The organism is Pseudomonas sp. ME-P-057 (assembly GCF_030208975.1).
Taxonomy (GTDB): domain Bacteria; phylum Pseudomonadota; class Gammaproteobacteria; order Pseudomonadales; family Pseudomonadaceae; genus Aquipseudomonas; species Aquipseudomonas lutea.
This window is the reverse complement of record NZ_JARVSX010000026.1, coordinates 1-56,479: the sequence shown is the minus strand read 5'-3', so window position 1 is coordinate 56,479 and position 56,479 is coordinate 1. Positions and strand designations below refer to the sequence as shown.

The 56,479-nt window shown below is 57.2% G+C and carries 60 protein-coding genes and 4 tRNA genes (1 of these 64 cut by a window edge); 11 read left to right on the top strand and 53 right to left on the bottom strand.

All coding sequences use genetic code 11. The features are described from left to right. Positions 1-454, top strand: partial view of a thioredoxin gene (gene trxA, locus QRN48_RS14700; RefSeq protein ID WP_037017791.1) — the 3' portion only. The gene continues 419 nt to the left of window position 1, outside the view; only the last 454 of its 873 coding nucleotides appear in the window; its start codon lies off the left edge, out of view; the stop codon is at positions 452-454. 146 nt (positions 455-600) lie between these two features. Here trxA and QRN48_RS14695 read toward each other — a convergent pair whose 3' ends face one another. Continuing rightward, positions 601-954 (bottom strand): hypothetical protein, encoded by a 354-nt coding sequence (locus QRN48_RS14695; RefSeq protein WP_191945618.1) that lies wholly within the window; start codon positions 952-954, stop codon positions 601-603. A 288-nt stretch (positions 955-1,242) separates the two neighbouring features. On the opposite strand from QRN48_RS14695, the gene QRN48_RS14690 reads away from it, so the two are divergent. From QRN48_RS14690 to QRN48_RS14670, 5 genes are all read left to right on the top strand, one after another. Further along, complete coding sequence (locus tag QRN48_RS14690) at positions 1,243-1,827, top strand: DUF2796 domain-containing protein (protein WP_285351347.1); 585 nt, start codon at positions 1,243-1,245, stop codon at positions 1,825-1,827. A 63-nt stretch (positions 1,828-1,890) separates the two neighbouring features. Continuing rightward, positions 1,891-2,601 (top strand): ABC transporter ATP-binding protein, encoded by a 711-nt coding sequence (locus QRN48_RS14685; RefSeq protein WP_285351346.1) that lies wholly within the window; start codon positions 1,891-1,893, stop codon positions 2,599-2,601. A gap of 1 nt (position 2,602) precedes the next feature. Further along, a complete protein-coding gene (locus QRN48_RS14680; protein ID WP_037017780.1) occupies positions 2,603-3,868 on the top strand; it encodes an ABC transporter permease in 1,266 nt (421 codons plus the stop codon). A gap of 10 nt (positions 3,869-3,878) precedes the next feature. Continuing rightward, positions 3,879-4,403 carry a DUF3299 domain-containing protein gene (locus QRN48_RS14675; RefSeq protein ID WP_285351343.1) on the top strand — a complete coding sequence of 175 codons (525 nt, stop codon included), beginning with the start codon at positions 3,879-3,881 and terminating at the stop codon, positions 4,401-4,403. Between the two features lie 316 nt (positions 4,404-4,719). Continuing rightward, positions 4,720-5,406 carry an OmpW/AlkL family protein gene (locus tag QRN48_RS14670; protein ID WP_191945615.1) on the top strand — a complete coding sequence of 229 codons (687 nt, stop codon included), beginning with the start codon at positions 4,720-4,722 and terminating at the stop codon, positions 5,404-5,406. Positions 5,407-5,473: 67 nt separating this feature from the next. Here the strand turns inward: QRN48_RS14670 and QRN48_RS14665 are convergent, their stop codons facing one another. Together QRN48_RS14665 and QRN48_RS14660 are read right to left on the bottom strand one after the other, a co-directional pair. Then, positions 5,474-6,403 carry an NAD-dependent epimerase/dehydratase family protein gene (locus QRN48_RS14665; protein ID WP_037017773.1) on the bottom strand — a complete coding sequence of 310 codons (930 nt, stop codon included), beginning with the start codon at positions 6,401-6,403 and terminating at the stop codon, positions 5,474-5,476. Then, on the bottom strand, positions 6,396-7,280 hold the full coding sequence (locus QRN48_RS14660) for a sugar nucleotide-binding protein (RefSeq protein WP_191945614.1): 885 nt from the start codon (positions 7,278-7,280) through the stop codon (positions 6,396-6,398). The genes QRN48_RS14665 and QRN48_RS14660 overlap by 8 nt, the downstream gene beginning before the upstream one ends. Positions 7,281-7,457: 177 nt before the next feature. On the opposite strand from QRN48_RS14660, the gene QRN48_RS14655 reads away from it, so the two are divergent. Continuing rightward, complete coding sequence (locus tag QRN48_RS14655) at positions 7,458-11,771, top strand: DNA glycosylase AlkZ-like family protein (RefSeq protein ID WP_285351341.1); 4,314 nt, start codon at positions 7,458-7,460, stop codon at positions 11,769-11,771. A 364-nt stretch (positions 11,772-12,135) separates the two neighbouring features. Here the strand turns inward: QRN48_RS14655 and QRN48_RS14650 are convergent, their stop codons facing one another. After that, positions 12,136-14,271 carry a mechanosensitive ion channel family protein gene (locus QRN48_RS14650; protein ID WP_285351411.1) on the bottom strand — a complete coding sequence of 712 codons (2,136 nt, stop codon included), beginning with the start codon at positions 14,269-14,271 and terminating at the stop codon, positions 12,136-12,138. A gap of 235 nt (positions 14,272-14,506) precedes the next feature. Between QRN48_RS14650 and QRN48_RS14645 the strand changes: the two genes are divergently transcribed. The 3 genes from QRN48_RS14645 to QRN48_RS14635 are packed head-to-tail and all read left to right on the top strand — an operon-like array spanning position 14,507 to position 18,023. Beyond that, positions 14,507-16,861 (top strand): FdhF/YdeP family oxidoreductase, encoded by a 2,355-nt coding sequence (locus tag QRN48_RS14645; RefSeq protein ID WP_285351339.1) that lies wholly within the window; start codon positions 14,507-14,509, stop codon positions 16,859-16,861. A 55-nt stretch (positions 16,862-16,916) separates the two neighbouring features. Next, positions 16,917-17,495, top strand: a complete 579-nt coding sequence (locus QRN48_RS14640; RefSeq protein ID WP_191945611.1) for a TetR/AcrR family transcriptional regulator — start codon at positions 16,917-16,919, stop codon at positions 17,493-17,495. 48 nt (positions 17,496-17,543) lie between these two features. Then, positions 17,544-18,023: a nuclear transport factor 2 family protein gene (locus QRN48_RS14635; protein WP_285351337.1), complete on the top strand. Its 480-nt coding sequence runs from the start codon at positions 17,544-17,546 to the stop codon at positions 18,021-18,023. A 90-nt stretch (positions 18,024-18,113) separates the two neighbouring features. Here QRN48_RS14635 and QRN48_RS14630 read toward each other — a convergent pair whose 3' ends face one another. Continuing rightward, positions 18,114-18,653, bottom strand: a complete 540-nt coding sequence (locus tag QRN48_RS14630; protein ID WP_037017756.1) for a single-stranded DNA-binding protein — start codon at positions 18,651-18,653, stop codon at positions 18,114-18,116. A 9-nt stretch (positions 18,654-18,662) separates the two neighbouring features. Beyond that, positions 18,663-20,057, bottom strand: coding sequence for an MFS transporter (locus QRN48_RS14625; protein ID WP_191945609.1), 1,395 nt, complete (start codon positions 20,055-20,057; stop codon positions 18,663-18,665). 189 nt (positions 20,058-20,246) lie between these two features. Between QRN48_RS14625 and uvrA the strand changes: the two genes are divergently transcribed. Continuing rightward, on the top strand, positions 20,247-23,081 hold the full coding sequence (gene uvrA, locus QRN48_RS14620) for an excinuclease ABC subunit UvrA (RefSeq protein ID WP_191945608.1): 2,835 nt from the start codon (positions 20,247-20,249) through the stop codon (positions 23,079-23,081). Between the two features lie 73 nt (positions 23,082-23,154). On the opposite strand, the gene bfr is transcribed toward uvrA, so the two are convergent. The 47 genes from bfr to birA all read right to left on the bottom strand — a co-directional run bounded on the left by bfr (position 23,155) and on the right by birA (position 56,280). Continuing rightward, a complete protein-coding gene (bfr, locus tag QRN48_RS14615) occupies positions 23,155-23,619 on the bottom strand; it encodes a bacterioferritin (protein ID WP_285351334.1) in 465 nt (154 codons plus the stop codon). Between the two features lie 252 nt (positions 23,620-23,871). Continuing rightward, entirely contained in the window at positions 23,872-24,258 is a 387-nt protein-coding gene (gene rplQ / locus QRN48_RS14610; RefSeq protein ID WP_037017745.1) for a 50S ribosomal protein L17, read from the bottom strand. Positions 24,259-24,300: 42 nt separating this feature from the next. Further along, complete coding sequence (locus QRN48_RS14605) at positions 24,301-25,302, bottom strand: DNA-directed RNA polymerase subunit alpha (RefSeq protein ID WP_007970428.1); 1,002 nt, start codon at positions 25,300-25,302, stop codon at positions 24,301-24,303. Between the two features lie 22 nt (positions 25,303-25,324). Continuing rightward, a complete protein-coding gene (gene rpsD, locus QRN48_RS14600; RefSeq protein WP_037017742.1) occupies positions 25,325-25,945 on the bottom strand; it encodes a 30S ribosomal protein S4 in 621 nt (206 codons plus the stop codon). Positions 25,946-25,963: 18 nt separating this feature from the next. After that, the gene (gene rpsK / locus QRN48_RS14595) at positions 25,964-26,353 is read right to left on the bottom strand and encodes a 30S ribosomal protein S11 (protein ID WP_002555466.1); all 390 of its coding nucleotides are present in this window, start codon (positions 26,351-26,353) and stop codon (positions 25,964-25,966) included. A gap of 30 nt (positions 26,354-26,383) precedes the next feature. Next, complete coding sequence (rpsM, locus tag QRN48_RS14590; protein ID WP_037017739.1) at positions 26,384-26,740, bottom strand: 30S ribosomal protein S13; 357 nt, start codon at positions 26,738-26,740, stop codon at positions 26,384-26,386. A 131-nt stretch (positions 26,741-26,871) separates the two neighbouring features. Beyond that, positions 26,872-26,988, bottom strand: coding sequence for a 50S ribosomal protein L36 (gene rpmJ / locus QRN48_RS14585; protein WP_002555468.1), 117 nt, complete (start codon positions 26,986-26,988; stop codon positions 26,872-26,874). 28 nt (positions 26,989-27,016) lie between these two features. Continuing rightward, positions 27,017-28,348, bottom strand: a complete 1,332-nt coding sequence (secY, locus tag QRN48_RS14580) for a preprotein translocase subunit SecY (protein ID WP_037017736.1) — start codon at positions 28,346-28,348, stop codon at positions 27,017-27,019. Next, positions 28,349-28,780, bottom strand: coding sequence for a 50S ribosomal protein L15 (rplO, locus tag QRN48_RS14575; protein WP_037017733.1), 432 nt, complete (start codon positions 28,778-28,780; stop codon positions 28,349-28,351). A 3-nt stretch (positions 28,781-28,783) separates the two neighbouring features. Next, positions 28,784-28,960 (bottom strand): 50S ribosomal protein L30, encoded by a 177-nt coding sequence (gene rpmD, locus QRN48_RS14570; RefSeq protein WP_028621547.1) that lies wholly within the window; start codon positions 28,958-28,960, stop codon positions 28,784-28,786. 2 nt (positions 28,961-28,962) lie between these two features. Then, positions 28,963-29,463, bottom strand: coding sequence for a 30S ribosomal protein S5 (gene rpsE / locus QRN48_RS14565; protein ID WP_037017729.1), 501 nt, complete (start codon positions 29,461-29,463; stop codon positions 28,963-28,965). Positions 29,464-29,466: 3 nt separating this feature from the next. Then, complete coding sequence (gene rplR / locus QRN48_RS14560) at positions 29,467-29,817, bottom strand: 50S ribosomal protein L18 (RefSeq protein WP_037017727.1); 351 nt, start codon at positions 29,815-29,817, stop codon at positions 29,467-29,469. Positions 29,818-29,827: 10 nt separating this feature from the next. Next, positions 29,828-30,361: a 50S ribosomal protein L6 gene (rplF, locus tag QRN48_RS14555; protein WP_037017725.1), complete on the bottom strand. Its 534-nt coding sequence runs from the start codon at positions 30,359-30,361 to the stop codon at positions 29,828-29,830. Positions 30,362-30,373: 12 nt separating this feature from the next. Further along, the gene (gene rpsH / locus QRN48_RS14550; protein ID WP_037017722.1) at positions 30,374-30,766 is read right to left on the bottom strand and encodes a 30S ribosomal protein S8; all 393 of its coding nucleotides are present in this window, start codon (positions 30,764-30,766) and stop codon (positions 30,374-30,376) included. 214 nt (positions 30,767-30,980) lie between these two features. Then, on the bottom strand, positions 30,981-31,286 hold the full coding sequence (gene rpsN / locus QRN48_RS14545) for a 30S ribosomal protein S14 (protein ID WP_003186042.1): 306 nt from the start codon (positions 31,284-31,286) through the stop codon (positions 30,981-30,983). A gap of 13 nt (positions 31,287-31,299) precedes the next feature. Continuing rightward, positions 31,300-31,839, bottom strand: coding sequence for a 50S ribosomal protein L5 (gene rplE, locus QRN48_RS14540; RefSeq protein ID WP_037017720.1), 540 nt, complete (start codon positions 31,837-31,839; stop codon positions 31,300-31,302). Between the two features lie 20 nt (positions 31,840-31,859). Then, a complete protein-coding gene (gene rplX / locus QRN48_RS14535; RefSeq protein ID WP_002555478.1) occupies positions 31,860-32,174 on the bottom strand; it encodes a 50S ribosomal protein L24 in 315 nt (104 codons plus the stop codon). Positions 32,175-32,185: 11 nt separating this feature from the next. Next, positions 32,186-32,554 (bottom strand): 50S ribosomal protein L14, encoded by a 369-nt coding sequence (rplN, locus tag QRN48_RS14530; protein WP_002555479.1) that lies wholly within the window; start codon positions 32,552-32,554, stop codon positions 32,186-32,188. Positions 32,555-32,577: 23 nt separating this feature from the next. Next, positions 32,578-32,844 (bottom strand): 30S ribosomal protein S17, encoded by a 267-nt coding sequence (gene rpsQ, locus QRN48_RS14525; RefSeq protein WP_003194644.1) that lies wholly within the window; start codon positions 32,842-32,844, stop codon positions 32,578-32,580. Positions 32,845-32,846: 2 nt separating this feature from the next. Further along, positions 32,847-33,038: a 50S ribosomal protein L29 gene (gene rpmC / locus QRN48_RS14520; RefSeq protein WP_002555481.1), complete on the bottom strand. Its 192-nt coding sequence runs from the start codon at positions 33,036-33,038 to the stop codon at positions 32,847-32,849. Then, entirely contained in the window at positions 33,038-33,451 is a 414-nt protein-coding gene (rplP, locus tag QRN48_RS14515; RefSeq protein WP_003186052.1) for a 50S ribosomal protein L16, read from the bottom strand. Before rplP ends, rpmC begins: the two co-directional genes overlap by 1 nt. 12 nt (positions 33,452-33,463) lie before the next feature. Beyond that, the gene (rpsC, locus tag QRN48_RS14510) at positions 33,464-34,150 is read right to left on the bottom strand and encodes a 30S ribosomal protein S3 (protein ID WP_003176422.1); all 687 of its coding nucleotides are present in this window, start codon (positions 34,148-34,150) and stop codon (positions 33,464-33,466) included. 13 nt (positions 34,151-34,163) lie between these two features. After that, a complete protein-coding gene (rplV, locus tag QRN48_RS14505) occupies positions 34,164-34,496 on the bottom strand; it encodes a 50S ribosomal protein L22 (RefSeq protein WP_003103908.1) in 333 nt (110 codons plus the stop codon). Positions 34,497-34,509: 13 nt separating this feature from the next. Next, complete coding sequence (gene rpsS / locus QRN48_RS14500) at positions 34,510-34,785, bottom strand: 30S ribosomal protein S19 (RefSeq protein ID WP_002555486.1); 276 nt, start codon at positions 34,783-34,785, stop codon at positions 34,510-34,512. Positions 34,786-34,801: 16 nt separating this feature from the next. Next, positions 34,802-35,626, bottom strand: coding sequence for a 50S ribosomal protein L2 (gene rplB / locus QRN48_RS14495; RefSeq protein WP_003210080.1), 825 nt, complete (start codon positions 35,624-35,626; stop codon positions 34,802-34,804). 14 nt (positions 35,627-35,640) lie between these two features. Then, positions 35,641-35,940: a 50S ribosomal protein L23 gene (rplW, locus tag QRN48_RS14490; RefSeq protein WP_008374165.1), complete on the bottom strand. Its 300-nt coding sequence runs from the start codon at positions 35,938-35,940 to the stop codon at positions 35,641-35,643. Then, the gene (rplD, locus tag QRN48_RS14485; RefSeq protein ID WP_037017717.1) at positions 35,937-36,539 is read right to left on the bottom strand and encodes a 50S ribosomal protein L4; all 603 of its coding nucleotides are present in this window, start codon (positions 36,537-36,539) and stop codon (positions 35,937-35,939) included. The genes rplW and rplD overlap by 4 nt, the downstream gene beginning before the upstream one ends. Before the next feature lie 12 nt (positions 36,540-36,551). Further along, positions 36,552-37,187: a 50S ribosomal protein L3 gene (rplC, locus tag QRN48_RS14480; RefSeq protein WP_037017715.1), complete on the bottom strand. Its 636-nt coding sequence runs from the start codon at positions 37,185-37,187 to the stop codon at positions 36,552-36,554. A gap of 81 nt (positions 37,188-37,268) precedes the next feature. Beyond that, positions 37,269-37,580, bottom strand: a complete 312-nt coding sequence (rpsJ, locus tag QRN48_RS14475) for a 30S ribosomal protein S10 (protein ID WP_003186070.1) — start codon at positions 37,578-37,580, stop codon at positions 37,269-37,271. Positions 37,581-37,719: 139 nt separating this feature from the next. After that, positions 37,720-38,913 carry an elongation factor Tu gene (gene tuf / locus QRN48_RS14470; RefSeq protein ID WP_037017712.1) on the bottom strand — a complete coding sequence of 398 codons (1,194 nt, stop codon included), beginning with the start codon at positions 38,911-38,913 and terminating at the stop codon, positions 37,720-37,722. Between the two features lie 31 nt (positions 38,914-38,944). Next, positions 38,945-41,050, bottom strand: a complete 2,106-nt coding sequence (gene fusA / locus QRN48_RS14465) for an elongation factor G (RefSeq protein ID WP_037017711.1) — start codon at positions 41,048-41,050, stop codon at positions 38,945-38,947. Between the two features lie 30 nt (positions 41,051-41,080). Beyond that, complete coding sequence (rpsG, locus tag QRN48_RS14460) at positions 41,081-41,551, bottom strand: 30S ribosomal protein S7 (RefSeq protein WP_002555493.1); 471 nt, start codon at positions 41,549-41,551, stop codon at positions 41,081-41,083. Positions 41,552-41,667: 116 nt separating this feature from the next. After that, positions 41,668-42,039, bottom strand: coding sequence for a 30S ribosomal protein S12 (rpsL, locus tag QRN48_RS14455; RefSeq protein WP_002555494.1), 372 nt, complete (start codon positions 42,037-42,039; stop codon positions 41,668-41,670). Between the two features lie 202 nt (positions 42,040-42,241). Then, positions 42,242-46,441 carry a DNA-directed RNA polymerase subunit beta' gene (gene rpoC, locus QRN48_RS14450; protein WP_037017708.1) on the bottom strand — a complete coding sequence of 1,400 codons (4,200 nt, stop codon included), beginning with the start codon at positions 46,439-46,441 and terminating at the stop codon, positions 42,242-42,244. A gap of 63 nt (positions 46,442-46,504) precedes the next feature. Continuing rightward, complete coding sequence (rpoB, locus tag QRN48_RS14445) at positions 46,505-50,578, bottom strand: DNA-directed RNA polymerase subunit beta (RefSeq protein ID WP_037017706.1); 4,074 nt, start codon at positions 50,576-50,578, stop codon at positions 46,505-46,507. A gap of 220 nt (positions 50,579-50,798) precedes the next feature. Then, positions 50,799-51,164: a 50S ribosomal protein L7/L12 gene (rplL, locus tag QRN48_RS14440; protein WP_019409897.1), complete on the bottom strand. Its 366-nt coding sequence runs from the start codon at positions 51,162-51,164 to the stop codon at positions 50,799-50,801. A 77-nt stretch (positions 51,165-51,241) separates the two neighbouring features. Further along, positions 51,242-51,742 carry a 50S ribosomal protein L10 gene (gene rplJ, locus QRN48_RS14435; protein WP_037017701.1) on the bottom strand — a complete coding sequence of 167 codons (501 nt, stop codon included), beginning with the start codon at positions 51,740-51,742 and terminating at the stop codon, positions 51,242-51,244. 199 nt (positions 51,743-51,941) lie between these two features. After that, positions 51,942-52,637, bottom strand: coding sequence for a 50S ribosomal protein L1 (rplA, locus tag QRN48_RS14430; RefSeq protein ID WP_037017698.1), 696 nt, complete (start codon positions 52,635-52,637; stop codon positions 51,942-51,944). Beyond that, positions 52,637-53,068: a 50S ribosomal protein L11 gene (rplK, locus tag QRN48_RS14425; protein ID WP_037017696.1), complete on the bottom strand. Its 432-nt coding sequence runs from the start codon at positions 53,066-53,068 to the stop codon at positions 52,637-52,639. The genes rplA and rplK overlap by 1 nt, the downstream gene beginning before the upstream one ends. Positions 53,069-53,188: 120 nt before the next feature. After that, the gene (gene nusG / locus QRN48_RS14420) at positions 53,189-53,722 is read right to left on the bottom strand and encodes a transcription termination/antitermination protein NusG (protein WP_003317113.1); all 534 of its coding nucleotides are present in this window, start codon (positions 53,720-53,722) and stop codon (positions 53,189-53,191) included. Positions 53,723-53,731: 9 nt separating this feature from the next. Beyond that, positions 53,732-54,100, bottom strand: a complete 369-nt coding sequence (gene secE / locus QRN48_RS14415) for a preprotein translocase subunit SecE (RefSeq protein WP_037017694.1) — start codon at positions 54,098-54,100, stop codon at positions 53,732-53,734. Positions 54,101-54,145: 45 nt separating this feature from the next. Further along, positions 54,146-54,221, bottom strand: a tRNA-Trp gene (locus QRN48_RS14410). 177 nt (positions 54,222-54,398) lie between these two features. Beyond that, positions 54,399-54,474, bottom strand: a tRNA-Thr gene (locus tag QRN48_RS14405). A 27-nt stretch (positions 54,475-54,501) separates the two neighbouring features. Continuing rightward, a tRNA-Gly gene (locus QRN48_RS14400) sits at positions 54,502-54,575 on the bottom strand. A 27-nt stretch (positions 54,576-54,602) separates the two neighbouring features. Beyond that, positions 54,603-54,687 (bottom strand) — tRNA-Tyr (locus tag QRN48_RS14395). A gap of 230 nt (positions 54,688-54,917) precedes the next feature. Continuing rightward, complete coding sequence (locus tag QRN48_RS14390) at positions 54,918-55,247, bottom strand: hypothetical protein (RefSeq protein WP_285351307.1); 330 nt, start codon at positions 55,245-55,247, stop codon at positions 54,918-54,920. 76 nt (positions 55,248-55,323) lie between these two features. Continuing rightward, positions 55,324-56,280, bottom strand: a complete 957-nt coding sequence (gene birA, locus QRN48_RS14385) for a bifunctional biotin--[acetyl-CoA-carboxylase] ligase/biotin operon repressor BirA (RefSeq protein WP_285351305.1) — start codon at positions 56,278-56,280, stop codon at positions 55,324-55,326. Between the last annotated feature and the right edge of the window lie 199 nt (positions 56,281-56,479).

Sequence of the window (56,479 nt, the reverse complement as noted above, 5' to 3'; positions counted from 1 at the left end):
AGCCGTACTGCAGACGATTCTTGCCGAGGACAACACCAACGCGGCCGCGCTGATTCTGTACGCGCGCTGCCTGGCCGAGCGTGGCGAGCTCACGGAAGCGCGCACCGTGCTCGACGCGGTCAAGGGTGATGATCACAAGGCTGCGCTGGCCGGCGCGAAGGCTCAGTTGACCTTCCTGGCTGAAGCCGCAGCGCTGCCTGACGTCGCGGACCTTAAATCGCGTCTGGCGCAGAACCCGCAGGACGACGAAGCCGCCCACCAGTTAGCGATACAGCAACTGTCCCGTCAGCAATACGAAGCGGCGCTGGAAGGGTTGCTCAAGCTGTTCATCCGCAACCGCAGCTACAACGAAGGCCAGCCGCACAAGACGCTGCTGCAGGTGTTTGACCTGCTGGGCAACGACCATCCGCTGGTGACCACCTATCGCCGCCGGTTGTTTGCGGCGCTCTACTGACAGCGTCAAACCCTGTGGGTGACAGCTTGCTCGCGAAGGCCGTGTGTCAGGCTCGAACATGTTTTGGGACTACCGCCTTCGCGAGCAAGCTCGCCCCCACATGGCCAGGTTGTCGATCGGTAGAGGCGTGACGAGGCAGAGCCATGTCACTCGATCCAGTGGTAGACCGGCGTGTCGCCCTGGCTCTCAACCTTCACGCTGGCGCTGTGGCGCATGCGTACCATCAGGCGCTTGCCCGCAGCGGTGCTGCCAGACAAACCTTCGAGCTGACCGAGCAAGTCAGGCCCGGTCATCTGGCCCGCTTTGCGCAGCAGTTCCTGAGCGATGTCCCAAATGGCGTCGTTTCGGCTGGCGGCAGGCTTGGCAGAGATGTCACCTTGCGGCACAGGGTCCTGCACTTGAATACCCAAGTGGCTTCCCAACCGGGCCCAGTCGGACTCATCCATTTCCACAGTCAGGTCCACCGGCAGGTCGCCAACGGTTCCACGGATTCGCAGCATGAGGTGTGTCCTCTGATAGAGCGGACCGGCATGGTCCCACAGGATGTGAGGAGCCGCACGCGATCCCGCCACCACGAATCTCCGTTGTAGGGGCGCGCTTGCCCCCGATTGCTCCTGTTCGTACGACGTAATTGCTTCAGGCGTACCGAGATCGCAAGCAAGCACGCGCCTGCAAAAGGCTGGGGAAAACTCGGCGCAAGAAGCTGCACGGAAAAAGTTAAGAAACCTCGCAATACATTGTTATAAGATCACATAACAAATTTCAGACCTATCTCCGGAGCCCTTCCCATGCGTCGTTTGCTACTCGCCCTGCCCTTTGCCTTGCTGCCCCTCGCCATCGCCCACGCCGCGGACGAACATGACCACGATCATGAGCACGGCAGCCTTGGCGCACATGTGCATGGCGTCGCGCGGCTGGACATGGCGCTGGACGGCCGGACACTGGAGCTGGAACTGGACACGCCAGCGATGAACATCGTCGGTTTTGAACATGCGGCAACGACTGACGCGGACAAAATGACCCTGGCGCTGGCCAAGGAAACCCTGCTCAAGCCCCATGCCCTGTTCAGCATCCCCGAAGCGGCTGGATGCACCGTCACCAAACAGCGTGTTGAAAGCACGTTGTTCGGCGACAAGGACGACGATGACCATGACCATGACCACGCCGATGGCGACGCTGCCGAACACGAGCACAGCGAAATTCACGGCCACTATCAGTTCACCTGCAGCGTGCCGACGGTTATCAACAAGCTTGACCTGACGCAGCTGTTCAAGAGTTTCCCCGCCACCCAGACCATTCAAGTACAACTGGTGACACCAAAACGGCAGATGGGCGCCGAAGTGCGTCCGAGCAATCCGGTGGTCAAATTCTAACCAGCCCGGCTTATTCGGCGGCCGGGCCTCCCGGCCGATCACTTTTCAGACGCACGTGTGGTCATGACTCAAGCTCTTATTGAATTGTCCGAACTCGGTTTCAGTTGGCCGGGGCATCCGCAACTGCTGGACATCCCAACTTTTCGTCTGGAGGCCGGCGAAACGTTATTCCTCAAAGGCCCAAGTGGCAGCGGCAAAACCACGCTGCTGGGATTGTTGGGCGGTGTGCAACGCCCCAGCCGTGGCAGCGTTCGTTTACTAGGCGAGGAACTGACCCAGCTGGCGGCCGGCGCTCGCGATCGCTTTCGCGTCGATCACACCGGTTACATCTTCCAGCAGTTCAATTTGCTGCCGTTCCTGTCGGTGCGCGAGAACGTTGAGCTGCCCTGCCGTTTTTCCAGGTTGCGCACGCAACGGGCGACGCAGCGCCATGGCAGCGTGGATAAGGCCGCTGAGACGTTGCTCGCTCATTTGGGTTTGAAGGACGCGGGCCTGCTCAACCGACGCGCCGACTCGCTGTCCATCGGCCAGCAGCAACGCGTCGCCGCTGCCCGCGCCCTGATCGGCCAGCCGGAACTGGTCATCGCCGACGAACCGACATCGGCGCTGGATGCTGACACTCGCGAAGCGTTCATCCAGCTGCTGTTCGCCGAATGCCGCGACGCCGGCGCCAGCCTGTTATTTGTCAGCCATGATCAAAGCCTGGCACCGCTGTTCGACCGTCACCTGTCACTGGCCGACCTTAATCGCGCCGCCGTCGCTGCAGAGGTTTGAGATGTATCTTCTTCGCCTGGCGCTCGCCAGTCTCGCCAACCGCCGCTTCACCGCGTTCCTGACCGCCTTCGCCATCGCCCTGTCTGTCTGCCTGCTGCTGGCGGTCGAACGCGTGCGCACCGAAGCCCGTGCCAGCTTTGCCAGCACCATCAGCGGGACCGACCTGATCGTGGGTGCGCGCTCCGGCTCGGTCAATTTGCTGCTGTACTCGGTGTTCCGCATCGGCAACGCCACCAACAACATTCGCTGGGACAGCTTCGAGCACTTCGCCAACAGCAAGCAGGTGAAATGGGCCATCCCGATCTCGCTCGGTGACAGCCATCGTGGTTATCGGGTCATGGGCACCAACGAATCGTATTTCGAGCACTACCAGTACGGCCGGCAGCAGCATCTGGAGCTGGCGGACGGCCGAGCGTTCGCCACCGACCCGTTCGAAGTCGTGCTGGGCGCCGAGGTGGCTGACGCGCTGCATTACAAACTGGGGGACAAGCTGGTGCTGGCCCACGGCGTTGCGACGGTGAGCCTGGTCAAGCACGACGACAAACCCTTCACCGTTGTGGGCATTTTGAAACGCACCGGCACCCCGGTTGATCGCACGCTGCACATCAGCCTGGGCGGCATGGAGGCCATTCACATCGACTGGCATAACGGCGTGCCCGCGCAAGGGGCCGGGCGTATCAGCGCCGATCAGGCGCGCAATATGGACCTCACGCCCACCGCCATCACCGCGTTCATGCTCGGGCTGAACAGCAAGATTGCGACGTTCGCGGTGCAGCGCGATATCAATGAATTTCGCGGCGAGCCCATGCTGGCGATTTTGCCAGGCGTCGCATTGCAGGAGCTGTGGAGCCTGATGGGCACGGCCGAAAAAGCCCTGTTCGTGATCTCCTTGTTCGTCGTGCTCACCGGATTGATCGGCATGCTAACGGCGATTCTGACCAGCTTGAACGAGCGGCGCCGGGAGATGGCCATTCTGCGCTCGGTAGGCGCGCGGCCTTGGCATATTGCCAGCCTGTTGGTGCTGGAAGCGTTTGCGCTGGCGCTGGCGGGCTCGGTCTGCGGGCTGGCGCTGCTTTACATCGGCATCGCGTCCGCGCAGGGTTATGTCCAGGCGAACTACGGACTGTATTTGCCGTTGTCACTGCCCAGCGCGTACGAGTGGACGTTGCTGGCGGGTATTCTGTGCGCCGCGTTGTTGATGGGGACCGTCCCGGCATGGCGTGCCTACCGTCAGTCGCTGGCGGACGGGTTGTCGATTCGTTTATGAGGGCGTGGTAATGCGAGTGGGTTGGATGCTGCTGTTGATGCTCGTCGCAGCGCCGCTGTGGGCACAGGATCTGCGCGTGCTGACCTGGCAGGAAATGATCCCGCCCGACGCCCCGCCGGTGAAGCTGATCACGGCACCCATTCATAATTTGTCGAGCATGGCGGACACGTTGTCAGTCGAATCGGCGCCCGCCGCGCATCAACTCGCACCCCATGCGCCGGTGGTCAAATCGCTGGACGGCCTACAGGTGCGGCTGCCGGGGTACATCGTGCCGCTGGAAGTCAGCGAAGAAGGCCGGGTGACGGAGTTTTTGCTTGTGCCGTATTTCGGCGCATGCATTCACGTCCCACCGCCGCCGCCGAACCAGATCGTTCACGTGACCAGCGAACTGGGAGTCAAGGTGGATGAGCTCTATCAGCCGTACTGGATCGAAGGCCCGATGCAAGTCAAGGCGTCCACCAGCGAACTGGCTGATGCGGGGTATCAGATGGAGGCGGACAAGATTCTGGTGTACGAAATGCCGGATGAGCAGTGAGCACTGATCCCATACACCGATGAGCTCGATTGGACGCGGAACTGCAGGATCCGGCTTGCTGGCGCACCCGGCAGGTCGGCCGATGCTGCAGCGTCTGAGCTGATGCGTTCGCCAGCAAGCCGGCTCCTACAGTGAATCGCTGTTCATCGCTAATTCCAAGGGCCTGCCGTATAGGACCAGTGCATCACTCAAGCCCCCACAGCCCGACGCCAATACCGCTAAATTAATCGCCTTTTCATTGAGCCAGGTCAAAAACCGCGATTTAGACGCTTCGTAACATATGGCATCCCTTTTTTATGCCCTTACGGAGCCCCCCATGCACAAGTACCTGCTCAGCGCGCCCCTGCTTGCGCTTGCACTCGGTATCCCCCTCGCCGCTCACGCCCACCAGGCCGGTGATTTCATTATCCGCGCAGGTGCAGCGACGACGGCGCCCAACGAACAAAGTGGAAACCTCAAGCTTGATGGGGCCAAAGTGCCTGGCACCAAAGCGACCCTCGACAGCGACACCCAGCTCGGTCTGGCTTTCGCGTACATGCTGAGCGACCACGTCGGCGTCGAGCTGCTGGCGGCAACCCCGTTCCAGCACACCGTCGCGGTCAAAGGCCTGGGCCCGGGTCTGGATGGCAAGCTGGCTGACGTGAAGCAGCTGCCGCCGACGCTGTCGTTGCAGTACTACCCCATGGACGCGACGTCGAAATTCCAGCCATACGCCGGTGTCGGCGTGAACTACACCTGGTTCTATGATGAAAACCTGAGCAGCGAACGCAAAGGCCAGGGCATGAATAACCTGCACATCAAGAACTCGTGGGGCTGGGCTGGCCAAGTCGGCGCGGACTACATGCTGACCGACAAGATCATGCTTAACGCGGCGGTCTGGTACGTGGACATCGACACGCAAGCCACGCTCGACGGCCCTTCGGCGCTGAGCGTTGGCCGGACTAAGGTGAACGTGGACGTCGATCCATGGGTGTACATGGTGGGCGTAGGTTACAAGTTCTGAGCGATTGCGCTCGTGCGGTCAGGCATGAAAAAGGCACCTCATCGGTGCCTTTCTTTGTTGCGCAGTATCAGCGGCCCAGAAGACGCGCCAGCCCGACTTTCAGCGGTGTCGGCTCAGGCACGTCAAAGCGCGCAAGCAGCCGCTGGTTGCTGGCGCGCGAATGCTTGATGTCACCCGAGCGCGCCGGCAGATAGCTGACTGTGGGCAGATTACCCACCACGTCAGCGAGGGCTGCCAGCAGTTGGTTCAGCGAGGTCGTCGCGTTCAAGCCAACGTTCACCGCTCCCTCCTCCACCACTGGTTTCTCGATGCCTTGCACCACCAGATCAACCAGGTCCTGGACATAGAAGAAGTCGCGCGTCTGCTCGCCGTCGCCAAACACCGCAATCGGCAGGCCCTTCACGGCGCGCTCCGCGAAGATACTGATCACCCCTGAATAGGGCGAAGAAGGATCCTGGCGCGGGCCGAAGATGTTGAAGAAGCGGAACACGACGGGCTCGAAACCGTGCTGGCGGCGATAGAAATCCAGGTACTGCTCACCGGCCAGTTTGTCTGAGGCGTAAGGGGTCAGCGGCGCCTTCGGAGTGTCCTCGGTAATCGCCTCGCCTTCACCGTTATTGCCGTAAACGGCCGCGCTGGACGCGAAGACCACCCGTTTGATGCCCGCCTGCCGCATCGCCTCGCAGACATTCAGCGTGCCGATGAAGTTGCTTTGGTGGGTCTTCACCGGGTCATCGACCGAAGCCTGCACCGACGCCACCGCAGCCAGGTGCGCAACGGCCTGGCAGCCCACCGCCGCACGGGCCACCAGCTCAGCGTCAGCCACATCGCCTTCGATCAGCTCCACACGCGGGTTGTCCAGCGGCAGGTTGCTGCGTTTGCCCGTGGACAGGTCGTCGAGAATGCGTACGGCATAGCCCTTGGCGAGCAGCGCGTCGGTCAGGTGCGAACCGATGAAACCGGCGCCGCCGGTGATCAGGACAGGGGCGTCAGACATGGCGGTAATAGCGGTCCAGTAAGTTGGGCAGGCCTGCGCGCCAGGCGCGTGGCTTGATACCGAAAGTGTGGAGGATTTTCTTGCAGGCCAGTACGGCGTTTTGCGGTTCTTCGCTGGCGTCCGGGCGCGCAGCATGGGCCTGCGCAGTGGGTGTTTCAATCGCCAACGTGCGCGTCAACCGGGCTTCGGTCAACACCGCCTGACCGAATGCCAACGGCGTGGTCGCTTCATGTCCCGCGTAATGATAAGTGCCCCACAACGGCGCCGCGCAATCCAGTTGCTTGAGCACCGAAATGATCACCCTGGCGGCATCATCGACCGGCGTCGGATTACCACGACGGTCATCTGCCAGCAGCAGCTCACCGGGCGTTTCGGCGCGAGTCAGAAAGCGTCCCAGAACACCCTCGGCGCTGTCGTCCAGCAGCCAGCCGAAGCGCAGCAGCACGTGCTGCGGACAGGTCGCGCGCACGCTCTGCTCGATGCGCCACAAGGCCTGGCCGCGAGAGCCCAGCGGTACGGGTTCATCTTTTTCGCTGTAGGCCGTGGCCCGCGAACCGTCGAAAACCCGGTAACTGGAGGGTTGAACGAGAACGATATTGTGGTGCTGGCACAGCTCGGCCAGACGCTCGACGGAGCGTTCCTGATTGTCCAGCCTGTCGGCGCTCACCCGCTCCGCCTGGAACCAGTCGAAGTAGTAGGCGAGATTGATCAGGGCATCCGGGCGGGTGTCATCGAGCAGTTGCGTCAGGCTTGCCGCATCCCAACCGTCTTGCGGTGGACGCGGTGCGAGGAAACCAATGTCCTCCTCGGCACCCAGACGAATCAACGCCTGCCCAAGGGCATTCCCGCCGCCCAACAGCATAAGGCGCATTCGCATAGAGTCAGCAGGCTCAGTCTTCAGATCGATTAAAAATAGGTGAAAAACGTCCGCAAACATAACACGTCAACGGGCAAGTCCCAACTGCCCCGGGCCAGCGCGCCTGCACTTGGGCTCTGATGACGTGCCCGATCACTGGCCCTTGCATCTGTGCGCATGCGCCCGCATTAATTGGGCATGAACCTTCCGCAAACGCCCGACCCCTTGCTCGACGCCTTCCATCCGGCGGTCAGCGCGTGGTTTCGCTCTACATTTCCGGCCATCACGGCTGCACAGGCCCAGGCGTGGCCGTTGATCAAACGGCGCCAATCGACGTTGATCGCCGCCCCCACCGGTTCCGGCAAAACCCTCACGGCGTTTCTCGCGGTTATCGATGACCTGGTGCATCAAGGCCTGGAAAATGGCGGCGAGCTGCCGGACGAGACGTTCGTGGTGTATGTCTCGCCCCTTAAGGCGTTGTCCAATGACATTCAGATCAATCTGCAAAATCCGTTGGCCGGCATCACTGATCAGTTGGAGCAACAAGGCCTGCCCGGGCTGCGCATCAGCACCGCCGTGCGCACCGGGGACACGCCGCAGAAAGAACGCACGGCCATGCGCAAGACCGCGCCGAACATTTTGGTCACGACGCCGGAATCGCTTTATGTGCTGCTGGGCTCCGACTCCGGCCGGCGTATGCTGGCGAGCGCACAGACCGTCATCGTCGATGAGATTCACGCCATCGCGGCCGGCAAGCGCGGCAGTCATCTTGCCCTGACGCTGGAGCGACTGCAGGCGCTGTGCAAAAAGCCGCTGCTGCGCATCGGGCTGTCTGCGACGCAAAAGCCCATCGAGCGGGTGTCGCGTTTTCTGGTGGGCAGCGACCCGGTCACCCGCCCGTGCGCCATCGTCGACATTGGCCATGCGCGGCCACGGGACCTGGCTATCGAAGTGCCGCCGGTTGCCTTGAGCGCGGTCATGTCCAGCGACGTCTGGCAGCTGGTTTACGACCGGCTGGCGACACTCGCGCGAGAACACCGCACCACGCTTGTGTTTGTAAACACACGGCGCCTGGCCGAACGCATGGCTCGGCATCTGAGCGAGCGCCTGGGCAAGGATGCGGTCGCCGCGCACCACGGCAGCATGGCCAAGGAGCAACGGCTGGATGCCGAGCAGCGCCTCAAACGCGGCGACCTCCAGGTGCTGATCGCTACAGCGTCGCTGGAATTGGGCATTGATATCGGCGACGTCGATCTGGTGTGCCAGATCAGCTCGCCCCGCTCCATCGCGGCTTTTTTGCAGCGTGTCGGTCGCTCCGGCCACCACGTTGGCGGGACACCCAAAGGTCGACTGTTCGCTGTTTCGCGCGACGATCTGATTGAATGTGCAGCGCTTCTGGATTGTGTGCGTCGTGGCGAGCTCGACACGTTGGTCATCCCCAAGGCGCCGCTGGATGTGCTGGCGCAGCAGATCATCGCCGAGGTCAGCTGTCAGGAGTGGCAGGAAGATGAATTGCTAAGCCTGTTCCGCAAGGCTTCTCCCTACGCCGATGTCGACGAGGACCATTATCAGGCGCTATTGAGCATGCTCGCCGAGGGCTATACCGGTCGCCAGGGCGTACGCGCGGCTTATCTGCATCGTGACGCGGTGACACGCACCTTGCGCGGCCGACGCGGCAGCAAACTCACAGCCGTCACCAGTGGCGGCACGATCCCGGACAACGCCGATTACAGCGTGGTCCTCGAACCCAAGGCGCTGAACATCGGCACGGTCAACGAAGACTTTGCCGTGGAAAGCGCAGCGGGCGATATCTTCCAGCTAGGCAATACTTCCTACCGGATCCTGCGGGTGGAGTCCGGCCGCGTCCGCGTCGAGGACGCCCATGGTATGCCGCCAAACATTCCGTTCTGGATGGGCGAGGCGCCAGGGCGCAGCGACGAGTTGTCTTTCGCCGTTGCACGGTTGCAGGCCGATATCGATCAACAGCTCAGCGCCCACCCCGGCGACCTGCAGCCCTGCACCGACTGGCTGATGAACTCGCTGGGCCTGGACCTCCCCAGCGCTGAGCAGATCGTCGAATACCTGGCCCGCGCGCATTCGGCTCTGGGAGCGTTGCCGTCTCAGGACACGCTGGTCATGGAGCGTTTTTTTGATCAGTCCGGCGGCACCCAATTGGTGATTCACTCGCCGTTTGGCAGCCGGGTCAATCGGGCGTGGGGGCTGGCGTTGCGCAAGCGCTTCTGCCGCACCTTCAACTTCGAGCTACAGGCCGCCGCCAGCGAAGACGCCATCGTGCTCTCATTGTCCACGGTCCACAGCTTCACGCTTGATGAGGTTTGGCGTTATCTCACTTCCAGCACCGCTGAGCACTTGCTGATTCAAGCCGTACTGGATGCGCCGCTTTTTGGTGTGCGCTGGCGCTGGAACGCCGGGGTGGCATTGGCCCTGCCGCGCTACGCCGGCGGGCGAAAGGTGGCGCCTCAGTTGCAGCGAATCAAGAGCGACGACCTGATCGCTACGCTGTTCCCGGATCAGATCGCCTGCCTGGAAAATCTGGTGGGCGAGCGCGAAGTGCCAGAGCACCCGCTCATTGAGCAGACCCTGGACGATTGCCTGCACGAGGCCATGGATGCCGAGGGCTGGCTGACATTGCTGCGACGCATGGAGAACGGCGAGGTGCGTCTGGTCAGCCGTGACCTGCCGGCACCCTCCCCGCTGGCTGCCGAAATACTCAACGCCAAGCCATACGCGTTTTTGGACAACGCACCATTGGAAGAGCGTCGCACCCAGGCGGTGCTCAATCGACGCTGGACCGACCCGGAATCCTCCGACGACCTCGGTGCGCTGGACGCCGACGCGATCAAAGCGGTAGCGGAAGAAGCCTGGCCGCAGCCGCAAAACGTCGACGAGATGCATGAGGCGCTGATGACGCTGGGGTGCATTACGGGCGTTGAAGCACGCGAGCACGGCGACTGGATGAAATGGCTGGAAAGCCTTGCCCGCTCAGGACGCGCCACGCGCTTGCAGATCACGCCCGATCAGGCCCTGTGGATCCCGCTCGAGCGCCTGAGCTGTCTGCAAGCGGTCTATCCTGCCGCCGAAATGCACCCGCCGCTGGCGGTGTTGCCCGGGTTCGATGAAGCCTGGAATGAGGAGGAAGCGCGCTTGGAATTGGTACGCGCGCGGCTCGGCGGATTCGGCCCACTCACCGTTAAGGCGATTGCCGAGCCGCTGGCGCTGACTTCCAGCGAGGTGGAACAGGCACTGGCGCGGCTGGAGAACGAGGGGTACGTGCTGCGCGGCCAGTTCAACCCTGACGCCCGCGCGGAAGAATGGTGTGAGCGGCATCTGCTTTCGCGTATCCACCGTTACACGGTCAAGCGTCTGCGCCGGGAAATCGAACCGGTGTCGCTGCAGGATTTCACCCGGTTTCTGTTTGACTGGCAGCACCTTTCGGCCTCTACCCAGAGCCAGGGCAAAGCGGCGCTCCCGGAGGTCGTTGCCCAGCTTGAGGGTTTTCCATCTGCGGCCGGCGCGTGGGACAGTGAGCTGCTTCCCGCACGCTTGAAGGACTATTCATCGATCTGGCTGGACGACCTGTGTCGGTCCGGCAAGGTGGTATGGATGCGTCTGACCAGCCGAAGCAAGGTGGGGAGTGCCGCGCTGCGCAGTACGCCGATTGTGCTTCTGCCGCGCTCGCAGGTTCGTTTGTGGACCGAATTGACAGAGCAGCCGGCGCCGACCGAGTTGTCACTGCGGGCTCAACGGGTTCATGAAGTGCTGTCGAGTCAAGGCGCGATGTTTTTTGATGAGCTCACCAGCGAAGCTCGCTTGTTGCGCGCCGAGCTGGAAACCGCACTGCAGGAGCTGGTCGGTGCAGGGTTGGTCAACGCGGACAGCTTCGCCGGACTACGGGCGCTGATTACGCCGGCAAGCAAGCGCACCAGTCACACCAGTCGCCGCAACCGCGGCGCTTTCATCGGCGGCATGGACGACGCTGGGCGTTGGGCGTTGTTGCGCCGCGCCCCGGCGAAGGCGGAAGGCGCTTCGCAGCGGATCGACAGCGACACTCTGGAGCACATCGCGATGACTTTGCTGCGCCGATACGGCGTGGTGTTCTGGCGGCTGCTGGAACGAGAGGCCGAATGGCTGCCGACGTGGCGCGAGTTGCTGCGCACGTTCCATCGTCTCGAAGCGCGGGGCGAGATTCGCGGTGGTCGCTTTGTGGCAGGGCTGGCGGGTGAACAATTTGCCCTGCCCGAGGCTATTCCTCTGCTGCGGGAAGTCCGCAAACGTCCGCCGGATGGCAGCCTTGTCGCTGTCAGTGGAGTCGACCCGCTCAACCTCGCCGGCACCTTGCTACCCGGTGCGAAAGTCCCGGCGGTGGTGGGTAACAAACTGGTGTATCGCGATGGCATCCCTATCGCCGCGATCATCGCTGGCAAGCCGCACTATTGGGGCGAGGTGGATGAGGCGCTGATGCTGCAGGTGCGGGATCGGTTGTTCAGGTAGTTCAGGTAGTTCAGGTAGTTCAGGTAGGTTGGGCGCATCCATGCTGAACATCGCTCATGATGTGAGATTGCCCCCCCAATGCGTAGGAGCCGGCTTGCTGGCGAAAGCGGGGTGTCAAGCACGTACGAGGTCGGATGCGCTGACGCCTTCGCGGGCAAGCGCGCTCCTACAGTCGATCCAGGCAGCCTCTGAAATGTGCGGCGTACGCAAATCTGTAGGAGCCGGCTTGCTGGCGAACCCGGTGCGCCAGGCACGTACGAGGTCGGATGTGCTGACGCCTTAGCGGGCAAGCGCGCCCTTGCAGCCTATCAGCGCCAGCCATGGTGCCTTCGATCGCCTGAAACGGCGCCCGCCACTGCTTACGTCAAGCTGGACTTTCTGAGCCGTCCTTGTTAACCACTGATGCACTGCCCGGCAGCGCCGCCTGCTCAGCAGCGTTTTCCTCGCCGGGCGCCTGGCGGTTGTAGGGGCTCATTACCAGCTGTGGATAAGTTTGGGCGAACCGGACATTGTCTGATTTATCCACAAGCCGCTTGAGTCGGTCATTGAACGCGCGACTCACCGCGTACTGCCCACCCGAGGAAGTTCTGAACTGCGCGGTGATCACGATACCGTTCATGTCCATGCGGTCCAGCCCGAAAATTTCCAGCGGGCCTTGCAGCTTGCTCGACAGCAGCAAATCATCGCTGATCGCCTGGCCCGCTTCGCGAATCAGTGAAGTCGCCGAGTCGACGTCTGTGTCGTAGGTGAACTGGAACGAGAAGAAAGCGTATGCAAACTGTCTGGATTGGTTCGTCACGGCCTTGATCTGCCCGAATGGCACCGAGTGCACGAAGCCCTTCCCGTCACGCAGGCGCAGGGTGCGAATCGTCAGGCTCTCCACCGTGCCGGCATGGCCTGAATCCAGCACCACCCAGTCGCCGATGGAGATGGTGTCTTCAATGATAATGAACAGCCCGGTAATGACGTCCTGGACCAACTGTTGTGATCCGAAGCCAATCGCCAGACCGACGACGCCGGCGCCTGCGAGCAACGGCGCAACATTGATGCCCAGATTGGCCATGGTCGTGATGGTGCAGATCACCACCAGAATGATCTTCATGGCGTTACGCAGCAGCGGCAGGATGGTCTTGACCCGAGTGCTCGGCTGATGCCCCGAACGTCCGTTTGTCGGTGGCTTCAGCGCTTCCTGAATCGCTGTGTCCATGACCACCCAAAGCAGCCAGGTCACTAACAGGATCAGGCCGATGCTGCTCAACGAGTCGCTGATGACTTTCCCCAAGGCATTGCGCTGAGCAAATTCGAACAGAGAAATCCCCCAAATTCGCCCCAGCAACTCGATGAAGCCGATAGCCAGTGCGATGCGCAGGACCGCGTGCAACAAACTTAACAGGCGCTCCTTGTACACGCGCCCGGTGTGCTGCTGGGTAGGCTTGAACATGTGCTGAAACAACGTGCTGAGAAACACCGCGCCGATCAGCAACACGGTAGTCAGCAATGCGCAACGCAGGGCCTCCTGACTGCCTTCGCCAGCGCCGATCAGGCTCACTGCCGAGACCAGCACCATCAACAGAATCGGCAAGTGCCACAGGTTAGAGAAGATTTTCAGCGTTTGCTGCACCGCTGGCCGGGCCAGACGTGCGCTCAATGAGCGGTTGCGAATCAGATGCGCAACGGGGCGGCGCATGCGGACGACGACGATGCCAAAGATTAGCGAGGCCATTAGCCCGGTCACCGCTGCAATGCTGGTGGTCACGTTGCCACCGAACAGCCTGGCGATCTGCGGGCTGGTCAGCGCGTCGCTCAGCGCAGCGAGAAATCCAATGATGAACAGCGGGTGCGGTGCGTAATGACGAATGATCCCCACGGCCCGCCGCTTGTGGTCCCAGTTGAACAGCATGATCAGCGACAGCAGCACCGAGGTGGAGAAGATACCGCTGCTCGTCGAATAGGCCAGACACAGCGCCAGCGCGCGCCCGACCGATGTTGGCATGAAGTGGCTCACGTACAGTGTCAGCGGCAGGCAAATAAGTGCAGGCACTGTGTACGGTAATACATAGCCCAAAACCCCAAGTACCCGGGTGCGCCTGGCCAGAAACCGATGACGTGCCAGCCGCGCCGCGATGAATGCGCCGATGCGGTTGAGCACAATGAAGGCCCCCGCCCACACCAGAGAAAGCATCGCGAAGTCGCCGGCGATCTGCCACGTGGGCCGCGATTGGGGTTTGCTGACCAGTGCGTCGATCTCGTCGGCCGCCCGGTCTGCGCGCAGGCGCCACGAGTCCAGCAGGTGACTATCAACGTCCAGTTTGTCTTGCACGCTGTCGATGCTGGTACTAATGGCGCCCAGCAGACCGCCTTTGACCAGAATCTCCGCTTTGGCGGGGTCCTCCGGGGCAGCGTCGGCGGGGGCGGCAGCCGGAGCAGACGCTGCGGCCGGGGCATCAGCAGCAAACACAGGAATGCTGCCAACGGTCAGCAGCAGGACAATAAACAGCATGGATTTGAAGTTCGGCAAAACTCAAGTCACTCCTCGGTCAGCTAACCGCAGAAAAAACGGCTTAATGGAACTGATCGGATTCGCCGGGGCAAGTTCGCTCCGATCACCCGATCGTCATGTTCATCGTTGGCGGTCTGCTGACGGCGAAATGTAACGAACCTTTACCAAAGCGCTTCGTCGTAGATTCTACGAAGGCGACTGTCTCCAGTGCGCCCGCTATGCCGAGGACCTCTCCATGACGCTCATCCATCCCAAAGCACGTTATCGCCCCTATACCTCCGCAGCTGGCGGCTGGGGTTCGGCGAAGTCAGTGACGGAGATCCTCTGGCGCGAGCAGGCAATGGTTCGTGCAGGCGTGGCGTTGATCAAGCAGAACAAACCTGACGGCTTTGCCTGCGTCAGTTGTGCATGGGCCAAGCCCGGCAAGCCGCACAGCCTTGAATTTTGCGAAAACGGGGCAAAAGCCACTGCCTGGGAGCTGACGTCGCTGAAAACCGATCCCGCGTTTTTTGCTCGTCATACCGTGACCGAATTGCGCCAGTGGCCTGATTACGACCTTGAACAACAAGGTCGCCTCACGCATCCGATGCGCTACGACGCCGCGACTGATCGGTATCAGGAAACTTCGTGGGCCGAAGCCTATCGGGATATCGGTGCGCAGTTGAAAGGCATGACGCCGGACAGTGTTGTGTTCTATGCCTCCGGCCGGGCGTCGCTGGAGACGTCGTTCATGTATCAGCTCTTCGCACGCGCATACGGCACCAACAACCTGCCCGACAGCTCGAACATGTGCCACGAAAGCACGTCGGTGGGTTTGCAGGAGAGCATTGGCGTGCCGGTAGGCACCGTCACGCTGGACGACTTCGAACACACTGACTGCATCCTGTTTTTCGGGCAGAACGTGGGCAGCAACAGCCCCCGAATGCTGCACCAACTGCAGGAAGCCCGGCAACGCGATGTGCCCATTATCACGTTCAACCCCATACGCGAGCGGGGCCTGGAGCGCTTCGTCAATCCACAGTCCCCGGTGGAAATGCTCGGGCCGAAGTCGACGATTATCAGTACGCAGTACCATCAGCTGGCGATCGGCGGCGACACCGCAGCTGTTCTTGGCATCGCCAAGGCGTTGTTTGAAATGGACGAATTAGCCCTTGCGAATGGACGACCTGGAATCATCGATCAGGCCTTCATTGCCCAGCACACCGAAGGTTTTGGTGAGTTCTGCAACCGCGCGATTGAAACGCCCTGGGAGGCGATTGAACGTCAGGCGGGATTGAGCCGCAGTGCGCTGGAGGCGGTGGCTACCGTTTACGCAAGACACGAGCGCGTCATGATCATCTACGGCATGGGCATCACCCAGCACCGTCGCGGCGTCATCAACGTTCAAATGCTGGTCAATCTGCTCCTGCTGCGCGGCAACATCGGTAAGCGCGGCGCTGGTATTTGTCCTGTGCGCGGCCATTCGAATGTGCAAGGGCAGCGCACCGTTGGCATCACCGAAGACCCGAAAAAGGTGCCAGCGGACAAGATTCAGGAGTTGTATGGCTTTGCAGTTCCTGAGAACAAAGGCGTGAATACTGTTGAAGCGTGCGAGGGCATTCTGGACGGCAGCGTGCGCGGCTTTATCGGGCTCGGCGGGAATTTCTTGCGTGCCGTTCCTGATACCTCCCGGATGGAACCCGCCTGGAACACGCTTGACCTGAACGTGCAAATCGCCACGAAACTGAACCGCACTCACCTGGTGCCAGGTAAAAACGCCTGGATATTGCCATGTCTGGGACGCATCGAGCTGGATCGGCAAAATGGCGTGGAGCAGGTTAATACCACCGAAGACAGCACCGGCTGCGTCCGGGCCTGGCGGGGACAGAGCGAACCTGCCAGCGAACATGCGCGCGCCGAAATCACGATCCTTGCAGGCATCGCGGAAGCGACGTTACCCGGTACGGCGCGCATTGATTGGGACGCCTGGCGCAGCAACTACGCCCTCATCCGTCAGGGCATTGCGCAGGTTTTCCCGGAGATCTTCCATGACATGGAGACCCGCATGTGGGAGCCAGGCGGCTTCCACCGGCCTATTCCCGCAGCGAAGCGTGAATGGAAGACGGAGAGCGGGCGTGCGATGTTTGTTACGCCTGAACGGCTTGAGGAAAACGACGATGTCTACCCCAACCATGATCGGCGCGATGTCTTGCAGCTGATGACGTTACGCAGCAATGACCAGTTCAATACCACCATCTACGGATACGAAGATCGCTTCCGCGGCGTCAGTGGGACGCGGGCGGTTATCTTCATGAATCGCAATGACGTGGTCCGGATGGGCTTCGAGCCGGGCGGCTGGGTCACCGTCACTACAGCGATCGAGCCGCAGGTTCACCGCTCGGTAGGACCATTGCAGATCATCGCGTACGACATCCCCGAAGCCTGCTGCGCGGCGTATTACCCGGAATGCAACGCACTCGTGCCGCTCTGGCACCACGCCGACCGCAGCAAAGTGCCCGCAGCAAAATCCATCCCGGTAACGCTTGTTAAAGCCACCCCCGACGCGGCCGTATTGAAGCGCGCCCTGCCAGAAGCTGATCAGGTGCATTGAGGTATTTCCGGCCAATGCCTTGACGAGGGAGAACGGACGTTCTACCTTTCGAGGCATGAATACATCAACGAGTATCACCCGCGAAAAAATACTCGCGACCGCTGAACAGCTCATTTATCAGAACGGAATCCAGGCCACGGGCATGGATCTCCTGGTGAAGACGTCCGGCGTCGCGAGGAAGAGCATTTACCGGTACTTCGCTACCAAAGATGAAGTAGCCGCTGCTGCGCTAAACGCGCGTGACGTGCGCTGGATGAACTGGTTTCGCGCCGAGTCCGATCAGGCGCCCGACGCCCGGGCGCGCATCCTGAATATGTTCACGGTCCTCAAGGGCTGGTTCGAATCCGAAGGCTTTCGCGGTTGTGCGTTCATCAACACCGCAGGCGAAGTGGGCGATCCTCAAGACCCGATCCGCCTGATCGCCAAATTGCACAAGCAGAAGCTGCTCGCCTACACGCTCGAACTGTGTGAACAGCTGGACATTGCCGACCCCGATCCCTTAGCCAATCAGCTACTGATCCTCATGGAGGGCGCGATTACGGTTGCTCGCGTAATGGGCGACTACAGCAGTGCTGACAACGCCCAAGCCGTCGCGCGACTGATTCTCGAAAAACACTTGGCCGCTGAGGCCTAGTCCAAGACATCTCACCAACGCCGATACAACCCTGCCTGGAGGTCCACCATGTCGTCCAATGCTCAGACTCGCCCGCCACTTCCCCCTTTCACCCACGAATCCGCCATCGAGAAGGTTAGATTGGCTGAGGACGGCTGGAACAGCCGCGATGCGCAGAAGGTCTCTCTTGCGTACACGCTCGACACGCGCTGGCGCAACCGTGCGGAATTCGTCGAGAACCGTGACGAGGCGAAGGACTTTCTTACCCGCAAGTGGAAGAAGGAACTCGATTACCGCCTGATCAAAGAGCTCTGGGCATTTACCGACAACCGAATCGCCGTGCGTTACGCCTACGAGTGGCACGACGACTCCGGGAACTGGTTTCGCTCGTACGGCAATGAAAATTGGGAATTCAACGAAGACGGCCTGATGGCACGTCGCTTCGCTTGCATCAACGACATGCCCATCAAGGAAGCGGAGCGCAAATTTCGCTGGCCCCTCGGCCGCCGCCCCGATGACCATCCAGGCTTGTCAGAGTTGGGCTTGTAGCCAACCCGCAGCCCCAAAACAAAGCCCCCGACAGCGAAACTGTGCAGGGGCTTTTGTTTACGTTATTCACGTGCCTGGATGACGCGCTTCTTAGAAGGGAATGTCGTCGTCAAAGCTGTCGAAATCAGGAGCCGGCTGCGGCGCTTGTTGTGGCGCGGGGCGCGACTCACGCTGTGGCTGAGGGGCGGACTGCTGCGGGCGCGCCTGTTGCTGTGGACGCGGCGCGGAGTTCTGGGAGTTCTGATAACCGCCACCACCCTGGCCCTGAGGAGCGCCATCGCCTTGAGGACGGCCGCCCAGCAATTGCATGGTGCCTTGCATGTCGACAACGATTTCAGTCGTGTAACGCTTGATGCCGTCTTTTTCCCACTCGCGGGTCTGCAGCTTGCCTTCAATATAGACCTGCGAACCTTTGCGCAGGTACTCGCCAGCGATTTCGGCGACCTTGCCGAACATCGAAACACGGTGCCATTCGGTCTTTTCGACCTTCTGACCGGTTTGCTTGTCGGTCCACTGTTCGCTTGTTGCCAGACTCAGGTTAGTCACGGCATTACCGTTAGGCATGTAGCGGACTTCGGGATCCTGGCCGCATGTGCCGACCAATATGACTTTGTTAACCCCACGGGCCATAACGTTCTCCTAGGCTTTACACGTTTCCGACGCTGGATTGACCACTTCGTCGAAAGACGCCCGATCCAACAGTTCTTTGTCAAATTTGATGTAAATAGCTGCCTCATTGGCAACCACTACGGCATCTGTTACTCCCCGTACGGCCAACACGCGGTCGGCAAGGCCTGTGTCGCGTTGAGCCTCGGGCGACAACGGCAAGCGAAGGCTGGTTACGTAGGGAGGTTCGCGCATGGTAACAGCAAACGCCAGCCAGATGGCGGCAAGACCGGCGCCGCCGAGGAACACCACATCCAGTCCACCGTGCTGAAAAAGCCATCCACCCAGGATGCCCCCAGCTGCGGAGCCGAGGAACTGGCTGGTGGAGTAGATCCCCATCGCAGTCCCCTTTCCGCCCGCCGGCGACACCTTGCTGATCAGCGAAGGCAGTGACGCTTCAAGCAAATTGAACGCGGTGAAGAACACCACGGTGCCGATGACCAGCGCTCGCAGCGTGTCCCCGAACTCCCAAAAGAAGAGCTCGGTCAGCAGCAGCACCAGCACCGCGCCCAGCAAGACGCGCTTCATCTGCCGCTTTTTTTCGCCATAGATGATGAACGGGATCATGGCGAAGAACGAAATCAACAGAGCGGTCAGGTAGACCCACCAGTGCTCCTCTTTGGGCAGGCCCGCTTTCTCGACCAACGCCAGCGGCAACGCCACAAAACTGGACATCAACATGGCGTGCAACGCAAAGATACCGAGGTCCAGACGCAGCAGATCGGGATGACGGAGCGTAGCGCCCAATGCCTGTCGTGCCAGCCCTGACTCACGATGCTGCAGCGTCACGGTTGATTTGGGGACAATGAAGGCGACTATGGCAATGCCGACCAGCGCCATCGCACCCGTGGCCAGAAACAGCCCTGACAACCCGAACGCACCGGTCAGAATCGGCCCTACGACCATGGCTACGGCAAATGAGACCCCGATGGTCATGCCAATCATCGCCATCGCTTTGGTACGGTGCTGCTCGCGAGTCAAATCAGATAGCAACGCCATGACCGCTGCAGAAATAGCGCCGGCACCCTGCAGGATCCGCCCGGCGATCACGCCCCAGATCGACGTGGACTGAGCGGCCAGCACACTGCCGAGCGCGAAGACGATTAACCCCAGGTAGATGACGGGGCGACGGCCAATGCGATCAGAGATGATGCCGAATGGAATCTGGAGCACAGCCTGGGTCAGGCCATAGGCGCCAATGGCCAGCCCGATCAGCGCGGGACTCGCGCCGGCAAGGTCCATCCCGTAAGTAGCGAGGACGGGCAGCACCATGAACATGCCTAGCATACGGAAGGCAAACACCAGCGCCAGACCGCCCGCCGCGCGGGTTTCGCTGCCGCTCATGCGCTCGCTGTGAGAATCGTGCATGAAGGAACCTCGTATGAACCGGCGGCGATTCTACCAGTCCCATCGTGTAGAGCACATACGACGGTTTGCCGCGCATCGCAGGAATTTTCTGATTTCCGAGTGAGGCGGCGCTAATCTCGATAGTGTGTATCCATCCAGTATTTCCCCGTATACTTCCACGTTTTACACGCCCGCCGTGCGAGGCCAGCTTTGGACAAGATCTTGATTCGTGGGGCTCGAACCCACAACCTGAAAAACATCGACCTGACCCTTCCACGCGACAAGCTGATCGTCATCACCGGGTTGTCCGGCTCAGGAAAGTCGTCCCTGGCGTTCGATACGCTTTATGCCGAGGGCCAGCGGCGTTATGTCGAATCGCTGTCCGCCTATGCGCGTCAGTTCCTCTCCATGATGGAAAAGCCGGACGTCGACACGATCGAAGGCCTGTCGCCTGCGATTTCGATCGAACAGAAGTCCACATCGCATAACCCGCGATCGACCGTCGGCACCATCACTGAGATCTACGACTACCTGCGCCTGCTGTATGCGCGCGTCGGTCAACCGCGCTGCCCTGATCACGATATCCCGCTGGAAGCGCAGACAGTCAGCCAGATGGTAGACCTGGTTCTCGCCGAGCCGGAAGGCGCCAAGCTGATGCTGCTTGCTCCCGTGGTACGCGAGCGCAAAGGCGAACATCTGGCGGTATTCGAAGAGTTGCGTGCGCAGGGTTTCGTGCGTGCGCGGGTTAACGGCCGGCTGTGTGAGCTTGACGAATTGCCCAAGCTCGACAAGCAGAAGAAGCACTCGATCGATGTCGTCGTTGACCGCTTCAAGGTCCGCTCTGACCTGCAACAACGTCTGGCCGAGTCTTTCGAAACCGCGCTCAAGCTTGCCGATGGCATTGCGCTGGTCGCTCCAATGGATGACGAGCCCGGCGAGGAGATGATCTTCTCGGCCCGCTTCGCCTGCCCAATCTGTGGCCACGCCATCAGCGAGCTGGAGCCAAAGCTTTTCTCATTCAACAACCCTGCTGGTGCGTGCCCAACGTGCGACGGTTTGGGCGTTAAGCAATTTTTCGATACCAAGCGACTCGTCAACGGTGAGCTGACTTTGGCGGAAGGCGCGATACGCGGGTGGGACAGAAGAAACGTCTATTACTTCCAGATGCTCGGTTCGCTTGCCAAGCATTACCGCTTCAGCCTTGAAGTGCCATTCAAAGAGTTACCTGCGGATCTGCAGAAAGTGCTCTTGGGCGGCAGTGGTAAGGAGAACGTCGATTTCCGTTACCTGAACGACCGGGGCGACATCGTCAAACGCGCGCACCCGTTTGAAGGCATCGTTCCCAATCTTGAGCGCCGCTATCGCGAAACCGAGTCGACCACCGTACGCGAGGAGCTGGCAAAGTTTCTCAGTACACAGCCTTGCCCTGAGTGTCGAGGGACTCGCTTGCGTCGTGAGGCACGTCACGTGTGGGTGGGGGAAAAGACTCTTCCAGCAGTGACTAACATGCCAATTGGTGACGCGACCCATTACTTCGGCGACCTGAAGCTGACCGGCCGACGGGGAGAAATCGCTGACAAGATCCTGAAGGAAATCCGTGAACGCCTGCAGTTCCTCGTGAACGTCGGGCTCGATTACCTGACACTGGATCGTAGCGCTGACACCCTTTCGGGCGGTGAGGCACAGCGCATTCGTCTTGCCAGCCAGATCGGCGCCGGACTTGTCGGCGTCATGTATATTCTTGATGAACCCTCCATCGGCCTGCACCAGCGCGACAACGACCGTCTGCTGGACACCCTGCGGCACCTACGGGACATCGGCAACACGGTCATTGTGGTGGAGCACGACGAGGACGCGATTCGGCTGGCTGACTACGTCGTCGACATCGGCCCGGGCGCGGGCGTTCATGGCGGTCACATCGTCGCAGAGGGCACGCCGCAGGAAGTGATGGATCACCCGGACTCTTTAACCGGCAAATACCTCTCCGGACGCGTGAAAATACAGGTGCCTGCCAAGCGCACGCCGCGCAACAAGAAACTGTCGCTCAAACTCAAAGGCGCACGCGGCAATAATCTGCGCAATGTGGACCTTGAGATCCCGATCGGCTTGCTGACGTGCGTAACGGGCGTTTCCGGGTCAGGCAAGTCGACGCTGATCAACAACACGCTGTTCCCTCTAAGCGCCACGGCGCTTAACGGTGCTACGACCCTTGAAGCTTCGGCGCATGACAGCATTGACGGCCTGCAGCATCTGGACAAAGTCGTGGACATTGACCAGAGCCCCATTGGACGTACGCCACGGTCCAACCCCGCCACCTACACCGGCCTCTTTACGCCGATCAGGGAGCTGTTTGCCGGCGTGCCTGAATCGCGGTCACGGGGGTACGGCCCTGGCCGGTTCTCCTTTAACGTAAAAGGCGGACGCTGCGAAGCATGCCAGGGTGACGGCCTGATCAAGGTCGAGATGCATTTCCTGCCTGATATTTATGTGCCTTGCGACGTGTGCAAGAGCAAGCGATATAACCGCGAGACGCTTGAAGTCAAATACAAGGGCAAAAGCATCCATGAAGTCCTGGAGATGACGATTGAGGAGGCCCGAGCGTTTTTTGACGCCGTGCCTGCCCTCGCTCGTAAGCTGCAGACGCTTATGGACGTGGGTCTGTCGTATATCAAGCTGGGCCAGTCTGCAACGACCCTTTCGGGAGGCGAGGCTCAACGGGTCAAGCTGTCCCGTGAGCTCTCCAAACGTGATACGGGCAAAACGCTCTACATTCTGGACGAGCCGACGACAGGGCTGCACTTCGCGGATATCCAGCAGCTACTGGACGTCTTGCACCGGTTGCGAGACCACGGCAATACCGTCGTCGTCATCGAGCACAACCTAGACGTGATCAAGACGGCCGACTGGCTGGTGGACCTGGGGCCGGAAGGAGGGTCAAAGGGCGGCCAGATCATCGCAACAGGTACGCCAGAGCAAGTGGCTGAGATGAAGCAGTCATACACGGGTCACTATCTGAAGCCACTGCTGGAGCGGGATCGCGCATAACCAGCCCCCCCCTGGAACAGAAAAGCCCCTGACGCTCTCAAGCGGCAGGGGCCTTTTGTGATGTGCGAGTCGCTCAGAACTGGGACTGCAAGTAATTCTCAAGCCCAATTGATTTGATCAGTCCCAACTGCTTCTCAAGCCAGTAGGTGTGATCCTCTTCCGTGTCGGCCAGCTGTACCCGCAGAATGTCCCGGCTGACGTAGTCTTTATGCTGCTCGCAGAGCGCAATGCCCTTACACAGCGCAGCTCGTACTTTATATTCAAGACGAAGGTCGCTTGCGAGCATCTCTGGCACCGTCGTGCCCACGTCGAGATCATCGGGCCGCATACGCGGCGTCCCTTCAAGCATGAGAATCCGGCGCATCAATGCATCAGCGTGTTGCGCCTCTTCTTCCATCTCGTGATTAATGCGTTCGTACAACTTACCGAAGCCCCAGTCTTCGTACATCCGTGAATGGACGAAATACTGGTCGCGCGCAGCCAGTTCACCAGTGAGTAGCGTGTTGAGGTAATCGATTACATCCGGGTGGCCTTGCATCGCCGTACATCTCCTCGGGAAAGGCAGTAGTTTGAACCAACATGTCCCTGAGGTCACGCTGCGAATAAGTAAATAAATGCGCAAATGCAGCGATTCTCTGACATTAGGTACCGAAAACGCAGGTAAATGAGGCAGGTTCCGTTTATCACTTAGAATCACAGCGTGCTTGTAGCATCGCCAGGCTACAAGAATGATTTTGGCGGACAACAAAAAACCGGGCACTAGGCCCGGTTTTTTGTACTGACTGACGTCTTACTCAGCGGTTTCTACCGAACCACCGACAGGACGATCGACCAGCTCGACGTACGCCATAGGCGCGTTGTCGCCAGCGCGGAAGCCGCACTTGAGGATGCGCAAGTAGCCACCCTCACGAGTCGCATAACGCTTGCCCAAATCGTTGAACAGCTTGCCGACCATTTCTTTCGAACGAGTACGGTCAAATGCCAGACGACGGTTAGCTACGCTGTCAACCTTGGCCAAAGTGATCAGCGGCTCAGCAACACGACGCAGTTCTTTGGCTTTTGGCAGGGTAGTTTTGATCAGCTCGTGCTCGAACAGCGACACCGCCATGTTTTGGAACATGGCCTTACGGTGGGAGCTGGTACGGCTCAGGTGACGTCCACTTTTACGATGACGCATGGTTCATTCCTTACCAAACACTACGTTCGGTGATTACGACGATCAGGCAGTCGCCTTGTCGTCCTTCTTAAGACTTGCAGGCGGCCAGTTGTCGAGGCGCATGCCGAGGGAGAGACCACGAGAAGCCAGAACGTCCTTGATCTCGGTCAAGGATTTCTTGCCCAGGTTCGGAGTCTTCAACAGTTCTACTTCGGTGCGCTGAATCAGGTCGCCGATGTAGTAAATGTTCTCCGCCTTAAGGCAGTTGGCCGAACGTACGGTCAGTTCCAAATCGTCAACCGGACGAAGCAGGATCGGATCGATCTCGTCTTCCTGTTCGACTACAACCGGTTCGCTATCACCTTTGAGGTCGACGAACGCAGCCAACTGCTGTTGCAGAATGGTTGCTGCACGACGGATAGCCTCTTCAGGATCCAGAGTACCGTTGGTTTCCAGATCAATAACCAGCTTGTCCAGGTTGGTACGCTGCTCGACACGGGCGTTTTCCACCACGTATGCGATACGACGAACCGGGCTGAACGAAGAGTCGAGCTGCAAGCGACCAATGCTGCGGCTTTCGTCTTCATCGCTCTGACGCGAGTCTGCTGGTTCATAACCGCGACCACGAGCTACAACGAGCTTCATGTTCAGGGCGCCGTTAGACGCCAGGTTAGCGATTACGTGATCGGGGTTAACGATCTCGACATCATGATCCAGCTGAATATCGGCAGCGGTAACCACCCCCGAACCCTTCTTCGACAAGGTCAGCGTAACTTCGTCTCGACCGTGCAGCTTGATAGCCAGACCTTTAAGGTTCAACAGGATTTCAATGACATCTTCCTGTACACCTTCGATGGCGCTGTACTCATGGAGTACACCGTCAATCTCGGCCTCGACTACTGCACAGCCGGGCATGGAGGACAACAGGATGCGGCGCAGCGCGTTGCCCAGGGTATGGCCGAAACCACGCTCGAGAGGCTCGAGTGTGATCTTGGCGCGGGTCGGACTGACAACCTGCACATCAATGTGGCGGGGTGTCAGGAACTCATTTACCGAAATCTGCATGGATGCACCTATTTTCTAGCCCTTACTTGGAGTAGAGCTCGACAATCAGGCTTTCGTTGATGTCGGCGGACAGATCACTGCGAGCTGGGACGCTTTTGAAGACGCCAGATTTTTTCTCAGTGTCTACTTCTACCCATTCTACGCGGCCACGTTGGGCACACAGATCGAGAGCCTGGACAATACGCAGTTGGTTCTTCGCCTTTTCACGAATTGCCACCACGTCACCAGCGCGAACCTGGTAGGACGGAACGTTAACGGTTTTGCCGTTGACGCTTACCGACTTGTGCGAGACCAGCTGACGCGATTCGGCACGAGTCGAACCGAAGCCCATGCGGTATACAACGTTGTCCAGACGGCATTCGAGCAGTTGCAGCAGGTTTTCACCTGTAGCGCCTTTCTTGCCGGCGGCTTCTTTGTAGTAACCGCTGAACTGACGCTCGAGAACGCCATAAATACGACGGACCTTCTGCTTTTCACGCAGTTGGGTGCCGTAGTCGGACTGGCGACCGCGGCGTTGGCCGTGGATACCAGGTGCTGCTTCGATGTTGCACTTCGATTCGATCGCGCGCACGCCGCTCTTCAGGAAGAGATCGGTGCCTTCGCGACGAGCGAGTTTGCATTTTGGACCAATGTAACGAGCCATTCTTTACAATCTCCTGGATTACACGCGGCGCTTCTTCGGCGGACGGCACCCGTTGTGCGGGATTGGCGTCACGTCGGTGATGCTGGCGATCTTGTAGCCGCAGCCGTTCAAAGCACGGACAGCAGATTCACGACCTGGGCCTGGACCTTTGACGTTAACGTCGAGGTTTTTCAGGCCGTATTCCAGCGCAGCTTGACCAGCACGTTCAGCAGCTACCTGAGCAGCGAACGGGGTGGACTTGCGGGAACCGCGGAAACCCGAACCACCGGAGGTTGCCCAGGAAAGAGCGTTACCTTGACGGTCGGTGATGGTCACGATTGTGTTGTTAAAAGATGCATGGATGTGGGCGATGCCATCAACCACTGTCTTTTTAACTTTTTTACGAGGACGAGCAGCAGGTTTTGCCATGATTTAATTCCTGTCGATTCGCTGGGGCGATTACTTGCGGATCGGCTTACGCGGACCTTTACGGGTACGCGCGTTAGTCTTGGTACGCTGACCGCGTACTGGAAGACCACGACGATGACGCAGACCGCGATAGCAACCGAGGTCCATCAAGCGCTTGATTTTCATGTTGATTTCGCGACGCAGATCACCTTCAGTGGTGAACTTCGCGACTTCGCCACGCAGCTGTTCAATCTGCTCGTCGCTCAGATCTTTGATCTTGACCGCCGGGTTTACCCCGGTGGTAGCACAGATTTTGTGTGCAGTTGTGCGACCGACACCATAGATGTAGGTCAGCGAGATAACAGTATGCTTGTTATCTGGAATGTTAACGCCTGCAATACGGGCCATTCAGTGGGACTCCAATTGACAGCTACCTACGCCCCGGAAGCCAAGAAATAGGGCGCGAGATAATATCGCTGTAATAACAAATAATCAACCCAGCAGCGCACTAGCTGCTGGGCTTTTAGCACAGATCACATTTAGCCTTGGCGCTGCTTGTGACGTGGTTCCGCGCTGCAAATTACTCGAACAACACCTTCGCGGCGAATAATCTTGCAGTTACGGCACAGCTTTTTCACCGATGCACGAACTTTCATCACGAACTCCTCTAACCTTATGGGTGCTTCAGCGCAGCATGCCGCTGCCGTAGCCCTTCAGGTTGGCTTTCTTCATCAGGGATTCATACTGGTGCGAAACGAGGTGAGATTGCACTTGGGACATGAAGTCCATCACAACCACGACCACGATCAGCAACGAGGTCCCGCCAAGGTAAAACGGCACGTTTGCGGCTACCACGAGAAACTGGGGCAGCAAGCACACGGCCATCATATATAGAGCACCGAACATGGTCAGACGAGTCAGGACGCCATCAATATAGCGCGCAGACTGCTCACCAGGACGAATACCCGGAATAAAGGCACCGGACTTCTTCAGGTTTTCCGCTACGTCTTTCGGATTGAACATCAACGCCGTATAGAAGAAGCAGAAGAAAATAATCCCTGCACTAAACAGCAGAATATTCAACGGCTGACCAGGAGCGATCGACTGCGAGATGTCCTGCAACCAGCCCATGCCCTCGGACTGACCAAACCAGGCACCCAACGAAGCCGGAAACAGCAGAATGCTGCTTGCAAAGATGGCCGGAATGACGCCGGCCATATTCACTTTTAACGGCAAGTGGCTTGTCTGCGCTGCAAAAACCTTACGGCCCTGCTGACGCTTGGCGTAATGCACAGCAATACGCCGCTGGCCACGCTCGATGAACACCACGAAACCGATAATCGCTACTGCCAGCAAACCGATGGCGACCAAGGCAAAGATATTGATATCGCCTTGGCGCGCAGACTCGAAAGACTGCCCGATCGCTCTCGGAAGACCGGCCACGATACCCGAAAAAATCAACATCGAGATACCGTTGCCAACACCGCGCTCGGTGATCTGCTCGCCCAACCACATCATGAACAAGGCACCAGCAACAAATGTGGTGACTGCAACGAAGTGGAAGCCGATATCTGCCGAAAACGCAACGCCCTGCCCGGCTAGACCAATGGACATGCCAATAGCCTGAACCAGAGCAAGGACGACGGTGCCGTAGCGGGTGTACTGGCTAATCTTGCGACGACCAGCTTCACCTTCCTTCTTCAACTGTTCCAGCTGTGGGCTGACTGCGGTCATGAGCTGCATGATGATCGATGCCGAAATGTACGGCATGATCCCCAACGCAAAAATACTCATCCGCTCCAGCGCACCGCCGGAAAACATGTTGAACAAGCTAAGAATGGTCCCCTCATTCTGTCGAAACAGGTCGGCTAAGCGGTCAGGGTTGATACCCGGAACTGGGATATGCGCACCGATCCGATAGACGATAATCGCCAGGAACAGGAAACGCAGACGAGCCCAGAGTTCGGACAACCCGCCGCTTTTGCCGAGCGATGAGAGAGCACCTTGCTTAGCCATTTATTCCTCGAACTTGCCGCCAGCTGCTTCGATAGCCGCACGCGCACCTTTGGTGGCTGCGATACCTTTGAGGGTGACTGCGCGAGTAACTTCACCGGACAACATGATTTTCACACGCTGTACGTTTTGGTTGATCACGTTGGCATCCTTCAGGGACTGCACAGTGACGACGCCTTCAACCTTTGCCAGCTCGGAAGTGCGAACTTCAGCACGGTCCATAGCCTTCAAGGAGACGAAGCCGAACTTAGGCAGACGACGATGCAGCGGCTGTTGACCGCCTTCAAAGCCCGGAGCAATAGTGCCACCGGAGCGGGAGGTTTGACCCTTGTGGCCACGGCCACCGGTCTTACCCAAACCACTACCGATACCACGGCCCGGACGATGCTTTTCGCGACGGGAACCCGGCGCTGGACTCAGATCATTGAGTTTCATCGATTAACCCTCGACTCGCAGCATGTAGTAAGCCTTGTTGATCATCCCACGGTTTTCCGGGGTATCAACGACTTCTACAGTGTGACCGATGCGACGCAGACCCAAACCCTTAACGCACAATTTGTGGTTAGGGATGCGGCCGGTCATGCTTTTGATCAGCGTTACTTTAACGGTAGCCATGATCAGAAGATCTCCTGGACGTTCAGGCCGCGCTTGGCAGCAATGGACTCAGGGGACTGCATGGTCTTCAAACCCTTGAACGTTGCGTGAACAACGTTGACTGGGTTGGTCGAACCGTAGCACTTGGCAAGAACGTTATGAACGCCAGCAACTTCGAGGACAGCACGCATTGCGCCGCCAGCGATGATGCCAGTACCTTCAGACGCAGGCTGCATGTAGACCTTCGAAGCCCCATGAGCGGACTTGATGGCGTACTGCAGAGTTGTGCCGTTCAGATCAACCTGGATCATATTGCGGCGAGCAGCTTCCATTGCCTTCTGGATCGCAGCAGGCACTTCACGTGACTTGCCACGGCCGAAGCCAACGCGCCCTTTACCATCACCCACCACGGTCAACGCGGTGAAAGTGAAGATACGGCCGCCTTTAACGGTTTTTGCTACGCGATTAACTTGAACCAGCTTCTCGATGTAGCCTTCGTCGCGTTTTTGGTCGTTATTTGACATAACTTAGAACTCCAGCCCGCCTTCACGAGCAGCATCAGCCAGCGCCTTAACGCGACCGTGGTACTTGAAGCCAGAACGATCAAAAGCCACTTGCGATACACCGGCGGCTTTCGCACGCTCAGCGATCAGCTGGCCAACTTTAGTGGCCGCGTCGATGTTGCCAGTGGCCCCATCACGCAGTTCTTTGTCCAAAGTCGAGGCGTTTGCCAGGACTTTGCTGCCGTCGGCCGAGATGACCTGGGCATAAATGTGCTGCGAAGAGCGGTACACGCAGAGACGCACGACTTCGAGTTCGTGCATTTTCAGGCGTGCTTTGCGAGCGCGACGCAGTCGGGTAACTTTTTTGACGGTCATTTGCTATGCCCTACTTCTTCTTGGCTTCTTTACGACGGACGACTTCGTCCGCGTAACGCACGCCTTTGCCTTTGTACGGCTCTGGACGGCGGAAGTCGCGGATCTCAGCGGCCACTTGACCAACCAACTGCTTGTCGATACCGCGAATAACGATATCGGTTTGGTTGGGAGTCTCAGCGGTGATGCCTTCCGGCAATTCGTAGTCCACTGGGTGCGAGAAGCCAAGGGCCAGGTTCAGCACCGTGCCTTTTGCTTGCGCTTTGTAACCAACACCGACCAGCTGGAGCTTGCGCTCGAAGCCTTGGCTTACGCCTTGGACCATGTTGTTTACCAACGCACGAGTGGTACCGGCCATTGCGCGAGTTTGCTGATCGCCGTTGCGAGCAGCAAAACGCAGCTCACCGGACTCTTCAACAATTTCAATGGACGAATGAATGTTCAGGTCTAGAGTGCCCTTGGCACCCTTCACCGAAAGCTGCTGACCGACGAGTTTGACTTCGACGCCTGCTGGCAACTTAACGGGGTTCTTAGCTACGCGTGACATGCTTATCCCCCCTTAGAACACTGTGCAAAGCACTTCGCCGCCGACACCGGCAGCGCGCGCAGCACGATCCGTCATCACACCTTTGTTGGTGGAGACGATAGACACACCGAGGCCGCCACGAACTTTTGGCAACTCATCGACGGACTTGTACTGACGCAGGCCTGGACGGCTAACGCGCTTCACTTCTTCGATGACCGGACGGCCTTCGAAGTACTTCAGCTCGATGGACAGCAACGGCTTGGTTTCGCTGCTGATCTGATAACCCGCAATGTAACCTTCGTCCTTCAGGACTTTGGCTACAGCAACCTTCAACGTGGAAGATGGCATGCTTACGACGGGCTTTTCAGCCATCTGGGCATTACGGATACGAGTTAGCATGTCCGCTAACGGGTCCTGCATACTCATGGGCTAGACGCTCCTGATACAAAAAAAATGAGCCTTGCGGCTACAACCTATCGCCTTAAAATTCCGGGCACGTGCAAGCACGGGCTCTGGCGAGCCGGCAATTCTAGGCGCACCCCAGAAATGAATCAAGCCCCAAAAGGGGCTTGATTCAAATTCAGGCTTTACGAACATCGGTTCGGGATGAACACGAAGTGCGCATTACGAGAATAACTGCTTACCAGCTGGCTTTAACCAGACCTGGTACGTCGCCACGCATTGCTGCTTGACGCAGCATGTTACGGCCGAGGCCGAATTTGCGGTATACGCCGTGCGGACGACCTGTCAGGCGGCAACGGTTACGCATGCGCGAGGCGCTTGCGTCACGTGGCTGCTTCTGCAGTGCGACCGTCGCTTCCCAGCGTGCTTCTGGACTTGCGTTCAGATCCACGATGATCGCTTTCAGCGCAGCACGCTTGGTAGCGTACTTGGCAACGGTGAGCTGACGCTTCAGCTCACGGTTTTTCATGCTCTTCTTGGCCATGGTCCTACTCCAATCAGTTGCGGAACGGGAACTTGAAAGCACGCAGCAATGCGCGACCTTCTTCGTCCGTACGAGCAGTGGTGGTCAGGGTAATGTCCAGACCGCGCAGGGCATCGATCTTGTCGTAGTCGATTTCCGGGAAAATGATCTGCTCTTTAACGCCCATGCTGTAGTTACCACGACCATCAAAGGACTTGGCATTCAGGCCGCGGAAGTCGCGAACCCGAGGCAGGGAGATCGACAGCAGACGATCCAGGAACTCGTACATACGCTCACGGCGCAGAGTCACTTTGACGCCGATCGGCCAACCTTCACGGACTTTAAAGCCAGCGATAGATTTGCGAGCGTAGGTCACAACGACTTTTTGGCCGGTGATTTTTTCCAGGTCTGCAACAGCGTGTTCGATGACTTTTTTGTCGCCGATCGCTTCGCCCAGACCCATGTTCAGGGTGATCTTGGTAACGCGTGGAACTTCCATCACGTTCGAGAGCTTAAGTTCTTCCTTAAGCTTCGGTGCGATTTCTTTCCAGTAAATCTCTTTTAGTCGTGCCATGGTCTTCTACCTAGCAGTGTTCAAGCATCAACCGCTTTTTGGGTCGACTTGAAGACACGAATTTTCTTGCCGTCTTCAACTTTGAAACCAACGCGGTCAGCCTTGTTGGTTGCGCCGTTGAAAATGGCGACGTTAGAAGCGTGCAATGGCGCTTCTTTCTCGACGATACCGCCCTGTACGCCCGACATCGGGTTTGGCTTGGTATGACGCTTCACCAGGTTGATCCCACCAACGACCAGACGGTCATCAGCGAGAACCTTGAGCACCTTACCGCGCTTACCTTTGTCTTTGCCGGCGATCACGATGATCTCGTCGTCACGACGAATCTTTTGCATGTCGGATCTCCTTACAGCACTTCTGGGGCGAGCGAGACGATCTTCATGAACTTCTCAGTACGAAGTTCACGGGTCACTGGCCCAAAGATACGGGTGCCGATCGGCTCTTGCTTGTTGTTCAACAGAACAGCAGCGTTGCCATCAAAGCGGATGATAGAGCCGTCTGCGCGACGAACACCGTGGCGGGTGCGGACTACTACTGCAGTCATCACCTGGCCTTTCTTCACTTTACCGCGCGGAATTGCTTCCTTGACGGTAACTTTGATGATGTCACCGATACCAGCGTAACGACGATGAGAGCCACCAAGCACCTTGATGCACATAACGCGGCGTGCGCCGCTGTTATCGGCCACATCGAGCATGGATTGAGTCTGAATCATATAATTTCTCCGACCCCTAGCCCTTAGACTTCCACAGCGCGTTCGAGAACATCAACCAGTGCCCAAGATTTGGTCTTGGCCATCGGACGGGTTTCACGAATAGTGACCTTGTCGCCGATGTGGCACTGATTGGTTTCGTCGTGCGCGTGCAGCTTAGTCGAACGCTTAACGTATTTACCGTAGATTGGGTGCTTGACGCGACGCTCGATCAGTACGGTGATGGTCTTGTCCATCTTGTCGCTGACGACACGGCCAGTCAGCGTACGGACGGTTTTTTCGGCTTCAGCCATGATTACTTACCTGCCTGCTGGTTGAGCACAGTCTTCACGCGAGCGATGTCACGCTTAACTTGCGAGAGCAGGTGAGACTGCCCCAACTGGCCAGTTGCTTTCTGCATACGCAGATTGAACTGGTCGCGCAGCAAGCCGAGCAGTTGCTCGTTCAGTTGCTGTGCTGATTTTTCACGAAGTTCATTCGCTTTCATCACATCACCGTCCGCTTAACAAAGGAGGTGGCGAGCGGCAGCTTTGCAGCAGCCAGGGCGAAAGCCTCACGCGCCAACTCTTCGGAAACACCCTCGATCTCATACAGGACTTTGCCTGGCTGAATCTGGGCAACCCAGTACTCCACGTTACCCTTACCTTTACCCATACGAACTTCGAGGGGCTTTTTGGTGACAGGCTTGTCCGGGAATACACGGATCCAGATCTTGCCGCCACGTTTAACGTGACGGGTCAGTGCACGACGCGCTGACTCGATCTGACGAGCGGTGAGACGACCACGAGCAACAGACTTCAGCGCGAACTCGCCGAAGCTGACTTTGCTACCGCGCAGTGCCAGACCACGGTTGTGGCCGGTCATCTGCTTGCGGAACTTCGTACGCTTAGGTTGCAACATTTGGCGTACCCCTTACTTAGCAGCTTTTTTACGAGGCGCTGGTGCTTGTGGTTTCAGCTCTTCTTGGCGACCACCAATTACTTCGCCTTTGAAGATCCAAACCTTTACACCGATCACACCGTATGTGGTGTGAGCTTCGTAGTTGGCATAGTCGATGTCGGCACGCAGGGTGTGCAATGGCACACGACCTTCGCGATACCATTCAGTACGTGCGATTTCAGCACCGCCGAGACGACCGCTCACTTGGATTTTGATGCCTTTGGCACCAATGCGCATGGCGTTCTGAACTGCACGCTTCATAGCGCGACGGAACATAACGCGACGCTCCAGCTGCTGAGCTACGCTCTGCGCAACCAGCATACCGTCGAGCTCCGGCTTGCGGATTTCTTCGATATTGATGTGCACAGGCACACCCATTTGCTTGGTCAGGTCCTGACGCAGCTTCTCAACGTCCTCACCTTTCTTCCCGATAACGATACCCGGACGAGCAGTGTGGATGGTGATGCGTGCAGTCTGAGCCGGACGATGGATATCGATACGGCTTACGGACGCGCTTTTTAGTTTGTCTTGGAGATACTCACGCACCTTCAGATCAGCGAACAAGTAGTCCGCATAAGTCCGACCGTCTGCGTACCAGACGGAGGTGTGCTCCTTGACGATTCCCAGGCGAATGCCAATGGGATGTACTTTCTGACCCATCTCTTCGACTCCGTTACTTGTCAGCAACCTTGACAGTGATATGGCAAGACCGCTTGACGATGCGATCAGCACGGCCTTTGGCACGTGGCATGATGCGCTTCAGCGAACGCCCTTCGTTGACGAAAACGGTGGAGACCTTCAGGTCATCAACGTCTGCGCCTTCGTTATGCTCGGCGTTGGCTACGGCCGACTCCAGCACTTTCTTCATGATCTCGGCGGCTTTCTTACTGCTGAAAGCCAACAGGTTGAGCGCTTCGCCCACCTTCTTCCCGCGGATCTGGTCGGCGACCAAGCGGGCTTTCTGGGCGGAGATTCGAGCGCCCGACAACTTAGCGGCTACTTCCATCGTTCCTTACCCCTTAACGCTTGGCTTTCTTGTCTGCCACGTGCCCACGATAAGTGCGGGTACCGGCAAACTCGCCTAGTTTGTGGCCGACCATGTCTTCGTTCACGAGAACAGGAACATGCTGACGACCGTTATGCACTGCAATGGTCAAACCGACCATTTGTGGCAGGATCATTGAGCGACGCGACCAGGTTTTAACTGGTTTGCGATCGTTCTTTTCCGCCGCCACTTCGATCTTCTTCAGTAGGTGAAGATCAATAAAAGGACCTTTTTTCAGAGAACGTGGCACTGTCGTATCCCTCTATTTACTTGCGACGACGGACGATCATTTTGTCGGTACGCTTATTACCACGAGTCTTCGCGCCCTTCGTCGGGAAGCCCCACGGCGATACCGGATGACGACCACCAGAGGTACGACCTTCACCACCACCATGTGGGTGGTCAACCGGGTTCATGGCAACACCACGAACGGTTGGGCGAACGCCACGCCAGCGCTTGGCACCAGCTTTACCCAGCGAACGCAGGCTGTGCTCGGAGTTCGAGACCTCACCCAGAGTCGCACGGCATTCAGCCAGAACTTTACGCATCTCACCGGAGCGAAGACGCAAGGTTACGTAGACACCCTCACGAGCGATCAGCTGAGCAGAAGCACCAGCGGAGCGAGCGATCTGAGCGCCTTTACCCGGCTTCAACTCGATGCCGTGAACGGTAGAACCCACTGGAATGTTACGCAGCTGCAGAGCATTGCCTGGCTTGATTGGAGCCAGAGCACCTGCGATGAGCTGGTCGCCAGCACTCACGCCTTTAGGCGCGATGATGTAACGACGCTCGCCATCTGCGTAAAGCAGCAGTGCGATGTGTGCAGTACGGTTTGGATCGTATTCGATACGCTCGACGGTGGCAGCGATGCCATCCTTATCGTTGCGACGGAAGTCGACCAGACGGTAATGCTGCTTATGACCACCACCGATGTGACGGGTAGTAATACGGCCATTGTTGTTACGACCACCAGTCTTCGATTTTTTCTCGAGCAGCGGTGCGTGAGGAGCGCCTTTATGCAGCTCCTGGTTGACCACCTTGACCACAAAACGGCGGCCAGGGGAAGTCGGTTTGCATTTAACGATTGCCATGATGCACCCCTTCCTTACTCAGCACTGCTGCTGAAATCGAGATCTTGGCCTGGCTGAAGGGAGATAACTGCCTTCTTCCAGTCATTACGCTTGCCCAGACCGCGAGCAGTGCGCTTGGTCTTACCCAGAACATTCAGGGTAGTGACACGCTCTACTTTCACGCTGAACAGGCTTTCGACGGCCTTCTTGATTTCCAGCTTGGTTGCATCAGTAGCAACCTTGAAAACGAACTGACCTTTTTTGTCTGCCAGAACCGTAGCCTTCTCGGAAACGTGCGGGCCAAGCAGAACTTTAAATACGCGTTCCTGGTTCATCCCAGCAGCTCCTCGAATTTCTTCACGGCCGACACAGTGATCAACACTTTGTCGTATGCGATCAGACTAACTGGATCGGAACCTTGAACATCACGCACATCAACGTGCGGCAGGTTGCGAGCAGCCAGGTACAGGTTCTGATCAACAGCGTCCGACACGATCAAAACGTCGGTCAGGCTCATGTCGTTCAGCTTGCCCAGCAGATCTTTGGTTTTCGGCGATTCAACAGCGAAATCCTGAACTACGACCAGACGATCAGTACGCACCAGCTCAGCAAGAATGGAGCGCAGTGCTGCGCGATACATCTTCTTGTTCAGCTTTTGCGAGTGATCCTGAGGACGCGCTGCGAATGTGGTACCGCCGCCGCGCCAGATCGGGCTACGGATAGTACCGGCACGAGCACGGCCAGTACCCTTTTGACGCCAAGGGCGCTTACCGCCACCGGATACGTCAGAACGGGTCTTTTGCTGCTTGCTACCTTGACGACCGCCAGCCATGTAGGCCACGACCGCTTGGTGAACCAGCGTCTCGTTGAACTCGCCGCCAAATGTCAGTTCGGAAACTTCGATCGCTTGAGCGTCATTTACATTTAATTGCATGTCAGCTTCCCCTTAACCGCGAGCCTTGGCTGCTGGACGTACAACCACATTGCCGCCAGTAGCGCCAGGAACAGCACCTTTGACCAACAACAGATTGCGTTCAGCGTCCACGCGCACTACTTCCAGGGACTGCACGGTCACGCGCTCAGCGCCCATATGACCGGACATTTTTTTGCCCTTGAATACACGACCAGGAGTCTGGCACTGGCCGATAGAGCCTGGGACGCGGTGGGACACGGAGTTACCGTGAGTATTATCTTGGCCACGGAAATTGTGGCGCTTGATCGTACCCTGGAAACCTTTACCTTTGGACTGACCGGTAACATCTACCATCTGGCCAGCGGCGAAGATTTCTGCATTGATCAGATCGCCTGCCTTGTATTCGCCTTCTTCAAGACGGAATTCCAAGACGGTACGACCCGCGGCAACGTTCGCTTTAGCGAAGTGACCTGCCTGAGCAGCAGTCACACGGGAAGCGCGACGCTCGCCGACAGTGACTTGCACTGCACGATAGCCATCGACTTCTTCGGTTTTGAACTGGGTGACGCGATTCGGCTCGATCTCAATGACCGTAACCGGAATGGAGACACCTTCTTCGGTGAAAATACGGGTCATACCGCATTTACGACCGACTACACCAATAGTCATGTTGTAAACCTCATGAGTGTACGGGGCTTTCACCCGCTATGGCCGCCCATTTCAGAGCGTTACACGACTAAGACCCAAGTCTTAGCCGAGGCTGATCTGCACTTCCACACCTGCCGCAAGGTCAAGCTTCATCAGCGCATCAACGGTTTTATCCGTTGGCTGGACGATGTCCAGAACACGCTTATGAGTGCGGATCTCGTACTGGTCACGCGCGTCTTTGTTGACGTGCGGGGAGACCAGAACGGTGAACCGCTCTTTACGGGTTGGCAATGGAATTGGACCACGCACTTGAGCACCAGTACGTTTCGCGGTTTCCACGATTTCCTGGGTTGATTGGTCGATCAGGCGATGGTCAAAAGCCTTCAACCTGATACGGATTTGCTGATTTTGCATTGGATTTCAGACTCCAGGCTACGTCCCACCGAGCGCAATACGCCCGTTTAAAGGAGGCGCAATTCTATAGACGAGCTAACAGGGTGTCAACCCAATAAAAAAGCCCCCGCAAGCGGGGGCTCTTTTTGAAGATCAACGCTTACGCGATGATTTTGGCTACGACGCCAGCGCCGACGGTACGACCGCCTTCACGGATAGCGAAACGCAAACCGTCTTCCATTGCGATTGGCTTGATCAGGGTAACGGAAACTTTCACGTTATCACCTGGCATAACCATCTCAACGCCTTCCGGCAGTTCGCAGCTACCAGTAACGTCGGTAGTACGGAAGTAGAACTGTGGACGGTAGCCTTTGAAGAACGGAGTGTGACGACCGCCTTCTTCTTTGCTCAGCACGTAGATTTCAGCTTCGAACTGAGTGTGCGGCTTGACAGTGCCTGGCTTGACCAGAACCTGGCCACGCTCAACGTCGTCACGCTTGGTGCCGCGCAGCAGAACGCCGCAGTTCTCGCCAGCACGACCTTCGTCGAGCAGCTTACGGAACATTTCAACACCGGTGCAGGTGGTGACAGTAGTGTCACGCAGACCAACGATTTCCAGTGGATCCTGAACCTTGACGATACCGCGCTCAACACGACCAGTCACAACAGTACCGCGACCAGAGATCGAGAATACGTCTTCGATTGGCATCAGGAACGGCTTGTCAACAGCACGCTCTGGCTGAGGAATGTAGCTGTCCAGAGTTTCAACCAACTTCTTGACGGCAGTGGTGCCCATCTCGTTGTCGTCTTTGCCTTCCAACGCCATACGGGCAGAGCCGATGATGATTGGAGTGTCGTCGCCCGGGAAGTCGTAAGTGCTCAGCAGATCGCGCACTTCCATCTCAACCAGTTCCAGCAGCTCAGCGTCGTCTACCAGGTCAGCCTTGTTCAGGAAGACCACGATGTACGGAACGCCAACCTGACGAGACAGCAGGATGTGCTCACGAGTTTGTGGCATCGGACCATCGGCAGCCGAACAAACCAGGATAGCGCCGTCCATCTGGGCAGCACCAGTGATCATGTTCTTCACATAGTCAGCGTGACCTGGGCAGTCAACGTGAGCGTAGTGACGCGTTGCCGAGTTGTACTCAACGTGCGCGGTGTTGATGGTGATACCACGAGCTTTTTCTTCTGGTGCGCTGTCGATCTTGTCGAAGTCAACACGAGCCGAACCGAAAACTTCGGAGCAAACACGGGTCAGAGCAGCGGTCAGTGTGGTTTTACCGTGGTCAACGTGACCAATGGTGCCAACGTTGACGTGCGGAAGGGAACGATCAAATTTTTCTTTAGCCACGACAAATAACTCCTAGCCTAAAGGCGCTGAATCAGCCTTGTTTTTTGGTTACAGTTTCGACGATGTGCGACGGAGCTGTATTGTATTTTTTGAATTCCATAGAGTAGCTTGCGCGACCTTGGGACATGGAGCGAACGTCGGTCGCATAACCGAACATCTCACCCAACGGAACCTCGGCGCGAATTACCTTGCCGGAAACCGTATCTTCCATACCCAGGATCATGCCGCGACGACGGTTAAGGTCGCCCATCACGTCACCCATATAGTCTTCAGGCGTAACAACCTCTACAGCCATGATCGGCTCAAGCAACTCACCGCCGCCCTTCTGGGCCAGCTGCTTGGTCGCCATGGATGCAGCCACCTTAAACGCCATCTCGTTCGAGTCGACGTCGTGGTAAGAACCATCAAACACGGTAGCCTTCAGGCCGATCAGCGGATAGCCGGCAACGACGCCGTTCTTCATCTGCTCTTCGATACCCTTCTGGATAGCCGGGATGTATTCCTTAGGAACAACACCACCCACCACTTCGTTCACGAATTGCAGACCTTCCTGACCTTCGTCAGCAGGGGCAAAACGGATCCAGCAGTGGCCGAACTGACCACGACCGCCGGACTGACGAACGAACTTGCCTTCGATTTCACAGTTCTTCGTGATGCGCTCACGATACGAAACCTGAGGCTTACCGATGTTGGCTTCGACGTTGAACTCACGGCGCATCCGGTCAACCAGGATGTCCAGGTGCAACTCGCCCATGCCAGAGATGATCGTTTGACCCGTCTCTTCATCAGTTTTAACGCGGAAAGAAGGGTCTTCCTGAGCAAGTTTGCCCAGTGCGATACCCATTTTTTCCTGGTCATCCTTAGTCTTAGGCTCTACGGCAACCGAAATAACCGGCTCCGGGAAGTCCATCCGAACCAGAATGATTGGCTTGTCAGCGTTGCACAAGGTTTCACCAGTGGTGACGTCCTTCATGCCGATCAAGGCCGCGATGTCACCAGCGCGTACTTCCTTGATCTCCTCACGGGCGTTTGCGTGCATTTGCACCATACGACCCACGCGCTCTTTCTTGCCCTTAACGGAGTTGATCACGCCGTCGCCGGAGGCCAGTACGCCCGAGTACACACGGACGAACGTCAGGGTACCCACGAATGGGTCGGTAGCAATCTTGAACGCCAGGGCCGAGAACGGCTCGTTATCGTCCGCATGACGCTCCATTTCTTCTTCCTCGTTATCAGGGTTGGAACCCTTGATAGCAGGAATGTCGACTGGAGCCGGCAGGTAGTCGATCACGGCGTCGAGAACCAGGGGAACACCCTTGTTCTTGAAGGAAGAACCGCAAACAGCAAGAACGATCTCACCAGCAATAGTACGCTGACGCAGAGCAGCCTTGATCTCCTCGTTGGTGAGTTCTTCACCCTCGAGGTATTTGTTCATCAGCTCTTCGCTGGCTTCAGCCGCAGCCTCAACCATGTTGCTGCGCCACTCATCAGCCAGCTCCTGCAATTCAGCAGGAATAGGCTTGCGGACAGGGACCATACCTTTATCGGCATCGTTCCAGTAGACCGCTTCCATGGACATCAGATCGATCTGACCTTGGAAATTGTCTTCGGAGCCAATTGCCAACTGGATCGGCACTGGAGTGTGACCCAGACGCTGCTTGATCTGCGCGATAACGCGTAGGAAGTTGGCACCAGCACGGTCCATCTTGTTCACGTAAACGATACGCGGAACACCGTACTTATTGGCCTGACGCCATACGGTTTCGGACTGAGGCTCAACCCCTGAAGTACCACAGAACACAACAACCGCGCCGTCGAGTACACGCAGGGAACGCTCAACTTCAATGGTGAAGTCTACGTGGCCCGGCGTGTCAATGACGTTGAAGCGGTATTGGTCTTTGTGCTGCTTCTCGGAACCCTGCCAAAAGGCAGTAATAGCAGCAGAAGTAATGGTAATACCACGCTCCTGCTCCTGAACCATCCAGTCGGTGGTCGCGGCGCCGTCATGCACCTCGCCCATCTTGTGGCTTTTACCGGTGTAAAAAAGGACGCGCTCGGTGGTGGTGGTTTTACCAGCATCCACGTGAGCAACGATACCAATGTTACGGTAACGGTTGATCGGTGTAGTACGAGCCATAAAGCCCTCGCAAAATTAGTGACGCTGAAATTAGAAGCGGTAGTGCGAGAAAGCCTTGTTGGCTTCAGCCATACGGTGCACGTCTTCACGCTTCTTGACCGCAGCACCTTTACCTTCGGCGGCGTCCAACAATTCGCCGGCCAAACGCAGAGCCATAGACTTCTCACCGCGCTTGCGCGCGAAGTCTACCAGCCAACGCATTGCCAGAGCATTACGACGGGACGGACGAACTTCGACCGGAACCTGATAAGTAGCACCGCCTACACGGCGCGACTTCACTTCGACCAGCGGAGCGATGGCGTCGAGAGCTTTCTCGAAGATTTCCAGGGGATCGCTGTTCTTGCGTTCTTTAACCTTTTCCAGCGCGCCATAAACGATACGCTCGGCAACGGCTTTCTTGCCGCTTTCCATAACGTGGTTCATGAACTTGGCCAGAATCTGGCTGCCGTATTTTGGATCGTCAAGCACTTCGCGCTTGGCTGCTACGCGTCTTCTTGGCATGGATAAGCCCTCAAACGGTCTTCAGGTTCGCTCGGAATCAGCACCTACTGGCGCCTCCGACCTTACTCTTATCGACTCAGAAAATAAGATGATTCAGTTTTTACAAAAAGCCACTACTACTTAGGCTTCTTGGTCCCGTACTTCGAACGACCCTGGTTACGACCTTTAACACCGGAAGTATCCAACGAACCGCGAACGGTGTGATAACGAACACCTGGCAAGTCTTTTACACGGCCGCCGCGAATCAGTACGACGCTGTGCTCTTGCAGGTTGTGGCCTTCACCACCGATGTACGAGGAAACCTCGAAACCGTTGGTCAGACGCACACGGCAGACTTTACGCAATGCCGAGTTAGGTTTCTTCGGCGTAGTTGTGTACACACGAGTGCACACACCACGACGCTGCGGGCAGTTCTGCAGCGCAGGCACGTCGGATTTCTCGACGATACGCTTACGCGGCTGACGTACCAGCTGGTTGATAGTTGCCATCTACTAGCTCCACTGTTGTCTTGCGACGCTATTGTCTTACAAGAAAAGCAAAATGGCAGGACAAGCGTCCCGCCAGATTTAGGGGTACAAGAGTCTAAAGAGGATCCCGCCCCCAGTCAAGGCAAAGCCCCGATGTCAACAGCCAGTGGCCACCCGTCGAAACCGGGTGAGCCAAATGACCATTAGAACCGGGGCCCTACTCTCAATTAGTGCTTGAGTTCAACGCTTCGGTCAGCGCGGCTTCAACTTCGCTCGCGCTCACACGCATCGGCTTATCAGCCTCACGACGACGCTTACGCTCGCTGTGATATGCCAAGCCGGTACCTGCCGGGATCAAACGACCCACGACCACGTTTTCTTTCAGGCCGCGCAAGTAATCGCGCTTGCCGGTAACCGCCGCTTCGGTCAGTACTCGTGTGGTCTCCTGGAAGGAGGCCGCCGAAATGAACGACTCAGTGGACAGCGAGGCCTTGGTGATACCCAGCAACACACGAGTGAATTTGGAAACAAATTTCTCGTCTGCTGCCAATCGCTCGTTTTCAACCAGTACGTGCGTCAACTCCATCTGGTCGCCCTTGATGAAGCTGGAATCACCCGACTCAGCGATCTCAACTTTACGCAGCATCTGACGAAGGATCGTCTCGATATGCTTGTCGTTGATCTTCACGCCTTGCAGGCGATAAACGTCTTGAATCTCGTTGACGATGTATTTCGCCAGCGCGCTAACACCCAGCAGACGCAGGATGTCGTGCGGATCGCTAGGGCCGTCGGAGATAACCTCACCACGGCTAACTTGCTCACCTTCGAAGACGTTCAAGTGACGCCACTTCGGAATCAGCTCTTCGTACGGATCGGTACCGTCGTTTGGTGTAATCACCAGACGGCGCTTACCTTTAGTCTCTTTACCGAACGCGATCGTACCGCTGACCTCAGCCAGAATCGATGCTTCTTTCGGGCGACGCGCTTCGAACAAGTCGGCAACGCGCGGCAGACCACCGGTGATGTCACGGGTCTTGGAGGTTTCTTGCGGGATACGGGCAATAACGTCACCCACACCTACCTGCACACCATCCGCAACACCGACGAGGGCGTTCGCTGGCAGGAAGTACTGAGCCGGCACGTCTGTACCTGGCAGCAGCAGATCCTTGCCATCGACGCCAACCATCTTGACCGCAGGACGAATGTCTTTGCCTGCTGCGGGACGGTCTTTCGCATCCAGTACTTCGATGTTGGTCAAACCGGTCAGCTCGTCGGTTTGGCGCTTGATCGTAATACCTTCTTCCATGCCCACATACGTCACGGTACCTTTCATCTCGGTGACGATTGGGTGAGTGTGCGGATCCCACTTGGCCACGATGGCACCAGCGTCGACCTTGTCACCTTCCTTCACAAGAATTACGGCGCCGTACGGGAGCTTGTAACGCTCGCGCTCACGACCGAATTCATCGGCGATTGCCAGCTCACCCGAACGCGAAACCGCGACCAGATGGCCGTCGAGACGCTCGACGTGCTTCAGGTTATGCAAACGAACGATACCGCCGTTCTTGACCTGTACGCTGTCCGCTGCAGAAGTACGGCTTGCCGCACCGCCGATGTGGAATGTACGCATGGTCAGCTGTGTACCTGGCTCACCGATCGACTGGGCTGCAATAACGCCGACAGCTTCACCGATGTTCACCTGGTGACCACGAGCCAGATCACGGCCGTAGCACTTGGCGCAAATGCCGTAGCGGGTCTCGCAGCTGATTGGCGAACGTACGATCACCTCATCGATGCTGTTCAGCTCAATGAACTCGACCCACTTCTCGTCTACCAGCGTACCGCCTGGAACAATGACGTCTTCGGTGCCAGGCTTGAATACGTCACGGGCGATTACTCGACCCAATACGCGCTCACCCAACGGTTCTACGACATCACCGCCTTCGATGTGCGGAGTCATGACCAGGCCATGCTCAGTACCGCAATCCACCTCGGTCACAACCAGATCCTGCGCCACGTCTACAAGACGACGAGTCAGGTAACCGGAGTTGGCGGTTTTCAACGCGGTGTCAGCCAGACCTTTACGAGCACCGTGAGTAGAGATGAAGTACTGAAGTACGCTCAAACCTTCACGGAAGTTCGCAGTAATCGGCGTTTCGATGATCGAGCCGTCAGGCTTGGCCATCAGACCACGCATACCTGCCAGTTGGCGAATCTGTGCTGCGGAACCCCGCGCACCAGAGTCGGCCATCATGTACATCGAATTGAAGGATTCCTGGTCAACGGTCTCGCCGTGACGGTCGACAACCTTCTCTTTCGAGAGGTTCGACATCATCGCCTTGGAAACTTCATCGTTGGCCTTGGACCAGAGGTCGATCACCTTGTTGTACTTCTCGCCCTGAGTAACCAGGCCGGAGGCGTACTGACTTTCGATCTCTTTCACTTCGTCGGTTGCGGCGTCGATGATGCGAGCTTTTTCATCAGGGATAACGAAGTCGTTAACGCCGATGGAAACACCCGAGATCGTCGAATAGGCGAAACCGGTGTACATCAACTGGTCAGCGAAGATAACGGTCTCTTTAAGGCCAACAACGCGATAGCATTGGTTGATCAGCTTGGAGATCGCTTTTTTCTTCATCGGCTGGTTGACGACGTCATATGACAGGCCGGCCGGAACCACCTGGAACAGCAGCGCACGGCCGACGGTTGTGTCGACAATACGAGTGTTCTTGACGCTGCCACCATCACGGTCATTGACCGTTTCGTTGATGCGTACTTTTACTTTTGCATGCAGTGCGGCTTCGCCTGCACGGAATACACGGTCAACTTCCTGCAGATCCGCGAACACACGGCCTTCGCCTTTGGCGTTGATCGCTTCACGGGTCATGTAGTACAGACCCAGTACAACGTCCTGCGAAGGAACGATGATTGGCTCACCGTTGGCTGGCGACAGGATATTGTTGGTCGACATCATCAGCGCACGGGCTTCGAGCTGGGCTTCCAGCGTCAACGGCACGTGAACGGCCATCTGGTCACCGTCGAAGTCGGCGTTGTATGCCGCACAGACCAGCGGGTGCAGCTGGATCGCCTTACCTTCGATGAGAACCGGCTCAAACGCCTGGATACCCAGACGGTGGAGCGTAGGTGCACGGTTCAGGAGCACTGGGTGTTCGCGGATGACTTCGGCGAGAACGTCCCATACTTCCGGCAGCTCGCGCTCGACCATTTTCTTGGCAGCTTTGATGGTGGTAGCGAGACCACGCATTTCGAGCTTGCCGAAAATGAACGGTTTGAACAGCTCAAGTGCCATCTTCTTCGGCAAACCGCACTGATGCAGACGCAGGGTCGGACCTACTGTGATTACCGAACGGCCAGAGTAGTCAACACGCTTACCGAGCAAGTTCTGACGGAAACGACCCTGCTTACCCTTGATCATGTCAGCCAGGGATTTCAGAGGACGCTTGTTCGAACCTGTAATAGCGCGACCGCGACGACCGTTATCGAGCAATGCATCCACAGCTTCCTGCAGCATGCGCTTTTCGTTGCGCACGATGATGTCAGGAGCTGACAGATCCAGCAGGCGCTTCAAGCGGTTATTACGGTTGATCACCCGACGATAGAGATCGTTGAGGTCGGAGGTCGCGAAACGACCACCATCCAATGGGACCAGTGGACGCAGATCTGGCGGCAGAACCGGCAGAACGGTCAACACCATCCACTCTGGAAGGTTGCCGGAACCCTGGAAGGCTTCCATCAACTTCAGACGCTTGGACAGCTTCTTGATTTTGGTTTCCGAGTTGGTTTGCGGAATCTCTTCGCGCAGACGGCCAATCTCGTGTTCCAGATCAATGGCGTGCAGCAGCTCGCGGACAGCCTCGGCACCCATGCGGGCGTCGAAGTCATCACCGAACTCTTCGAGGGCTTCGAAGTATTGCTCGTCGTTCAGCAGTTGGCCTTTTTCGAGCGTGGTCATGCCCGGGTCGATAACGACGTAGCTCTCGAAGTAGAGAACGCGCTCGATATCACGAAGGGTCATGTCCATCAGCAAACCGATGCGGGAAGGCAGCGATTTGAGGAACCAGATGTGAGCAACCGGCGACGCCAGCTCGATGTGAGCCATACGCTCACGACGGACTTTGGCCAGTGCGACTTCAACGCCACACTTCTCGCAGATGACGCCACGATGCTTCAAGCGCTTGTACTTACCGCACAGGCACTCGTAATCCTTGACCGGGCCAAAGATCTTGGCGCAGAACAGGCCGTCACGCTCAGGTTTGAACGTACGGTAGTTGATGGTTTCCGGCTTTTTAACTTCACCGAACGACCACGAACGGATCATCTCAGGCGATGCCAATCCGATACGGATGGCGTCGAACTCTTCGACTTGACCCTGGTTTTTCAGCAAATTCAGTAGGTCTTTCAAGGCCTTTCCTCCTGGCGGAGCAGAGGGCGGTCATACTGACCCACCCTCGATTCGCGTCACGTGTTATTCGGTTTCCAGATCGATATCGATACCGAGCGAACGGATTTCTTTGATCAACACGTTGAAGGACTCGGGCATGCCCGGCTCCATACGGTGATCGCCGTCCACGATGTTCTTGTACATCTTGGTACGGCCGTTCACGTCGTCCGACTTCACTGTGAGCATTTCTTGCAGAGTGTACGCCGCGCCATATGCTTCCAGCGCCCAGACTTCCATCTCCCCGAAACGCTGACCACCGAACTGAGCCTTACCACCCAGCGGCTGCTGAGTAACGAGGCTGTACGAACCAGTGGAACGCGCGTGCATCTTGTCGTCCACCAAGTGGTTCAGCTTCAGCATATACATGTAGCCAACGGTGACCGGACGCTCAAACTTGTTACCGGTACGGCCGTCGAATAGCTGCATCTGGCCGCTGTCCGGCATGTCCGCCAAGCGGAGCATCGCCTTGATTTCGGATTCCTTGGCACCGTCGAATACCGGGGTAGCCATTGGAACGCCGCCACGCAGGTTTTTAGCCAGGTCCAGAATTTCTTGATCAGACAGGTCATCAAGACTTTCCTGGCGGCCGCCAATCTCGTTGTAGATCTCGTTCAGGAACTTGCGCAGCTCAACAACTTTACGCTGCTCTTCGAGCATGCGGTTGATCTTCTCGCCCAACCCTTTAGCCGCGAGGCCCAGGTGAGTTTCGAGAATCTGACCAACGTTCATACGCGAAGGTACACCCAACGGGTTGAGGACGATATCCACCGGGGTACCGTTGGCATCGTGTGGCATGTCTTCAACCGGCATGATCACGGAGACCACACCCTTGTTACCATGACGACCGGCCATCTTGTCGCCCGGCTGGATGCGACGACGAATGGCAAGGTAAACCTTGACGATCTTCAGCACGCCCGGCGCAAGGTCATCGCCCTGCTGCAGCTTGCGCTTCTTGTCTTCGAACTTGTCATCAAGCAGACGGCGACGGTCAACGATATACGCCTGGGCCTTCTCGAGTTGCTCGTTCAGCGCATCTTCAACCATGCGCAGCTTGAACCACTGACCGTGCTCCAGACCATCCAGAACCTCGTTAGTGATTTCCTGGCCTTTTTTCAGGCCAGCACCACCTTCGGCGGTACGACCTACCAGAGCAGAACGCAGACGCTCGAAAGTTGCGCCTTCAACGATGCGGAACTCTTCATTCAAGTCCTTGCGGATCTCGTCAAGCTGGCTCTTCTCGATCGACAGCGCACGAGCATCGCGCTCAACACCATCACGCGTGAAGACCTGGACGTCGATGACGGTGCCTTTCGTACCAGTAGGTACGCGCAGGGAGGTATCTTTAACGTCACTGGCTTTTTCACCGAAGATTGCCCGCAGCAGCTTCTCTTCCGGAGTCAGCTGGGTCTCGCCTTTCGGAGTGACCTTACCTACCAGAATGTCTCCAGCGCCTACTTCAGCACCTACATAAACGATACCGGCTTCGTCAAGCTTGTTCAGTGCTGCTTCACCCACGTTAGGGATGTCAGCAGTGATCTCTTCAGGACCCAGCTTGGTGTCACGCGCCACACAGGTCAGTTCCTGAATGTGGATTGTGGTGAAGCGATCTTCTTGAACAACACGCTCGGACAGGCAAATGGAGTCTTCGAAGTTGAAGCCGTTCCATGCCATGAACGCGATGCGCATGTTCTGACCCAGCGCCAGCTCACCCATATCGGTGGACGGGCCATCAGCCATGATATCGCTGCGCTGTACACGATCACCCTTGCTCACCAGCGGACGCTGGTTGATGCATGTGTTCTGGTTCGAGCGCGTGTATTTGGTCAGGTTGTAGATGTCGACACCGGCTTCGCCTGTCTCAACTTCGTCATCAGCAACGCGAACCACGATACGGCTAGCATCTACCGAATCGATCACGCCGCCACGACGGGCCACGACGCAAACGCCGGAGTCGCGCGCAACGTTGCGCTCCATGCCGGTACCAACAAGCGGCTTGTCAGCGCGCAATGTTGGAACAGCCTGGCGCTGCATGTTCGAACCCATCAACGCACGGTTGGCGTCGTCGTGCTCAAGGAACGGGATCAGCGATGCTGCAACCGAAACAACCTGCTTCGGCGAAACATCCATCAGGGTGACGTCTTCCGGCGCCTTGACGGTGAACTCGTTCAAGTGACGCACTGCTACCAGTTCGTCAATCAGCTGGCCTTTATCGTTCATGGCAGCAGAAGCCTGCGCGATCACATGATCGGCTTCTTCAATCGCTGACAAGAAAACAATCTCGTCGGTAACCAGGCCTTCTTTCACTACACGGTACGGACTCTCAAGAAAGCCGTACTGATTGGTGCGAGCATAAGCAGCCAGGGAGTTGATCAGACCGATGTTCGGACCTTCCGGAGTTTCAATCGGGCATACACGACCGTAATGAGTCGGGTGTACGTCTCGAACTTCAAAGCCGGCACGCTCACGGGTCAAACCACCAGGGCCGAGTGCAGAGACACGACGCTTGTGAGTGATCTCGGACAGCGGGTTGTTCTGGTCCATGAACTGCGACAGCTGGCTGGAACCGAAGAACTCTTTCACCGCCGCGGCAACAGGCTTGGCGTTGATCAGATCCTGAGGCATCAGACCTTCGCTTTCCGCCATCGACAGGCGCTCTTTGACCGCACGCTCGACTCGTACCAGACCTACACGGAACTGGTTCTCGGCCATCTCGCCTACGCATCGAACGCGACGGTTACCGAGGTGGTCGATGTCATCGACGATGCCTTTACCGTTACGGATGTCTACCAGGGTCTTTAGCACGGCAACGATGTCGTCTTTGTGCAGGACGCCGGAACCTTCGATCTCGGTACGGCCAATACGACGGTTGAACTTCATCCGACCTACAGCGGACAGATCGTAACGCTCCGGGCTGAAGAACAGGTTGTTGAACAGGGTCTCGGCAGCGTCCTTGGTAGGTGGCTCACCAGGACGCATCATCCGATAGATTTCGACCAGGGCTTCCAGCTGATTGCCTGTCGAGTCGATCTTCAGGGTGTCGGAAATGAACGGACCACAATCGATGTCGTTCGTGTACAGCGTCTCGATGCGAACAACCTGAGCTTTCGCAATTTTCGCGAGGATCTCGGTATTCAGCTCGGTATTGCACTCGGCAATGATCTCACCTGTTGCCGGATGCACGATGGCCTTGGCGCTAGTGCGGCCAATAACGTAGTCGAGCGGAACTTCAAGCGTCTTGATGTTGGCTTTTTCGAGCTGGTTGATGTGGCGAGCCGTAATACGACGGCCTTGCTCAACAATTACCTTGCCCTTGTCATCCAGGATGTCCAGGACGGCAATTTCGCCGCGCAGGCGCTGAGGCACCAACTCCAGGTTCAGGTTCTCGCCCTGAACATGGAATACGTTGGTGGTGTAGAAGGCATCCAGCACTTCCTCAGTGGTGTAACCCAGTGCACGGAGCAAAACCGATGCAGGGAGTTTGCGGCGACGGTCGATACGAACGAAGACACAGTCTTTCGGATCGAATTCGAAGTCCAGCCACGAGCCACGGTAAGGAATGATGCGAGCCGAATACAACAGCTTGCCGGAGCTGTGCGTTTTGCCGCGGTCGTGGTCGAAGAACACGCCCGGGGAACGGTGCAGCTGGGAAACAATTACTCGTTCGGTACCGTTGATAACGAAGGTACCGTTTTCGGTCATCAAGGGGATTTCACCCATGTAGACTTCTTGCTCTTTGATGTCCTTGATCGCTTTATTCGACGATTCTTTGTCGAAAATGATCAGACGTACTTTTACCCGCAACGGTACGGCGTAAGTCACACCGCGCAGCACGCATTCCTTGACATCAAAAGCCGGTTCGCCCAGACGATAGCCCACATACTCCAGAGCAGCATTGCCGGAGTAGCTGATGATCGGGAAAACAGATTTGAAGGCCGCATGCAGGCCCACGTCGCGGAACTGATCTTTAGTCGCTCCCGCTTGCAAGAATTCACGATACGAATCCAGCTGGATGGCCAGGAGGTAAGGCACATCCATGACGTCCGGCAACTTGCTAAAGTCCTTGCGGATACGTTTTTTCTCAGTATATGAGTAAGCCATCAGCGTTCCCCAGCTTGGTCACCTGCTTGTTTGGCTCCCCCCGACGGGAGCAGCCAGAAAAATCTTGCGAACCCCATGGTTCGCGCCACCGTCGAGGTGGGTAGATCACGTAATCAGCGCTAACCGAATCAGCTGCCAACAACGGAAAAAGGCCGGTGGCAGAAGCCACCAGCCATCAGCCTTTCGCTTAACGCTTGGGCTGGAAACGCAAAGTCGATGCTTACTTCAGCTCGACTTTAGCGCCTGCTTCTTCCAGGGTGGCCTTGGCTTTGTCAGCAGCGTCTTTAGCTACTGCTTCCAGGACCATTGCTGGCGCGCCGTCAACGACTGCCTTGGCTTCTTTCAGGCCCAGACCGGTCAGTTCACGAACTGCTTTAATGACGTTAACTTTCTTCTCGCCAGCTTCCAGCAGCATGACGTTGAATTCAGTTTGCTCTTCAACAACGGCAGCAGCAGCAGCTGGACCAGCGGAAGCAGCGGCAGCGCTGACACCGAATTTTTCTTCGAATGCTTTGATCAGCTCTACAACCTGCAGAACAGACATTTCAGCTACGGCGTTGAGGATATCGTCTTGAGAGATAGACATGACTCTAATTCCTGAATTGGGGGACGGCCTACGCGACCATCAAAATAAACAAATTACGCGAGAGGAAGTGCCAGCCCTTAGGCTGCGGCGGCTTCTTTCTGTTCGCGGACTGCCGCCAACGTACGAGCGAGCTTGCTGGTAGCGCCTTGAATCACGCTCATCAGCTGCGAAATCGCTTCGTTGCGGGTTGGCAGTGTTGCCAGTACGTCGATCTGATTAGCTGCGAGGTACTTGCCCTCAAACGCAGCTGCCTTGATCTCGAACTTGTCCTGACCTTTTGCGAACTCTTTGAACAAGCGGGCAGCAGCACCTGGATGTTCGTTGGAGAAAGCGATCAAGGTCGGGCCGGTGAACGCATCGTTGAGAACACTGTATTCAGTGTCAGCAACTGCGCGCTTGAGCAAGGTGTTACGCACAACACGTACGTACACGCCAGCTTCACGAGCCTCTTTACGGAGTCCGGTCATCGCGCCTACTGTCACACCGCGGGCATCAGCCACAACAGCAGACAGAGCGACTTTGGCAGCCTCGTTGACTTCAGCGACGATGGCCTTCTTGTCTTCGAGTTTAATTGCCACGGGTCTAACTCCTGCTTGTTACCGTTTCATCTGACCGAAGCCAAATGTCGTTTTGGTGTCTGATTCGGTAAGGAACCGGGAGCACCATCTGCGTAGGCTTTTGGTTTAAGGCTCGCGCCGCCTACGGTCTTGGATAGCCCCCGCCAGGCAGGGACCCCAATTTTTGCAATAGCGCAGTTACACCCACGCCATGCCGGTCTTACGCGTCCAACGAACCTTGGTCAATGACCAGGCCTGGGCCCATAGTAGTGCTCAGTGTCACGCGCTTGACATAAATACCTTTAGAGGAAGCTGGCTTGATACGCTTAAGGTCAGCGATCAGCGCTTCAACGTTCTCACGCAGCTTGTCTGCTTCAAAGCCGACCTTGCCAACGGAAGTGTGGATAATGCCATTTTTGTCGGTGCGATAACGAACCTGACCAGCCTTCGCGTTTTTAACCGCAGTGGCGACGTCCGGAGTAACGGTACCGACCTTAGGGTTAGGCATCAGGCCGCGTGGACCGAGGATCTGACCCAACTGACCAACAACCCGCATTGCGTCCGGGGAAGCAATTACGACGTCATAGTTCAAGTCGCCGCCTTTCATTTCAGCAGCCAGGTCGTCCATACCAACACGATCAGCGCCGGCAGCCAGAGCAGCTTCAGCAGCTGGACCCTGAGTAAACACGGCTACACGAACGGTCTTGCCAGTGCCATGCGGCAGCACGGTAGCGCTACGTACGACCTGGTCGGATTTACGAGGATCGACACCGAGGTTCACAGCAACATCTACAGATTCGCTGAACTTCACTGTCGACAACTCTGCCAGCAGGGCAGCAGCGTCGTTGAAGTTATACGATTTGCCAGCTTCAACCTTGGAAGCGATAGCTTTTTGGCGCTTAGTCAGCTTAGCCATTACACACCCTCCACGTTAAGGCCCATGCTACGAGCGGAACCGGCGATAGTACGCACGGCGGCGTCCATATCAGCTGCGGTCAGGTCGGCATTTTTGGCTTTTGCGATTTCTTCCAGCTGAGCACGAGTAACAGTGCCAACCTTGACGGTGTTCGGACGAGCCGAGCCGCTGGTCAGGCCAGCTGCTTTCTTCAGCAATACAGAAGCCGGGGTGCTTTTGGTCTCAAAGGTAAAGCTACGGTCACTGTAGACAGTGATGATCACAGGCGTAGGCAGACCTGGCTCAATACCCTGGGTGCGAGCGTTGAAAGCCTTGCAGAATTCCATGATATTCACGCCATGCTGACCCAGTGCAGGACCAACAGGCGGGCTTGGGTTAGCCTGAGCGGCTTTCACTTGAAGCTTGATGTAAGCGGTAATCTTCTTGGCCATGAGGCACTCCAATTACGGGTTCAAACGCCCTTGAGGGGCTCCCCGGTTACTTGCGCGTTTATCCCGGTGACGAAAAAACCCCACAGCCCAAGGCTGCGGGGTATGGGATTCTGAGCTCAGTTACGCCTTTTCGACCTGACTGAACTCCAACTCTACCGGGGTAGAGCGTCCGAAAATGAGCACCGCCACTTGGATCCGGCTCTTTTCGTAGTTAACTTCTTCAACCGTGCCATTGAAATCAGCGAACGGACCGTCAGTCACGCGCACTACTTCGCCAGGCTCAAAAAGAGTCTTGGGCTTAGGCTTATCGCTACCATCGGCCACGCGACGCAGGATGGCTTCGGCTTCTTTGTCGGTAATCGGCGCAGGCTTGTCAGCTGTGCCACCGATAAAGCCCATAACACGAGGAGTGTCCTTGACCAAGTGCCAGGTACCCTCATTCATATCCATCTGGACAAGCACATAACCAGGGAAGAACTTCCGCTCGCTCTTGCGCTTCTGGCCGTTACGCATCTCCACTACTTCTTCAGTGGGGACCAGAATCTCGCCGAAGCCATCTTCCATGCCTGCAAGCTTTACACGCTCAACCAGAGAGCGCATGACATGCTTCTCATAGCCTGAGTAGGCGTGCACTACGTACCAACGCTTAGCCACGGGACACCCTTAGCCGACAATCAAGGAAACAAGCCAGCCGAGCAGGGAATCTAAACCCCACAGCAGCAGCGCCATAACAAGAACAACAGCCACCACGATCAACGTGGTTTGGGTTGTCTCTTGACGCGTAGGCCACACGACTTTGCGAATCTCAGCGCGAGCTTCCTTGGCCAACACGAAAAAAGCCTTGCCCTTACCAGTCTGCAGCGCCACATAGGCAGCCACAGCGGCAATAACGAGCAAGGCGAGAACGCGATACAGGATTGGCTGCGCGGAGTAGTATTGATTTCCAACGACACCCACGACCACCAAAAGCACTACAACAAGCCACTTAACGAGATCAAAACGGGAGTCTTGGGCTTCAGCCTTTGGATTCATCTACTAAAATCCTGTGAAAAGAAAGCCAGATAACTTTTCGAAATCTGGCAGGTCAGGAGGGAATCGAACCCCCAACCTACGGTTTTGGAGACCGTCGCTCTGCCAATTGAGCTACTGACCTAAAAGCAAAATCAGGCCGCGTATTATGCGGACCCGACGGGAAGATTTCAACACCGCCTCGAAAAACAGCCCTGAGGCTACGTCGCTGCGCTGTCGCGTCGCCGCTGTAGCAGCTATCTTGATGCAGCTGCACCGACGCTTAAAGCAAAGGCAGATACTTCTGTATCTGCCTTATTCATGGAGCTCTTGAGCGGATTTGAACCGCTGACCTCACCCTTACCAAGGGTGTGCTCTACCAACTGAGCTACAAGAGCAAAACATGCTGCACAACCAACAAAACCTGGAGCGGGTAGCGGGAATCGAACCCGCATCATCAGCTTGGAAGGCTGAGGTTCTACCACTAAACTATACCCGCTGAGCTTTGATGCTTACGCTCAAAATATGGTGGAGGGGGAAGGATTCGAACCTTCGAAGTCGTAGACGTCAGATTTACAGTCTGATCCCTTTGGCCGCTCGGGAACCCCTCCTAAGCGAGGCAGCATTCTATATCATGCCACCCTTCTGTCAACCTTTTTCTCAATAAAAACTTGAGGTTACAACGATTGACTTCACACTCTTCGCCGCGTTCTTTCGATCTGCACTGCGAAGCGGGCGCCATTCTATTCAAACTAATCTTCAGTTGCAATGCCTGCGCATGACATTATTTTAGTTTTTAGTCCCGGAAAATCAGAATGCAGATCTGCCAAGGCCGGGTCACTCACCAGGCGCTTGCTTTGGGCGAAATGCTGAGCCACAGATCATCAGTACGGACCTCAGTCCTCTTGCTACGACGAGCGTCGATGTCCAAACTTTTAAGGCGTCGCGCAATCAGGTGGGCCGCGCGCTCGTTGGCCATACCCCCTAAATACAGGCATGCTTGCTCGCCGCTTAGAGAACCTAAAGTTACTGCTTCCGGAACTGACTCGTTGAGCATGCGGATTGACCCGCCATAGGAGCGATTGGTCAGCAGCGGCGCAAGTTCTTTCGGTTGCAGTGCCGCATCCCGATAGCGCCAAGCAACGTATAGAACATTTATCAAAACCAACATCAAAATGCCCAGGGCATATCTACCTCATCAACCCGCGCCAGGTGGCAATCGCTGCAGTTTGAGGACATGTATCCGACTAATCGCCGACGAGTCGAAGGCTCACCTCTCCGCCGCTAAAGTGCTCCTCTCGTCCGTCTACCATCAAACGCAGAGCGCCATCGACCCCCACTCCCAGCACACGCCCCTCAATGGATTCAGCGCCTGTAGACAACGTGACCATCAATCCCTGCCAGAGGTGCTTGCTCTCCCAACCCTGTCTGTATGCGGTAAATCCATCGCGTTGATGCCCTGCCAGATATGAGCTGAGTTTGTGGCTAAGCGCGCAAATCACTTCATTGCGGTCTAAAACGCGACCCAGCTCCAGGGACATTGACGTCCAAGCCTGCCCCACGCCGTCGGACTCACGCATGTTGATGTTAAGGCCAATACCAATCACTACATGGCAGACATCGGCAGGATCCCCAGTAAGCTCTAACAGGACGCCTGCAAGCTTCTTGGGACCGACCAAAATGTCATTGGGCCATTTCAAGCCAGCGCTCGTGACACCGAGGTCCCGTACCGTGTCCACTACTGCAAGACCAACCAATAGACTCAGACCATCGAGTCGACGCATTCCTCCGTCCAGCCTGAGCGCAATGCTGTAATAGAGGTTCTGAGCGAAGGGGCTCACCCACTGCCGACCCCGCCGACCTCTGCCGGCGGTCTGCTGCTCTGCTACCACCAGAGCAGGAAGCGTCTCCTGGGTCTGGAGTAGTCGCAATGCTTCCGCGTTAGTCGAGTCAATGATTACGTGAACCTTACATTTCCAACCAAGCCGCGCATGCTCGATATCAAGAGCACTGGCATCCAGCAGAGAGAGCGGCGACGCCAGACGATAACCACGACCCCGCACCTTATGAAATTCGATCCCCAATTCGTTCTGGATTTGCTGCAGCTTCTTCCAAACTGCGGTTCTGCTTACACCAAGTGCCAGCCCGAGATCCTCGCCAGAGTGAAATTCACCATCCCCTAGTAGCTTCAGCAGCGTTTGCATGGTTTCGACCGTGTGGGAGTAAGCAGCGCATGATAATCGCTTAGTCAGGCCAAACAAGGGTGCGTAAGACATCCGCAGGAAGCCCCGCCCCCTCCTGATGTCCCAACTCGCCTAATGGCTGGGCACTGGCACTGGCACTTAATAGCGCGCAAAAACAAAACCCCATCTGCGTAAGCAGATGGGGTTCTGGAATTTAATC

Coding starts and splice junctions, on each gene's coding strand:
- QRN48_RS14695 (WP_191945618.1), bottom strand. CDS start 954: ATGCTGCGAATCCGTGGAACCGTTGGCGACCTGCCGGTGGACCTGACT.
- QRN48_RS14690 (WP_285351347.1), top strand. CDS start 1,243: ATGCGTCGTTTGCTACTCGCCCTGCCCTTTGCCTTGCTGCCCCTCGCC.
- QRN48_RS14685 (WP_285351346.1), top strand. CDS start 1,891: ATGACTCAAGCTCTTATTGAATTGTCCGAACTCGGTTTCAGTTGGCCG.
- QRN48_RS14680 (WP_037017780.1), top strand. CDS start 2,603: ATGTATCTTCTTCGCCTGGCGCTCGCCAGTCTCGCCAACCGCCGCTTC.
- QRN48_RS14675 (WP_285351343.1), top strand. CDS start 3,879: ATGCGAGTGGGTTGGATGCTGCTGTTGATGCTCGTCGCAGCGCCGCTG.
- QRN48_RS14670 (WP_191945615.1), top strand. CDS start 4,720: ATGCACAAGTACCTGCTCAGCGCGCCCCTGCTTGCGCTTGCACTCGGT.
- QRN48_RS14665 (WP_037017773.1), bottom strand. CDS start 6,403: ATGTCTGACGCCCCTGTCCTGATCACCGGCGGCGCCGGTTTCATCGGT.
- QRN48_RS14660 (WP_191945614.1), bottom strand. CDS start 7,280: ATGCGAATGCGCCTTATGCTGTTGGGCGGCGGGAATGCCCTTGGGCAG.
- QRN48_RS14655 (WP_285351341.1), top strand. CDS start 7,458: ATGAACCTTCCGCAAACGCCCGACCCCTTGCTCGACGCCTTCCATCCG.
- QRN48_RS14650 (WP_285351411.1), bottom strand. CDS start 14,271: ATGCTGTTTATTGTCCTGCTGCTGACCGTTGGCAGCATTCCTGTGTTT.
- QRN48_RS14645 (WP_285351339.1), top strand. CDS start 14,507: ATGACGCTCATCCATCCCAAAGCACGTTATCGCCCCTATACCTCCGCA.
- QRN48_RS14640 (WP_191945611.1), top strand. CDS start 16,917: ATGAATACATCAACGAGTATCACCCGCGAAAAAATACTCGCGACCGCT.
- QRN48_RS14635 (WP_285351337.1), top strand. CDS start 17,544: ATGTCGTCCAATGCTCAGACTCGCCCGCCACTTCCCCCTTTCACCCAC.
- QRN48_RS14630 (WP_037017756.1), bottom strand. CDS start 18,653: ATGGCCCGTGGGGTTAACAAAGTCATATTGGTCGGCACATGCGGCCAG.
- QRN48_RS14625 (WP_191945609.1), bottom strand. CDS start 20,057: ATGCACGATTCTCACAGCGAGCGCATGAGCGGCAGCGAAACCCGCGCG.
- bfr (WP_285351334.1), bottom strand. CDS start 23,619: ATGCAAGGCCACCCGGATGTAATCGATTACCTCAACACGCTACTCACT.
- rplQ (WP_037017745.1), bottom strand. CDS start 24,258: ATGCGTCATCGTAAAAGTGGACGTCACCTGAGCCGTACCAGCTCCCAC.
- QRN48_RS14605 (WP_007970428.1), bottom strand. CDS start 25,302: ATGCAGATTTCGGTAAATGAGTTCCTGACACCCCGCCACATTGATGTG.
- rpsD (WP_037017742.1), bottom strand. CDS start 25,945: ATGGCTCGTTACATTGGTCCAAAATGCAAACTCGCTCGTCGCGAAGGC.
- rpsK (WP_002555466.1), bottom strand. CDS start 26,353: ATGGCAAAACCTGCTGCTCGTCCTCGTAAAAAAGTTAAAAAGACAGTG.
- rpsM (WP_037017739.1), bottom strand. CDS start 26,740: ATGGCCCGTATTGCAGGCGTTAACATTCCAGATAACAAGCATACTGTT.
- rpmJ (WP_002555468.1), bottom strand. CDS start 26,988: ATGAAAGTTCGTGCATCGGTGAAAAAGCTGTGCCGTAACTGCAAGATT.
- secY (WP_037017736.1), bottom strand. CDS start 28,348: ATGGCTAAGCAAGGTGCTCTCTCATCGCTCGGCAAAAGCGGCGGGTTG.
- rplO (WP_037017733.1), bottom strand. CDS start 28,780: ATGAAACTCAATGATCTGAGTCCAGCGCCGGGTTCCCGTCGCGAAAAG.
- rpmD (WP_028621547.1), bottom strand. CDS start 28,960: ATGGCTACCGTTAAAGTAACGCTGATCAAAAGCATGACCGGCCGCATC.
- rpsE (WP_037017729.1), bottom strand. CDS start 29,463: ATGTCAAATAACGACCAAAAACGCGACGAAGGCTACATCGAGAAGCTG.
- rplR (WP_037017727.1), bottom strand. CDS start 29,817: ATGACCGTCAAAAAAGTTACCCGACTGCGTCGCGCTCGCAAAGCACGC.
- rplF (WP_037017725.1), bottom strand. CDS start 30,361: ATGTCACGCGTAGCTAAGAACCCCGTTAAGTTGCCAGCAGGCGTCGAA.
- rpsH (WP_037017722.1), bottom strand. CDS start 30,766: ATGAGTATGCAGGACCCGTTAGCGGACATGCTAACTCGTATCCGTAAT.
- rpsN (WP_003186042.1), bottom strand. CDS start 31,286: ATGGCCAAGAAGAGCATGAAAAACCGTGAGCTGAAGCGTCAGCTCACC.
- rplE (WP_037017720.1), bottom strand. CDS start 31,839: ATGGCACGACTAAAAGAGATTTACTGGAAAGAAATCGCACCGAAGCTT.
- rplX (WP_002555478.1), bottom strand. CDS start 32,174: ATGCAAAAGATTCGTCGTGACGACGAGATCATCGTGATCGCCGGCAAA.
- rplN (WP_002555479.1), bottom strand. CDS start 32,554: ATGATTCAGACTCAATCCATGCTCGATGTGGCCGATAACAGCGGCGCA.
- rpsQ (WP_003194644.1), bottom strand. CDS start 32,844: ATGGCTGAAGCCGAAAAAACCGTCCGTACGCTGACTGGCCGTGTCGTC.
- rpmC (WP_002555481.1), bottom strand. CDS start 33,038: ATGAAAGCGAATGAACTTCGTGAAAAATCAGCACAGCAACTGAACGAG.
- rplP (WP_003186052.1), bottom strand. CDS start 33,451: ATGTTGCAACCTAAGCGTACGAAGTTCCGCAAGCAGATGACCGGCCAC.
- rpsC (WP_003176422.1), bottom strand. CDS start 34,150: ATGGGTCAGAAAGTACATCCCATTGGCATTCGCCTGGGAATCGTCAAG.
- rplV (WP_003103908.1), bottom strand. CDS start 34,496: ATGGAAGTAGCCGCTAAGTTGTCGGGCGCTCGAATCTCCGCCCAGAAA.
- rplB (WP_003210080.1), bottom strand. CDS start 35,626: ATGGCAATCGTTAAATGCAAACCGACTTCCCCTGGCCGCCGTTTTGTG.
- rplW (WP_008374165.1), bottom strand. CDS start 35,940: ATGAACCAGGAACGCGTATTTAAAGTTCTGCTTGGCCCGCACGTTTCC.
- rplD (WP_037017717.1), bottom strand. CDS start 36,539: ATGCAATTAAATGTAAATGACGCTCAAGCGATCGAAGTTTCCGAACTG.
- rplC (WP_037017715.1), bottom strand. CDS start 37,187: ATGACTATTGGTGTAGTCGGTCGTAAATGCGGTATGACCCGTATTTTC.
- rpsJ (WP_003186070.1), bottom strand. CDS start 37,580: ATGCAAAATCAGCAAATCCGTATCAGGTTGAAGGCTTTTGACCATCGC.
- fusA (WP_037017711.1), bottom strand. CDS start 41,050: ATGGCTCGTACTACACCGATCAACCGTTACCGTAACATTGGTATCGTT.
- rpsG (WP_002555493.1), bottom strand. CDS start 41,551: ATGCCAAGAAGACGCGTAGCAGCCAAGCGCGAAGTGCTTGACGATCCA.
- rpsL (WP_002555494.1), bottom strand. CDS start 42,039: ATGGCAACTATCAACCAGCTGGTACGTCAGCCGCGTAAGCGTATCGTC.
- rpoB (WP_037017706.1), bottom strand. CDS start 50,578: ATGGCTTACTCATATACTGAGAAAAAACGTATCCGCAAGGACTTTAGC.
- rplL (WP_019409897.1), bottom strand. CDS start 51,164: ATGTCTATCTCTCAAGACGATATCCTCAACGCCGTAGCTGAAATGTCT.
- rplA (WP_037017698.1), bottom strand. CDS start 52,637: ATGGCTAAGCTGACTAAGCGCCAAAAAGCTATCGCTTCCAAGGTTGAA.
- rplK (WP_037017696.1), bottom strand. CDS start 53,068: ATGGCCAAGAAGATTACCGCTTACATCAAGCTTCAAGTGAAAGCCGCT.
- secE (WP_037017694.1), bottom strand. CDS start 54,100: ATGAATCCAAAGGCTGAAGCCCAAGACTCCCGTTTTGATCTCGTTAAG.
- QRN48_RS14390 (WP_285351307.1), bottom strand. CDS start 55,247: ATGTTGGTTTTGATAAATGTTCTATACGTTGCTTGGCGCTATCGGGAT.
- birA (WP_285351305.1), bottom strand. CDS start 56,280: ATGCAAACGCTGCTGAAGCTACTAGGGGATGGTGAATTTCACTCTGGC.